47 protein-coding genes (2 of these 47 only partly in view) are annotated in these 57,671 nt (G+C 57.5%); 23 read left to right on the top strand and 24 right to left on the bottom strand.

The annotated features are described in order from the left end of the window. From RBB47_RS02295 to RBB47_RS02270, 6 genes are all read right to left on the bottom strand, one after another. On the bottom strand, window positions 1-93 hold the beginning of the coding sequence (locus RBB47_RS02295; RefSeq protein WP_305984104.1) for an isoprenylcysteine carboxylmethyltransferase family protein. 783 nt of this gene lie to the left of the window's left edge; 93 of the gene's 876 nt are visible here — the first part of the coding sequence; its start codon is at window positions 91-93; its stop codon lies off the left edge, out of view. Beyond that, complete coding sequence (locus RBB47_RS02290; RefSeq protein ID WP_305984103.1) at window positions 83-1,030, bottom strand: NAD(P)/FAD-dependent oxidoreductase; 948 nt, start codon at window positions 1,028-1,030, stop codon at window positions 83-85. The genes RBB47_RS02295 and RBB47_RS02290 overlap by 11 nt, the downstream gene beginning before the upstream one ends. Window positions 1,031-1,234: 204 nt before the next feature. Next, window positions 1,235-2,386 carry a methyl-accepting chemotaxis protein gene (locus tag RBB47_RS02285; protein ID WP_305984102.1) on the bottom strand — a complete coding sequence of 384 codons (1,152 nt, stop codon included), beginning with the start codon at window positions 2,384-2,386 and terminating at the stop codon, window positions 1,235-1,237. Between the two features lie 47 nt (window positions 2,387-2,433). Further along, window positions 2,434-2,958, bottom strand: coding sequence for a PAS domain-containing protein (locus RBB47_RS02280; RefSeq protein ID WP_305984101.1), 525 nt, complete (start codon window positions 2,956-2,958; stop codon window positions 2,434-2,436). 417 nt (window positions 2,959-3,375) lie between these two features. Further along, window positions 3,376-4,800, bottom strand: a complete 1,425-nt coding sequence (locus tag RBB47_RS02275; RefSeq protein WP_305984100.1) for an aldehyde dehydrogenase family protein — start codon at window positions 4,798-4,800, stop codon at window positions 3,376-3,378. Further along, the gene (locus tag RBB47_RS02270; protein ID WP_305984099.1) at window positions 4,800-5,792 is read right to left on the bottom strand and encodes an NAD(P)-dependent oxidoreductase; all 993 of its coding nucleotides are present in this window, start codon (window positions 5,790-5,792) and stop codon (window positions 4,800-4,802) included. Before RBB47_RS02270 ends, RBB47_RS02275 begins: the two co-directional genes overlap by 1 nt. Window positions 5,793-5,907: 115 nt before the next feature. Here RBB47_RS02270 and RBB47_RS02265 point away from each other — a divergent pair, with 115 nt between their 5' ends. Further along, a complete protein-coding gene (locus tag RBB47_RS02265) occupies window positions 5,908-6,786 on the top strand; it encodes a LysR substrate-binding domain-containing protein (RefSeq protein ID WP_305984098.1) in 879 nt (292 codons plus the stop codon). A 473-nt stretch (window positions 6,787-7,259) separates the two neighbouring features. Here the strand turns inward: RBB47_RS02265 and ttcA are convergent, their stop codons facing one another. From ttcA to RBB47_RS02250, 3 genes are all read right to left on the bottom strand, one after another. Continuing rightward, entirely contained in the window at window positions 7,260-8,201 is a 942-nt protein-coding gene (gene ttcA / locus RBB47_RS02260; protein ID WP_305984097.1) for a tRNA 2-thiocytidine(32) synthetase TtcA, read from the bottom strand. Between the two features lie 223 nt (window positions 8,202-8,424). Then, window positions 8,425-10,323 carry a S8 family peptidase gene (locus RBB47_RS02255; RefSeq protein WP_305984096.1) on the bottom strand — a complete coding sequence of 633 codons (1,899 nt, stop codon included), beginning with the start codon at window positions 10,321-10,323 and terminating at the stop codon, window positions 8,425-8,427. Between the two features lie 40 nt (window positions 10,324-10,363). After that, window positions 10,364-10,741, bottom strand: coding sequence for a hypothetical protein (locus RBB47_RS02250; RefSeq protein ID WP_305984095.1), 378 nt, complete (start codon window positions 10,739-10,741; stop codon window positions 10,364-10,366). Window positions 10,742-11,004: 263 nt separating this feature from the next. Between RBB47_RS02250 and RBB47_RS02245 the strand changes: the two genes are divergently transcribed. From RBB47_RS02245 to RBB47_RS02230, 4 genes are all read left to right on the top strand, one after another. Then, window positions 11,005-11,493 (top strand): LysM peptidoglycan-binding domain-containing protein, encoded by a 489-nt coding sequence (locus RBB47_RS02245; RefSeq protein ID WP_305984094.1) that lies wholly within the window; start codon window positions 11,005-11,007, stop codon window positions 11,491-11,493. A gap of 351 nt (window positions 11,494-11,844) precedes the next feature. After that, the gene (locus tag RBB47_RS02240; protein WP_305984093.1) at window positions 11,845-12,372 is read left to right on the top strand and encodes an aggregation factor core; all 528 of its coding nucleotides are present in this window, start codon (window positions 11,845-11,847) and stop codon (window positions 12,370-12,372) included. 152 nt (window positions 12,373-12,524) lie between these two features. Next, a complete protein-coding gene (locus tag RBB47_RS02235) occupies window positions 12,525-13,274 on the top strand; it encodes a VOC family protein (RefSeq protein WP_305984092.1) in 750 nt (249 codons plus the stop codon). Between the two features lie 144 nt (window positions 13,275-13,418). Next, entirely contained in the window at window positions 13,419-13,607 is a 189-nt protein-coding gene (locus tag RBB47_RS02230; protein ID WP_305984090.1) for a hypothetical protein, read from the top strand. Between the two features lie 86 nt (window positions 13,608-13,693). On the opposite strand, the gene RBB47_RS02225 is transcribed toward RBB47_RS02230, so the two are convergent. Next, window positions 13,694-14,140: an Rrf2 family transcriptional regulator gene (locus RBB47_RS02225; protein WP_305984089.1), complete on the bottom strand. Its 447-nt coding sequence runs from the start codon at window positions 14,138-14,140 to the stop codon at window positions 13,694-13,696. Window positions 14,141-14,271: 131 nt separating this feature from the next. Between RBB47_RS02225 and RBB47_RS02220 the strand changes: the two genes are divergently transcribed. After that, on the top strand, window positions 14,272-15,696 hold the full coding sequence (locus RBB47_RS02220; protein ID WP_305984088.1) for an MFS transporter: 1,425 nt from the start codon (window positions 14,272-14,274) through the stop codon (window positions 15,694-15,696). A 76-nt stretch (window positions 15,697-15,772) separates the two neighbouring features. Here the strand turns inward: RBB47_RS02220 and rpsD are convergent, their stop codons facing one another. Then, on the bottom strand, window positions 15,773-16,390 hold the full coding sequence (gene rpsD, locus RBB47_RS02215; protein WP_305984087.1) for a 30S ribosomal protein S4: 618 nt from the start codon (window positions 16,388-16,390) through the stop codon (window positions 15,773-15,775). A gap of 695 nt (window positions 16,391-17,085) precedes the next feature. On the opposite strand from rpsD, the gene RBB47_RS02210 reads away from it, so the two are divergent. Further along, window positions 17,086-18,798, top strand: a complete 1,713-nt coding sequence (locus tag RBB47_RS02210) for an EAL domain-containing protein (protein ID WP_305984086.1) — start codon at window positions 17,086-17,088, stop codon at window positions 18,796-18,798. Here the strand turns inward: RBB47_RS02210 and murI are convergent, their stop codons facing one another. From murI to RBB47_RS02195, 3 genes are read right to left on the bottom strand one after another with little or no spacing between them, the layout of a single operon-like run. Then, entirely contained in the window at window positions 18,799-19,596 is a 798-nt protein-coding gene (gene murI / locus RBB47_RS02205) for a glutamate racemase (RefSeq protein ID WP_371932729.1), read from the bottom strand. Between the two features lie 16 nt (window positions 19,597-19,612). Further along, window positions 19,613-20,422, bottom strand: coding sequence for an RNA methyltransferase (locus RBB47_RS02200; RefSeq protein ID WP_305984084.1), 810 nt, complete (start codon window positions 20,420-20,422; stop codon window positions 19,613-19,615). 51 nt (window positions 20,423-20,473) lie between these two features. Beyond that, window positions 20,474-21,355: a LysR family transcriptional regulator gene (locus tag RBB47_RS02195; RefSeq protein WP_305984083.1), complete on the bottom strand. Its 882-nt coding sequence runs from the start codon at window positions 21,353-21,355 to the stop codon at window positions 20,474-20,476. 92 nt (window positions 21,356-21,447) lie between these two features. On the opposite strand from RBB47_RS02195, the gene RBB47_RS02190 reads away from it, so the two are divergent. Beyond that, window positions 21,448-22,527 (top strand): L-dopachrome tautomerase-related protein, encoded by a 1,080-nt coding sequence (locus RBB47_RS02190; protein WP_305984082.1) that lies wholly within the window; start codon window positions 21,448-21,450, stop codon window positions 22,525-22,527. Window positions 22,528-22,593: 66 nt separating this feature from the next. On the opposite strand, the gene RBB47_RS02185 is transcribed toward RBB47_RS02190, so the two are convergent. Further along, window positions 22,594-23,766: an adenylate/guanylate cyclase domain-containing protein gene (locus tag RBB47_RS02185; RefSeq protein WP_305984081.1), complete on the bottom strand. Its 1,173-nt coding sequence runs from the start codon at window positions 23,764-23,766 to the stop codon at window positions 22,594-22,596. 800 nt (window positions 23,767-24,566) lie between these two features. Beyond that, window positions 24,567-24,800 (bottom strand): hypothetical protein, encoded by a 234-nt coding sequence (locus RBB47_RS02180; RefSeq protein ID WP_305984080.1) that lies wholly within the window; start codon window positions 24,798-24,800, stop codon window positions 24,567-24,569. Between the two features lie 1,333 nt (window positions 24,801-26,133). Here RBB47_RS02180 and RBB47_RS02175 point away from each other — a divergent pair. From RBB47_RS02175 to RBB47_RS02165, 3 genes are all read left to right on the top strand, one after another. Next, complete coding sequence (locus tag RBB47_RS02175) at window positions 26,134-26,562, top strand: hypothetical protein (protein WP_305984079.1); 429 nt, start codon at window positions 26,134-26,136, stop codon at window positions 26,560-26,562. Window positions 26,563-26,695: 133 nt separating this feature from the next. Next, window positions 26,696-28,921, top strand: a complete 2,226-nt coding sequence (locus tag RBB47_RS02170; RefSeq protein WP_371932726.1) for an NADP-dependent isocitrate dehydrogenase — start codon at window positions 26,696-26,698, stop codon at window positions 28,919-28,921. A 77-nt stretch (window positions 28,922-28,998) separates the two neighbouring features. After that, window positions 28,999-29,694, top strand: coding sequence for a hypothetical protein (locus RBB47_RS02165; protein WP_305984077.1), 696 nt, complete (start codon window positions 28,999-29,001; stop codon window positions 29,692-29,694). A 683-nt stretch (window positions 29,695-30,377) separates the two neighbouring features. On the opposite strand, the gene RBB47_RS02160 is transcribed toward RBB47_RS02165, so the two are convergent. Together RBB47_RS02160 and RBB47_RS02155 are read right to left on the bottom strand one after the other, a co-directional pair. Next, window positions 30,378-31,562 (bottom strand): OmpA family protein, encoded by a 1,185-nt coding sequence (locus RBB47_RS02160; protein ID WP_305984076.1) that lies wholly within the window; start codon window positions 31,560-31,562, stop codon window positions 30,378-30,380. Between the two features lie 318 nt (window positions 31,563-31,880). Further along, on the bottom strand, window positions 31,881-32,846 hold the full coding sequence (locus RBB47_RS02155) for an AraC family transcriptional regulator (RefSeq protein ID WP_305984075.1): 966 nt from the start codon (window positions 32,844-32,846) through the stop codon (window positions 31,881-31,883). Window positions 32,847-33,026: 180 nt separating this feature from the next. On the opposite strand from RBB47_RS02155, the gene RBB47_RS02150 reads away from it, so the two are divergent. The 4 genes from RBB47_RS02150 to prfH all read left to right on the top strand — a co-directional run bounded on the left by RBB47_RS02150 (window position 33,027) and on the right by prfH (window position 36,327). Then, window positions 33,027-33,398, top strand: coding sequence for a hypothetical protein (locus tag RBB47_RS02150; RefSeq protein WP_305984074.1), 372 nt, complete (start codon window positions 33,027-33,029; stop codon window positions 33,396-33,398). Between the two features lie 221 nt (window positions 33,399-33,619). Then, on the top strand, window positions 33,620-34,105 hold the full coding sequence (locus tag RBB47_RS02145) for a YHS domain-containing (seleno)protein (RefSeq protein ID WP_305984073.1): 486 nt from the start codon (window positions 33,620-33,622) through the stop codon (window positions 34,103-34,105). A gap of 369 nt (window positions 34,106-34,474) precedes the next feature. Continuing rightward, window positions 34,475-35,671: an RNA ligase RtcB family protein gene (locus RBB47_RS02140; protein ID WP_305984071.1), complete on the top strand. Its 1,197-nt coding sequence runs from the start codon at window positions 34,475-34,477 to the stop codon at window positions 35,669-35,671. Continuing rightward, on the top strand, window positions 35,668-36,327 hold the full coding sequence (prfH, locus tag RBB47_RS02135) for a peptide chain release factor H (RefSeq protein WP_305984070.1): 660 nt from the start codon (window positions 35,668-35,670) through the stop codon (window positions 36,325-36,327). The genes RBB47_RS02140 and prfH overlap by 4 nt, the downstream gene beginning before the upstream one ends. Before the next feature lie 150 nt (window positions 36,328-36,477). On the opposite strand, the gene RBB47_RS02130 is transcribed toward prfH, so the two are convergent. After that, the gene (locus tag RBB47_RS02130; protein WP_305984069.1) at window positions 36,478-37,524 is read right to left on the bottom strand and encodes an adenylate/guanylate cyclase domain-containing protein; all 1,047 of its coding nucleotides are present in this window, start codon (window positions 37,522-37,524) and stop codon (window positions 36,478-36,480) included. 506 nt (window positions 37,525-38,030) lie between these two features. On the opposite strand from RBB47_RS02130, the gene RBB47_RS02125 reads away from it, so the two are divergent. Beyond that, window positions 38,031-38,732: an HAD family hydrolase gene (locus tag RBB47_RS02125; RefSeq protein ID WP_305984068.1), complete on the top strand. Its 702-nt coding sequence runs from the start codon at window positions 38,031-38,033 to the stop codon at window positions 38,730-38,732. Window positions 38,733-38,814: 82 nt separating this feature from the next. Here the strand turns inward: RBB47_RS02125 and RBB47_RS02120 are convergent, their stop codons facing one another. Beyond that, window positions 38,815-45,675: an Ig-like domain-containing protein gene (locus RBB47_RS02120; RefSeq protein WP_305984067.1), complete on the bottom strand. Its 6,861-nt coding sequence runs from the start codon at window positions 45,673-45,675 to the stop codon at window positions 38,815-38,817. A 575-nt stretch (window positions 45,676-46,250) separates the two neighbouring features. Here RBB47_RS02120 and RBB47_RS02115 point away from each other — a divergent pair. Further along, complete coding sequence (locus RBB47_RS02115) at window positions 46,251-47,468, top strand: NADP-dependent isocitrate dehydrogenase (protein ID WP_305984066.1); 1,218 nt, start codon at window positions 46,251-46,253, stop codon at window positions 47,466-47,468. Window positions 47,469-47,735: 267 nt separating this feature from the next. Further along, window positions 47,736-48,374: a glutathione S-transferase family protein gene (locus RBB47_RS02110; protein WP_305984065.1), complete on the top strand. Its 639-nt coding sequence runs from the start codon at window positions 47,736-47,738 to the stop codon at window positions 48,372-48,374. Between the two features lie 3 nt (window positions 48,375-48,377). On the opposite strand, the gene RBB47_RS02105 is transcribed toward RBB47_RS02110, so the two are convergent. After that, a complete protein-coding gene (locus tag RBB47_RS02105) occupies window positions 48,378-49,076 on the bottom strand; it encodes an aspartate/glutamate racemase family protein (protein WP_305984064.1) in 699 nt (232 codons plus the stop codon). Window positions 49,077-49,135: 59 nt separating this feature from the next. Between RBB47_RS02105 and RBB47_RS02100 the strand changes: the two genes are divergently transcribed. Further along, the gene (locus tag RBB47_RS02100) at window positions 49,136-49,609 is read left to right on the top strand and encodes a hypothetical protein (protein ID WP_305984063.1); all 474 of its coding nucleotides are present in this window, start codon (window positions 49,136-49,138) and stop codon (window positions 49,607-49,609) included. Between the two features lie 54 nt (window positions 49,610-49,663). Then, a complete protein-coding gene (locus RBB47_RS02095; protein ID WP_305984062.1) occupies window positions 49,664-50,122 on the top strand; it encodes a cupin domain-containing protein in 459 nt (152 codons plus the stop codon). Between the two features lie 30 nt (window positions 50,123-50,152). On the opposite strand, the gene RBB47_RS02090 is transcribed toward RBB47_RS02095, so the two are convergent. Then, entirely contained in the window at window positions 50,153-51,436 is a 1,284-nt protein-coding gene (locus RBB47_RS02090; RefSeq protein WP_305984061.1) for a cyclic nucleotide-gated ion channel, read from the bottom strand. Between the two features lie 191 nt (window positions 51,437-51,627). Here RBB47_RS02090 and RBB47_RS02085 point away from each other — a divergent pair, with 191 nt between their 5' ends. After that, entirely contained in the window at window positions 51,628-51,753 is a 126-nt protein-coding gene (locus RBB47_RS02085) for a hypothetical protein (protein WP_305984060.1), read from the top strand. Window positions 51,754-51,823: 70 nt separating this feature from the next. On the opposite strand, the gene alaS is transcribed toward RBB47_RS02085, so the two are convergent. Together alaS and recA are read right to left on the bottom strand one after the other, a co-directional pair. Then, complete coding sequence (gene alaS, locus RBB47_RS02080; RefSeq protein WP_305984059.1) at window positions 51,824-54,481, bottom strand: alanine--tRNA ligase; 2,658 nt, start codon at window positions 54,479-54,481, stop codon at window positions 51,824-51,826. A gap of 274 nt (window positions 54,482-54,755) precedes the next feature. Beyond that, window positions 54,756-55,826 carry a recombinase RecA gene (gene recA, locus RBB47_RS02075; RefSeq protein ID WP_305984058.1) on the bottom strand — a complete coding sequence of 357 codons (1,071 nt, stop codon included), beginning with the start codon at window positions 55,824-55,826 and terminating at the stop codon, window positions 54,756-54,758. 319 nt (window positions 55,827-56,145) lie between these two features. Here recA and RBB47_RS02070 point away from each other — a divergent pair, with 319 nt between their 5' ends. Both RBB47_RS02070 and RBB47_RS02065 read left to right on the top strand, forming a co-directional pair. Then, window positions 56,146-57,069, top strand: a complete 924-nt coding sequence (locus RBB47_RS02070) for a PfkB family carbohydrate kinase (protein WP_305984057.1) — start codon at window positions 56,146-56,148, stop codon at window positions 57,067-57,069. 111 nt (window positions 57,070-57,180) lie between these two features. Then, on the top strand, window positions 57,181-57,671 hold the 5' portion of the coding sequence (locus RBB47_RS02065) for a pseudouridine-5'-phosphate glycosidase (protein ID WP_305984056.1). It continues 442 nt past the right edge of the window; the window shows 491 of its 933 coding nt (coding positions 1-491); it begins with the start codon at window positions 57,181-57,183; the stop codon falls past the right edge of the window.

The following is a 57,671-nucleotide window of genomic DNA, read 5'->3' as shown; positions in this document are numbered from 1 at the left end:
GAGCGCCAACAGAATGCGCCCGGAGCCTGGGTCGGGCCTGAGTGCTGCCCGAAAGAGCCTGAGAAGCCCTGCGAGGCGCGGATCACTTGGCATCAAGGTGCTCCAGCAAATCTTCTGCGATTGCGACGCCGCTTGTCCAGGCCGCCTCGGCCCGGGCGTCCAGACACCAGTCGCCGCCAAGATAAAGAGTGCCTGACGCGCTCCGGCAAAAGGGTTTGCCGTATGGTGTTTCGACCTTGGCGTATCGCCAACGATGCGCCGCCACGTGCAGCGCGCTGGTTGGTTCAAACCGCAGATCGCCGCAAAGGCGCAAGAGCAACTCACGTGCGACATCGTCCGGATCGCGGTCCAGGTTTCTAGCGCTCCAATCCGCGCTGGCCTGCACGACCCAGGAATTTTTATCCGGTCTTTCCGGTTTGGAACTGTTGAGCGCAACCCAGGCAAGGCAGCTGTCTGGTGCACGCCGGCTCGAAAAGGGCGCACGCAAGTGTTCGGGAAAGGCGGCCATGAGCGTCCAGCAAGGCGACATCGTTACATGCGCGATTTCTGCAGCAAGCGGGTGGTCCTTGCCGATGAGGTCAACCGCTTGCGGCTGAGGGACCGCGATCACAAGGCGATCAAACGGGGTTTCAGTTTCACTGTCTGCGATCTGCCAGCCATTGGCGGTTTCCCAGATCTTTGTGACGCGCGTGTTGAGCCGAATGTCCAGCCCGGCTGCAAGGCTTTTGGCAATCGCATTCATCGAAGGGACGCCAACCGTCACGTTGCGGTCGGCCGTAGACCAGTTGCCGGCAACGCCCGCTTCACGCGCTTGCGACAACACCTCACCGAAGCCTGCCGTTTTTGCCGTTACGAACTGCGCGCCATGGTCGAATTGAAAACCTGCCGCCGTTCGGCGCGTTGCAAGGCGGCCGCCGATGCCCCTTCCTTTGTCGAAAACGACCGGATGAAAGCCCCGTTTCGCCAACAGATCCGCGCACGCCAGTCCCGCAAGACCGGCGCCGATTATGCCAATGGATCTGCCGCTCATCAAAAGCTTGCCGGTGCTGTCATCGGATCAAACACAGAACCACAACCGCGCGGCAGCACGATCAGAGGAAAATATCGTTGTGAAGGGATCATTCGCATACCGGTCATATTTGATATGCCGGTTTACGTTTACCCGACGCGTTTGGATGGCGGCAACACGCCGCATCCAAACATGGGTCATTTCAACGTGGAGAAAACTAGTCGATCAAACCACCTGACGAACCTGCTCCAGAAAGCCCGTCACTTCGTTGCGCAGCATCTGGCCTTTTTCGGTGAGATCTTCTGCTGCGCGCATGACCTCCGTGGTGCCGTCCAGGGTCTCGCCCGCCATTGTGCTGATCGAACCGATATTGGAGCTGACCTCCATGGCGCCGCTGGAGGCCTGGTTGATGTTTCGCGAGATCTCCGAGGTTGCTGCTCCCTGTTCTTCCACGGCAGCGGAAATGGCCGACGCAATTTCGCTCACCTTCGAAATCGTCACGCCTATGGAGCGAATGAAGTCGACGGCCTGACCACTCGAGGTCTGAATTTCCTTGATCTGCAAGCCGATTTCTTCGGTTGCCTTTGCGGTCTGGCTGGCAAGTTCCTTGACCTCGGCCGCGACGACCGCGAAACCCTTGCCCATCTCGCCTGCGCGCGCCGCTTCGATGGTCGCGTTGAGCGCCAGCAAATTGGTCTGGTTGGCAATGTCGGTAATGAGCGAGACAACTTCGCCGATCTTTTCCGAGGCGTCCGACAATCCGGTGATACCCCGGTTGGCCTGCTCGACTTCGTTGACGGCTTCTCCGGCGATTTGCGCGGAATGAGTGACCTGTTGATTGATCTCGTTGACCGACTGGGTCATTTCCTCTGTCGCCGCTGCAACAGAGCTCACATTTGAAGAGGCTTCTTCGGCAGCGCCGGCAACAACGGAGGCCTGGTCGCTCATCGATGTCGACGTGCTGTTCATCGATCTCGCGGTTGCTTCCATCTGCGTGGCAGCTGCATCCACGGATTCGACAACATTCTCCATCTGGGTTTCAAATTCGCCGACAACCTCGCGGAAGGAGGTAACGCGTCCCTCCATGGCACCCATGGCGCCGTTGATCGACTCTGCGGCCTCCCCAAAGGAACCCGTCATGCCGCGAACCGAGATACGGCGGAAGTATTTGTTTTGCGATACATAGTCGAGCGACGCCTTGGATTCGCGCACGTAAGCGTCGGTCCGATCGATCAACCGGTTGATCGCATGAAGAAGATGGCCCGCTTCCCCACCTTCTGTAATGTTCAAAACGCGTGCTTCAAAATCGCCCTGAGCAACCCTTTCAACGGTCTCAAGCGCTTTTCTGACGGCCGATTTGTTGTCTCCACCCAGCATGTGTTTCCTCACGAATAAAATATATAGATTGGCAGAATGCCGGCGGATCAAAGGCGTGCTATGAACTCGTCATAGGGCATGTTTCTTTCAGCCAGAAAGTCGTCGATCAGCTGTTTTGAAGCCTGCAGACCGCTCTTTCGGTCTCCGTGCCGGCGCTCTTCCTGGAGAAGTTCGTCATAAAGCGGGAAAATCGCGTTCTCCAAAACGTCCCTGTCGGGTACGCGGCGGTTGGAATGGTATCCCAATATTGTGCCTGAGCGGTCCTTGCTGGGCGTCACATGGGCTTGAACCCAATAGTGATCGCCGTTTTTGCAGCGGTTTTTGACATACGCGAAAATCTCACGACCGCTCTGGATGAATTCCCACAGCAAATCGAAGACACACCGAGGCATTTCAGGGTGACGAATGATGCTGTGTGGATGCCCGATGCATTCCTTTTCCGTATATCCGGCGATCTGAAGGAATACATCGTTACAGTAAGTAATACGCCCCTTCAGATCGGTTTTACTGACGATCAGCTCGTCGTCACCGAAAAACCGTTCCACGCCTGTAACAACTACATCTTTGGGCATAATCTAACTCCATTCCAATCAATTCCTCAGTTTTCCTCAAAGAGACTCGAAAAGAGGTAAGGACATTCTTTCCGAAAATGAAACAGTGCTTCAAAATTGTATTCTCGAGAGATAAAATCAGCTATCAGCGGAGATATTCTTCAGCAATATTTCAGATGCCCCTAGGAAAACTTGAGTTCATCGTTACAGGAGATTGTCTTGCCGAGTTATTAACCAACGGCGCCAATTTGGCGTGACATGCAAAGATTTGCGTATCATGCCAAGAAAAACCACTTAGGGTACTAATCCAAGAAAATACAACAAAATGCACATGCGCAGTTTTGCTGATGCAAATTAGACAAAAGTAGAAATCAGCCAGGAATCAGAAAGACGTTACAGTATTACGTCTTTGTTTATCTTTGCCGGAAACCGAGGCGGCTATTGCGTAATGGCCTTGAGTTCCAGGAAATCCTCAAGACCGAATTCCCCGTATTCCCGGCCGTTCCCGGACTGTTTGTAACCACCGAACGGCACGTCCCAGTCCGGACTTGCACCGTTGATGTAAACACTGCCTGCGCGCAGCTTTCTGGAAACGCGACTTGCCCGCTCCGGATCTCCGGTCTGGACGTAAGCGGCCAGTCCGTAAGGCGTATCGTTGGCCATCGCAACAGCTTCTTCTTCCGTATCGAACGGGATCATGACCAGTACCGGGCCGAAAATCTCGTTGCGGGCAATCGACATCTGGTTGGTCACGTCGGCAAAGACGGTTGGCTTGACGAAAAACCCAAGCTCGAAACCTTCAGGCTTGCCAGGCCCGCCGGCGACAAGCCGGGCACCGTCCGCGATACCGCGCTCGATATGGCCCTGTATGCGCTCATACTGCAATTCGCTGATGACCGGGCCAATATGATCACCATGCTGTTCGGGATCTCCAACCCTTATGCCGGCAGCGACGGTTTCCGCCACTTTCACGGCATCCTCATAAACGGGTCTTTGGACAAACAGTCTTGTCGGTGCATCGCAGGACTGGCCGGAATTGGAAAAGCAGCTTTCCAGCGAAAAGCGGACCGCTGTTTCAAGGTCTGCGTCGGCAAACAAAAGGTTCGCCGACTTGCCGCCAAGTTCCAGGGCAACTCTCTTGATGGTTGGCGCCGCATTCTGCGTTACCGACACTCCCGCCCGGGTCGAACCGGTAAAGGACATCATATCGATGCCCTGATGAGCCGACATGGCCGCTCCCACGCCGGGACCATCGCCATTGACCAGGTTGAAAACGCCTGCCGGGCACCCGGCTTCATCCAGGATTTCGGCAAAAAGCAGTCCGGAAAGCGGCGCGATTTCACTCGGTTTCAAGATCATGGTGCATCCGGCAGCCAAGGCAGGTGCAACCTTGGCGGCAATCTGGTTGATCGGCCAGTTCCAGGGTGTGATCAGGCCGCACACGCCGACCGGTTCATGGCGCAGCAGGCTGCCGCCACGTGGGCTTGGGCGCTCGAATGCGTGGTTTCTGAGAGCTTCGAGCGTCGCCTCAAGATGTCCGGTTCCGGACGGCGTCTGCTGCTCCCGTGTGAAATCGACCGGCGCTCCCATTTCCAGGCGGATCGCTTCGTCCATATCGCCGGATCGGCGCTCATAGATCCGGATTATGCGCTCCAGGAGCGCTGCACGTTCGTCGACGGATGTTTGTGACCAGGCGTCAAAGGCATCCTGCGCAGCGACGACTGCCCGGTCGACATCGGCCCCGCCGCCAAGAGAAATGACCGCCACAGGCTGTTCCGTCGCCGGGTTGATAACCTCCAGATCGTTCGCCCCCAGCGGATCGACCCAGTTTCCACCGATGTAGAACTGCCGCTTTTCAATCATCAGCCCGTCACTTCCTCAATGTCCCGGTCAGCGTGACCAGTGCGCTTCGGTATCACTTCATATCCGGGTTCTTCGGGCTCATCGTCAAGCATTTCCGGCGGGAAACCCGGTGCCCGGATATCCAGTCCGGTCGCCTCTTCCAGTCTTCGGATAATGTTCGGGGAAAGCTCCCTTGGTCCATATCTCCCGATCGCGTCGTCAAACAGCCGGTTGAGCAACGGTGACAGCTCCAAGGGAACGTCGTGCGCGTCCGCAATGGACTGGAACAGGCCGATGTCCTTGGCGACAAGGTCCATCGTGAAGGAAATGTCGCGCGATCCGTTCAATATCACCTGGCTCTCCGTCTCGTGGACGAAGGAATTGCCCGAAGAAATCCGGATCGCTTCATAGGAGGTGTTGAGATCCATGCCGGCGGCCTTGCAAGTGACCAGGGCTTCTGCAAGCGACACCAGATTGGCGGTCGCCAGATAATTGGTCACCACTTTCAGGATCGAGGCAGACCCTATATCGCCCGTGCGCAAGACCCGCCGCCCCAAAACGGTCAGGAACGGCAATGCCTTTTCGAACGTCTCGCGCGTGCAGCCGGCGAAAATGGAAATGTTCCCGGTCGCGGCTCGGTGGCACCCGCCCGAGACCGGGCACTCGATCGCTTCGCCGCCCTTTGCGATGACAAGCTCGGCCATCCGGCACGTCTCGTTGGCATCGGTCGTCGACATTTCCGCCCAGATCTTGCCGGGGCCAATCCCCTCCAGAACGCCGTCAGGCCCTTCCACCACGGCAGAACAGGCTGCCGGGCTTGGCAGGCATGTGATGACAACATCGCAGCTCTCCGTCAGCCGTCTCGGGCTGTGTCCACGATAAGCCCCGGCGGAAACAAATTTGTCCATAAGATCCGGATCGAGATCCAGAACTGTCAACTCGTATCCATTGCGCTGGATGCTGCCGGCGAGTTTCCCGCCGACATTGCCAAGCCCGATGAAGCCGATATGCATTGAGTGCTCCTCCCCAGAAGTCGCAAAATTTCCGATTCACTTTGAACACCCACAACGCAGAAGAGAAACGATATAATCATTGGACATTTACTGAATTTTTTTATCAATTAGCAAAATGAAGTCGCTCCCAAATCTCCTTTGGCTCCGAAGTTTCGAGTCAACCAGCCGGCTCGGCAGTTTTACCGCTGCCGGACATGAGCTCGGGCTGACGCAAGCTGCTGTCAGCACGCATATCAGCGCGCTGGAAAGCCAGCTCGGCCACCAACTCTTCAAGCGAACGACGCGCAAGGTCGATCTGACCGCGAGCGGCCGGGCCTATCTGCCCTCCGTGCGAAAGGCATTGCAGGATCTCGCGATTTCGACCGAAGGCCTCTTCGGCGGACGGCCATCGGGATCGGTTACCGTCCGCGCGCCGATCTCAGAAGGTGTTCTGATCGTCGCGCCCGCGCTTGCGGGCTTCAGGAAAGAACACCCTGACATCGACATCCGGCTGCTTTCCGCCATCTGGGCGGATACGGTTCTGGAGACCGGGATCGACATTGAGATCCGTCTTGGAACGGGAAACTGGCCCGACGTTCAAGCAGAAGGACTTGGAGCTGAATTCGTCGTGCCGGTCTGTCACCCCGACCTGGCAAAAGACTTGAAGAAACCAGACGATCTGATTGACAGGACTCGCATACACACGCTCGGTTTTGACGATCACTGGACCCGCTACTTCGACGCACTCGGGATCACGTCATCGCCGGAACCGGCAAGTGTCACTGTTGATACGTCCCTGGCGGCGGTCGAGTGGGCAGCAGCACAAGGCGGGATTGCACTGGTGCTGGAGCGAATTGCGCACAGGCTCACCTCAACAGGACGTCTGGCAGTGCCCTTCAAAACCAGAATTCCCTCGGTTCAGTCGCATTTCCTGCTGCATCGGGACAACGGCACGGCTCAAAAACCGGCAGCCCGGACGGTCGAGGCATGGTTGCGGGCGCTGTTTACACGATGAAGCGGTGCTGCATGTCAGATCGCTGATTTGCTGACGCCTGCATCCAGCGAAATCGCGTCCCTTGTCAAAAAACTCCTATCCGGTCATGCCATGGCTCGACCTGCCGTCGTTCAGAAGAGATAGGGCTAGTAAAAACAAGTCATTAAAGTGCGGGGTGGTATTCGCCAGACCAGAATCTGGATACGGATTTGTCATCCCGGTTTACCGCACAAGCGGTAAGACCGGGATCCAGTATTCCGCTTGGCCAGTGATCAAAAAAATATTGTGGAACAGGTGGTTACTGGATTCCGGCCTTCCGCTGCGCTCCAGCCGGAATGACAAGTCTTTTTCAGGAGTTCACTTCATTGCTTCAGTTGCGCTATGCCTTGTGATGACAAGGCTTAGCCAAATTCAAAATCTCTTTGCAAACGAGCGGGCCCCGGGTCTTCGTTTCGATGTCTCCGGAGCGACCAATTGGTGAGCACTAAACCCGTTCACTCCGCTGCAAACAGCTTCGCGGTCATGGCAAGGCTGGCGCCGCAGGGTTCTTCCGCTTCGCCGCCGTCAACGTCTGTCGCGCCTTCTGCCGGGCGCAAATTGGCAAAATCATAGAGTGAGCGGTCCAGCAGATGCGAAGGCCGCGTGTGGCCAAGCGCGCGCGCCATGACGCCAAGGCGGCCAGGCGATTGCTTTTCCCAACCCTGTAGCATGCGCTTGACTTCTTCGCGCTGCAATCCGTCCTGCGAGCCGCACAGGTTGCAGGGAATGATCGGAAACTGCATGCCGTTCGAGAAGCGCGCAATGTCGCTTTCCGCGGCGTAGGCCAGAGGACGCAAGACCAGAAGGTCACCCTCGTCATTGATCAGTTTCGGCGGCATCGACGCAAGACGTCCACCATGAAAGAGGTTCATGAAGAACGTCTCCAGAATGTCCTCCCGGTGATGACCGAGAACAATCGCTTCACAGCCCTGTTCGCGCGCGATCCGGTAAAGAATGCCCCGGCGCAATCGTGAACACAGTGAGCAATAGGTACGATGCTCGGGGATCTTGTCGGTCACGATGGAGTATGTGTTTTCACGCACGATGATGTGCTCGACAGCATTTTCCTCAAAAAACTTCGGCAGGACGTCCGTCGGAAAGCCCGGCTGCGCCTGATCCAGATTACAGGCGATCAGATCGACCGGCAAAAGCCCGCGCCATTTCAGCTCGATCAGGACAGCCAGCAGCGTGTAGCTGTCCTTGCCGCCCGACAGGCACACCAGCCATTTCGGCTTCTTTTCGCCTGAGACGCCCTCTGGCAGCATGCCGAAATCGCTGATCGCCTCACGCGCCTGCCGCAAGAGCCGCTTGCGCAACTTCTTGAACTCGACGCTGGAAGGCGCATTGCGCAGGAGCGCCGGGACGTCCGTATCCGTGCTGGCAGCAATATCGTTCATTCAGAATGCCCGAAGGTTCTAGGATTTTCTGATGAAGCGTGTACCGGAATGCGGGTAAATTGAAAAGACCTGCCGGTTGGCGGGACGGGTTTACCCAATGAGCAATTCATAGGAGGAAAACGGTCGGGCGAGCCGCAAAGGCGACACCCGGCCCGCCGAAACGGTGGTTGAGGATCAGCGTGGCCCCGATCTCATTGATCCGAACCACGCCGAAAGGCCATTGCTAAACCGGCCGATACTGCTGTGCAGTCTGGTCGAATGCAAAACGGGTATCGACACCCCTGATTTCGGCAATCAGGTCGTACTTGTCGCTGCCCGTCGAGGAATAGCCTTCGTCGACGAAAAGCCTGCCAAGTCCGTCCGCGGCAATGCTGCCCCACCAGCGATAGCGCGCGCCGCCGACAGGGCCGGCGATTTCAATTGCCTGTCCCGCAAGGGAGGAAACGCGGAACATGATCGCCATTTTCGACAAGATCCCGTCCGCATTGGCAGTGACCGGCTGGGCGGAGACAAGCGCCTGTTGCAGAACGAAGGTTGAGTGCGAGGCGACCAGTTCAGGACTGATATCGATAAAGGCCCGCATTTCAAGCGGCCGCCATCTTTCCACCTCGCGCCGGAACGCGGCGGAGCGCCGATTGCCGCCAACGCCGAACAGGGAGCCTGCCAGCGCCGGAATGTCCGGGCGGTTGCCGATGCGCTGCGTCGCCGGGCGACCTGGCGCATCCTGTTGCGGCGAGCCGGTGGTTCTGAGCGCGTTGCGCAATTCGTCTGGTGTGAAGACGGGTCGGTTGCGGGCTCTCGCCATGCCTTGCACGCACGCCAGCGCCCCTGTGACGATGGGCGAGGCACTGGACGTTCCGGAAAACTGATCCGTGTACCAGAGGTCCTCGTCACCCCCTCCCTGCAGATCGCCATAGCCGCAGGTCGTGACTTCCCGTCCCCAGCCCTGCGCATCAACAAGGGCACCGTAGTTGGAAAAGCCGAGCCGAGACCTGTCCGGACCGTGATTGCGCCCATGTGTTCCCGGAGGCGGTGCGCCCGCGCCCACGACGATCGCGCCGGAATCGCGATTGCTGCGCTGGAATGGGTTGGTCCAACCGGCTGGAAAACCAAGTCCGGGCGTGTCGTAAAGGGCATCATCAAGATCTTCCGCACCGTTGCCGGCAGCTTCCACCACGATGATCCCCCGCCTTGAGGCGTTCAAAATGGCGGCAAAATCATCCGGCCACCATTCAACCGCTATGTAACCGCGCTGATCGCCTCTCAGTTGAAAATTATGCCGCGGTCCGGGCCGGTGCATTTCAAGAAGCAGGATATCACCGGCGTTCAAACGTGCAGCGGCATGATTGATGGCGCCGGCCGACCCGAGGGTTCGATGCGATACCGCCGTGCAGATCGCTTCGGGTGAAATTCCGGTCACGCCGAACGGGTTCTCGTCGCCGCCATATTCGCCCAGAACTGCGGTTCCATGGTTCCGCCAGCCAACATCGTTGAATTCAACACCGCCAACGACGCCGCCCTGACGCTCGATGAGGTCTTCATGGCTGAACCGCCAGGCACCCTCGATATCGGTGATATGCACACCGGTTCCCCTGCCCCCGGACTGGTTCCACGCCCAACGTGCATCAACGCCGGCAGGCGCCGGATCGAGGTAGATCTGCCGGGCAATAAAATCCGGTGTCGCCGGCGGCGGAACGTCCGGTGCGGCCACCATTTCGTTGACCTTGTCGGAGACATCCACGGCCTCTTCGGGAAGTTCGACAGGAGGTTTTACATAAACCGCCTCGAACAGATCGTTGTCGAGAAGCTCCTTTTGCAAATCCTCAACATCGCCATCGGGGGCCGACAATTTGTAGAAGCCTGACAGGTTCTCAAGGGGCGCCATCGCAAACGGAGCCTGAGCGGCAACCGCGGCTTCAACACGTTCCTCGGAAGGACCGAACAGCGGTGCAAGCACGCAATTGTGCTTCTTGAGCGCCTTCTCCGCCTTTGTGGTTTTGGCGCCGGCCAGCGAGCGCAGGGAAGCACCAGCCGCCCTCAGTCCAGCGTCCATCTTGGCCACCGCTATGAGCTCAGGCTGACACGCTTGATGTGCAGTAACTTTCTTTGTCTTCCGGGCCATCGGCTTTCTCCTTATCGGGAGACGAACCGACCGGCAAAACCTATGGAAGCCCCATTTCGGGCTTCACGTAAACGGATAAAACTCCGTCCAGATTTTTTATGCTTTCAACAAATTCACCGGCCCGTTCGTCCAGAAAAAACGTCACGAAATAACTGTCGTCCGCATCGGGGTTCGGCGTTGCCAGATCAAGATTGGAACGCGCGTTAAATTCAGAACTCTGCACTGCCAAATGAGCAGCGCCGCCCGCGGTCGTCTCGCCTTTTTGCAAGTCGGAAAAAAGCGGGGCGGACATGAGAACAACGACTTCCGTCAACAAAACAACTTTCAAAAAAATCGAACGACAAGGTCTGAGTCGGCGCCAGGAGTATGGCGGAAATTCGGCAACTATGACAAGAAATTGCCACAAATCGAAATTCAACCATAATAACAACTAGTAGATGCCGTAGAGGCAATTCCGTTTTTGTAAAACTTGTTTCCCAACAGTCAGTTTTTTCATATTGTAATTCATTCTTCCTACGAAGAAATAGTTTTAACTATATCATTTTATGATGTTTTAAAAAATATTCTATTTGCAATTGCAGTTAAGATTGCATCTATTTTTCTTCGCTCGATGCGTTGTAATCTTTAAAGGCCCGGTTTTTGGAAGAGAGCAAAACCGGTAGGTATTGGGAGGGTTGGAAAATGACGGTTACTCTGGATATTCAGCAACCGCAGCCTTTCGATCTGGTCGGTTCAACGATCATGATCGCGGGAAACGCCACGGCATTCGAAGGCACACTCACCATTCGTGTCTCGGAGGGGCACGACGAATACGCCTCCTTCACAAATGTCGGTTCACTCGGTCTCAGGCAGTTTCAGGCGTCGATCGATATCCCGGACACGAACACTTTTCAGCTGAACCGGCTGTTCGTGACACTCGCTGATGACACTGGCAACGAAAATGGTCCATCGGTCGTCATCCCCGTCCTCTTCGGCCCGAGGATCCTGCCCGGCTATGGCGGCTGGCAACCCTATACCGTTCAACCTGGCGACACGTTGAGCCAGATCGCTCAGCAACAATACGGGAACGCTGATTTTCAGCCGATCTTCGAGGCCAACCGGCATATTCTGAACGACCCGAACCTCATTTTCCCGGGACAGCTCCTGCGGATACCGCGCAACGATATCTAGCGATCTTGTCAGCAATCCTGGGTCAGGACTTATTGGTGCGGCTAGAAATTGTCCTCGTCTGGAGGCTCGCCTCCAGACATTTGAGATGCAGCTCGTGCAGTCATTCGTGCTTCGTCAGTTGTTTGCTTTCTTTAGTGATTGAAAAGCATAGCTTTTTGAATGCGCGCCGCCCCATTTCACGAATTCTCGAACCAGTTGCGCTCCAGCGCCGTATGAAATCCCGAGACACTCGAACGACGTGCCTGTCACGCCGCGCTCAAATGATTCAGAAAGATTTGAGGGCAGCCGGATGCCGGCACAGCATCGCTTCGGGATTTGTGAGGCAAACATACAGGTCGAAGAGGACTGCACATGAAAAAGAGATCCCACCCTAAAGGGCTGACCCCACTCGTTGCGGGTCTCGCCGCATTGGCGGCAATGACCACGGTTGCTCATGCGGATATCGCCGTACGCTTCGACGAGGGGGCACCAAAGGATCGGTTTACGTTCCAAAATGTCGGTAGCTGCCCGATCGGAAACTCAGAACTGACACTCGACATTTCGGGTTCGAAATCCGGCCTCATCTTCGATACGACTGGAAACGGCGCAGGCGTGGAGGTCTTTCAGCCGCTGGAGATCGTCTCGGGATCTGCCTCCCTAAGCTCTTTCACGAGCGCGCGCGACGGCGACAAACAGATCACGTTTTCCATTCTCGAACTCCAGCCAGGCGATAGCATTGCCTTCACCATTGACGTCGACGACACCTCCGGAAATCGCGAAATAACGGTGTCCGGGTCCGAAATCGAAGGAGCCATCGTGCGGCACGATCAGAATGGAAAAACATCCACGGCGATCATTTCCTCCGATGCACGCGCGCTTCTGAAAACAGATACTTGCTGACGGGATCTTGCCCGGCCGGATGAACCGGCCGGGTGGTCTACTCCCAAACCGCAAAACAATGAAAACCTGCTGACTTGTCCAAAGCCGGAGGATTGCGCGTCAGGAAGCATTCGATCAATGTGGCGATTATCAACCTTCAATGACTGACCGCCATGCCCCTTCCCCGCATCACTGCCCTCACCCTCAACGTCACCGATCCTGAAAAGCTGGCGGCCTTTTACTGCGACATCATGGGAATGCGCAGGTCTGACGAAGCCGGAACGGTAACCGTCGGCTATGGCGGGGAAGGCGCGAAGCTGGAACTGGTTGCTTCGCCGGTGGCAACGCCCTATCGGCACGGCCGCAACGACCGTTATTGGAAGATCGCCATAACGGTTCCGGACCTGGACCTGGCTTATGAACAACTCGCAGCGCGCGGGATCAGCGTGACGCCCCCCGGACAGTTTCGGGACATTGCCTATATGAGCCATCTGGCCGATCCGGAAGGCCACATCATCGAGCTGATCCAACATACATTCCAGGGAAAGCCGCTGACGAGGAAAGGCAATGGAACATTGCCGCTCGGCGGCGGTGCCCGGATTGGTCTGATCACGCTCAGGACCGACGACATCGACGCCGAATTGGTGCGGTGCCGGGACGAACTGGGCATGAGCTACCTGTCCAGGCAGGACCTACCCGACCTCGAATTTTACCTCTATTTCCTTGCATTTGCCACTGAAACACCCCCGCAACCCGACCCCAACGCGGTTGAGAACAGGGAATGGCTCTGGCAGCGGCCCTATACGGTTTTGGAGTTCCAGCATCGCCTTCAAGGCAGCATCAACGTGACACATCGAGAGGACAAGGGTGCGGCCGCAGTGAAGATCGATCAACGGGGGTACGTGAAAACCGTGCTTCGATAATCGCTAGAACTTTAGCAATTGAAGTCCTGATTTCTTAAGCGCCCCGGGTCTATACAATCAGGATCGTGTTTTAAATCACATTCTCGGAGCAAGCTCCGTCATATGCTGTGGACCTGGATGGCAAAGTCACTTGGAGAGATCGGTATGAGCAATCTGAATTCCGGCACCAATGCGGCCCTTAACAGCGACGAGATGGCGGCCCTTCGATCGGCTACGCTGACTGTCTGGACGGATTGGTCACGCAACGCGATGGACGGTGGCACACCGGCCAAGGCACGCGAACTTCGCTCCGTTGCCGTCGTCGATACCGCCAACGGCAAAGCCTTTCAGTAATCCCATTCAAATGGGCTGATGAGGTCGCAAACGTGCCTTGCAAACGTGTGGCCTCACCCCATTGCTGACCGCCGCTCGATCCGCCCTCAGCGGTCGCGGTTGCTCTGAAACGCCTTGATCGTTTCGGCATGAGGTTTGACCAGTTCGGCAACCGTCATCCTTGCCAGTTCGCTCTGGAACACATCCCGCGCGGCTTCGAGTGCCTGCAAGGTCGCGGCATTCGCGGCCTGCTCGAGCAGACATGCCGGATTGTCGGACGATTGGCCAACCGCAAAGAGGTGCGGCGAACCGAGCGCGGCATAAACGTCCGCCAGAGTGATCTCCTCGAGCGGCTTGAGCAATTGCCAACCGCCGCCATGTCCTTTGGTTGACGCGACAAACCCCGCTTCCCTCAGGCCCGCCATGGTTCTACGCACCAATGCGGGATTCGTTGCCAGCATCTGCCCGATCTGTTCAGAGGTGACGGGATCACCGATCTGATCCAAATGCAGCAAGACGTGCAGAACGCGTGGAAGTCGGCTGTCTGTGGGCACATTTCACTCCGTTTTCGTCAGCATAGCCGAGGCAAAGTTTCGTGACAATTAAAGTTACAAAAGATTGACACGGCCATTCACGATACTTATTGAGTTACGTGAAGTACCATTTCACGACACTGGGTTCGCTTATGTCACTGGCCGCCGAAAACACCCGATCAAGCATGCAGCACCGAAAGTTTGGCGTTGCCGCGCTGTTTCTGGCCACCTTCATGAATGTTCTGGATGTGACCATCGTCAACCTCGCCCTGCCGGCAATCCAGAGAGAATTGGACGCAACCGCAACCCAGCTTGAATGGATCCTGATCGTTTATGTACTCACCTTCGCTTCCGGCCTGTTGCCCTTCGGCCGGTTTGGAGATGCGTTTGGCCGCAAGAGAATATTCAGCCTTGGTGTAGCGGTTTTTCTGGCAAGTTCGATTGTCTGCGGACTGGCGCCCAACATCGAAACGCTGATTGGAGCAAGAGCCCTTCAAGGCTTGGGCGCGGCAATGATGGTCCCTCAGGTGCTTGCCATCGTTCACGTGATGTTTGCGGGAAACGAAAAGGGAAAGGTCATTGGGCTGTTCGGAACGGTCACAGCTCTCGGCGCGGTTGCCGGCCCGCTGATCGGCGGCCTGCTGGTTTCAGCTGATATCGCCGGGCTGGCGTGGCGACCGATTTTTCTTATGAATTTGCCGCTCGGCCTTTTGTGTCTTGCAGGTGCCTTGCGTTACGTCCCGAGCATTGAAGCATCCGGAAGTATCAAGCCGGACTGGGCAGGCTCCATCCTGTTCGCTGTTGCCATTGCCACAATCACCTATCCCCTAACCGAAGGACGCCATCTGGGATGGCCCTGGTGGTGTTTTGCTCTGCTCGGGTTATCAGCAGGCCTTGCCGCGCTGTTCGTTCGAATGCAACACCGTCGGGCGCGCATCGGACAACCGCAAATCTTGCCCTCAAGTCTCATGATGGACAGGTTCTTTGTGCGCGGCCTTGTAATTGTGACTTCGTTTTTCGCAGGCATAGCTGCCGCTCACTTCATGCTTTCAATCTACTTGCAGTCGGGGATCGGGTTTTCGGCCCTTCAGGCCGGACTTGCCAGCGCACCACATCCTGTTGGCGTCATGATTGCTTCAAGCTTGACCGGCAGGTTCGGCGAGCGCTGGCTCGATGCCCGCATCGCTGTAGGCGCCTTGATGCTGCTTGCCGGCATGATCTGGCTCCGATCGGTTCTGGGAAGCCTGTCAACATCGGTCACGCCGGTAGATCTGCTCTTGCCTATGCTGACGATCGGCTTAGGCATGGGCACGGCCATTGCCGCCATGTTCCAGAGCGTTTTAAGCCGCGTCGCGCCGTCGGATGCAGGCGCCGGGTCCGGGGTCTTGCAAGCCTTTCAGCAAGTCGGGTTTGCGATCGGGATCGGCATTGTCGGGCAGATCTTTTTCAAAGGCCTTGAGCAAAGCCGAAGCCCGATGGACTACGTCCAGTCCGCGCAAACTGCGCTTCTGTTCCCGATCTGTGTTTACCTGTTGCTTGCGGTGGGATGCTTCTGGACGCTGCGCCGCCAAACCTGATCCCGCCGGCCATACTCCGCACAAAAGAAAAGGCCCGCCGGATGGCGGGCCTTTGCAAACCGATATTCGGCGCTGATCAGCGCGAATAGAACTCAACCACCAGGTTCGGTTCCATCTGCACCGGATAAGGTACATCGGCAAAGGTCGGAACGCGGCTGTAGGTCGCCGTCATCTTGCCGTGGTCAGCATCAACGTAATCCGGAACGTCACGCTCAGCGGACTGAACGGCTTCCAGAACGAGTGCAAGCTGCTTGGATCTCTCGCGAACTTCGATGACGTCACCCGGACGGAGCTGGTAGCTCGGGATGTTGACGCGCTTGCCGTTGACCTTGATGTGGCCGTGGTTGATGAATTGGCGGGCTGCGAAAACGGTCGGAACGAACTTCGCGCGGTAGATAACCGCATCGAGGCGGCGCTCCAGCAGGCCGATCAGGTTTTCGGAGGTATCGCCTTTCAGGCGGGACGCTTCGGAGTAAACTTTGCGGAATTGCTTCTCGGAGATGTTTCCGTAGTAGCCTTTCAGCTTCTGCTTGGCGCGGAGCTGAACACCGAAGTCGGACAGCTTGCCCTTGCGGCGCTGGCCGTGCTGACCCGGGCCGTATTCACGCTTGTTGGCCGGGCTCTTCGGACGACCCCAGATGTTTTCGCCCATCCGGCGGTCGATTTTGTACTTAACGCTGTGGCGCTTTGACATCGCGGTTTCCTTTGAATTCGCGTTGTTGTTCTAAAAGGAAACGCGCCCTCCTTTATCTGAAACGAAGTCCTGCGACTTCCCTTCGGATCGACAGGGATCCAGCTAGACGGCGCCGGCTGAATACCCACGGGTGCGTATATCCGGAAGGCTTGTACCTGCCGGACCGCGCGGACATACAGCGGGTGCCACCAAATGTCAACGCCAGGGGCCCTGTCCCGTCTGATACGGCGTTTCGAAGGCACGGTATTTTACAACCGCCCGGCACAACCTGTCTTTATCGATTTTTCACACCTTGCCGGCTCCCGGAGCAAGCAGCGCGGCACGAATCAGCAACCGGAAAGCCTCCCTTTGCCGGTGTGCGGCGAGAGTGGCTAGGGGATACTACGTAAAATTTTGGCAGAATTCCGCCATTTGACTTCAGAATCAATCACTTCGTGTCGCATTTGATATCAGCGGTTCACAATCGTCGAAAAACAATGCATACATTTAGGGAATGTTAATTGCAGTTTTTCACTATGCAATTGAAGCCACAACCATGGATAAATATATCAGTGGTTTTGAGCGTATCACTTCCTTCAAATGCCAAAGCCCGAAAGCCGGACCTGGACTTAGAAACAAGCATGTCAACGGAGCGAAACTCAGATCAGGAAATCGAATCCGGACCGTGCCAGCGGTCTGTGGACGCGATTTTTGACATGCTCGATTTCGCTCTCGAACCGATCGTCGATATCGGCACCGGTGTTGTCTATGGGTATGAAGCCCGGCCGAACAGCATGAGCCTTGAGGCTGCAAGCTCACGCGAAGCTCTGCTTGACCGCGCGCATTCTCAGGGCAATTTGGCGGATCTTGAAGCAAGTTTGTTTCAAAAGGCCCTCGACCGCTTCACCAAACTCAAGATCGCTCAAGGGACCAAACTGTTCTTCAAGCTCGATGGCCGCGATCTGGGCCAGGAAGGCGACCCGCGCATGAACCTTGCGGTGGCTGTTGCGGAGGCTGGTTTGCAGAACAACCAGATCTGCATCGAGTTTTCAGAGCGCCATCAGCACGCGGTCACGGACGTCACCCAGCACGCGATCAACGACCTGCGCCAACTCGGTTTTCTTGTTGCACTGGACGACTTCGGGCGCGGCTCTTCAGAATTACGCCTGCTTCACGACATGTCTCCCGACTATGTGAAGATCGACCGTTTCTTCCTGAACGATATCGACAGCGATCCGCGCCGGAAACTGTTCGTCACCACCGTTGCCAATCTCGCACATGTCCTGGGGGCCCGCGTGATTGCTGAAGGGGTGGAGACGGAACGGGAGTTCAAGGCCTGTCGGGACGTCGGTTGCGATCTCACACAGGGCCACTTCATTGCCAAGCCGATCCAGAAACCCGCTTTGGCAAAGCTTTTCTACGACCATATTCGCGGAGCGAACGGCGGTCCAAAGCGCCGCGAGGAACAGGACCGGATCCGCAACGAACTCCTTCAACTGCCGACGATCCATTTCGGCGCATCGATGAACGAACTTCTGGACATGGTCGTTCACAATCAGGAAGGACATGTCATCCCGGTCCTCGATGCCAATCAGGAACCGCGCGGTCTTATCCACGAGCGCGATCTGAAGGCATACCTTTATTCCGGCGGCCCGGACGACGACGACACACGGGCCGCGCTGGACATTCCGTTGCGCTCCTTTGTCCGCGCGTGCCCGATTGCCGATATTGATTCCAACGCCGACATGCTGCTTGTGACGTTTGCGTCGTCGATCAATTCGGATGGCATCATCATCACGGAAAACTTCCGCTATGCCGGCTTCCTCTCGGCCACCTCGCTGCTGAAGATCATTCACGAAAAACGATTGCAGGAAGCGCAGGACCAGAACCCGCTCAGCCGCCTGCCCGGCAACAGCGCGATCGGGCGCTACATTTCCGATGTTGCCAACAAAGGTGCGCAAGACCGGCATCTTTGTTATCTCGACTTCGACAACTTCAAGCCGTTCAACGATACCTATGGCTACCGCCAGGGGGACCGGGCGATCATTTTGTTCAGCGAGTTGCTGCAGCGGCACGTTTCAGGATCCGGAACCTTTCAGGGCCATATCGGCGGTGACGATTTTTTCGCCGGTTTCCTGAACACCGACCAGACCGACGTGGCCGCCCGCATGCTGGCCCTGAAGCGCGCGTTCCGGGTCGACGTCGAGAGCTTTTACGATCCGGAACATCGCGAACTGGGCTATATCGAGGCCCAGGACCGGTTCGGCACGACGCGGCAATTTCCGCTGCTTCAATGCTCGATTTCCATTTTGAGCCTGCCCAAAGGCATTACTGTTCATCCGGACACGCTGAACGATGAAATCAGCGAGCTGAAATTCGCGGCGAAACGCTCCGATGACGGCCTTGTGGTGAAAAACCTGGCGGCCTGATCAGGTACGCTCCTTCACGAGACTGAGCCCAAACCCGGCAAGCAGACGTTCCAGTCCGGGATCTACCGGATTTGACGTGAACAAGGCGCGGTCCTGAAGACTTGAGGGCCCATTTGCGGCCTGATCGCCAAGCACGCGCACCAATTGACGGGCAATCGCCTCGGCCGGATCCAGCCAGTCGACCGGCCACGGAGCAATCTTGCGGAAGCGATTGGCCAGGAACGGGTAATGGGTGCAAGCGAGCACAACGATGTCGGTTCTGCGCCCGTCCTGATCGAGAAAACAGTCGGAAATTTCAGGCAGCAGTTCAGCGTCTGAAACCGTGTGACCGCGAAGGTGCTTTTCGGAGAGCTCCGCGAGGTTGTCGGACCCGACGAGACGAACGTGGCACTGGCTGGCAAAACTGTCGATCAGGCTCCTGGTGTAGGTCCTGCGAACGGTTCCGGGCGTTGCGAGAACGGAAATCAGGCCGGAGGACGTCTGTTCGGCCGCGGGCTTGATGGCCGGAACCGTCCCGACAAAAGGAACGTTGGGGTGTGCCTTGCGCAGAGCCTCGCCTGCGAGCGTGAAGGCCGTGTTGCAGGCAATCACGACTGCCTTGGGCTGGTGCGCTTCAATAAGCTCTGCGAACAGCGACAGGATGCGCGCCTTTAGATCAGCTTCCGGCCAGCGTCCGATGGGAAACGCAGCGTCATCGGCAACATAATGCAGCGTTTCATAAGGTAGGAGATACCGCGCCTCGCGCAGCACGGTCAGCCCGCCAAGACCTGAATCGTAGATCAAAACCGGTCCGCTCAGACTCACTTAGGCTCTCCTAGCTGTCATTGCCGTCGCCTCGGTCTTTCCGCGGCCGGGTTTTGCGCTTTTCAAGGGAAGCGATAACGCCGCGCAGCGCACGCACTTCCTGTTCTGTCAGTTCCGCCTTTTGGAAGATGTTGCGAAGCGTACGCACCATATGTGGACGCCGTTCCGGCGGCCTGAAGAAGGTTGCTTCGTCCAGAGCCCCTTCCAGATGTTCGAAAAAACGCAGCACGTCGTCTTTCTTCGCCGGCGGGTGTTCTTCTTCCGACAGTATGAACGGCAAGGCACCGGACGTTGCGGTCTTGCGCCATTCATAGGCACAGACAAGAACGGCCTGGGCAATGTTCAGCGAGGCGAAATCAGGATCGACAGGCAAGGTCACGATCTCGTCGGCAAGCGCCACCTCTTCGTTGTTGAGCCCCCAGCGCTCCCGGCCGAACAGGTATCCGGTCGCATGTCCCTTCTCGCCCAGTTCCACCGACTTGATGGCAGCCTCATCCGGTCCGCGCACGGGTTTCGGCACCTCGCGCGAACGGGCCGTCGTGGCATAGACGAATTGCAGGTCCGCGATTGCCGCCTCGACGCTGTCGAACACCTGCACCTTGTCGATCACATGGTCGGCCCGGCTGGCGGCGGCGCGCGCTTTCTCGCTCGGCCAGCCGTCCCGCGGGTTGACGATCCGAAGATCAACAAGGCCGAAATTCGCCATGGCACGTGCCGCCGTGCCGATGTTTTCCCCCAGCTGCGGCTCGCACAGGATCACCGCCGGCGGCTTGACTGTCACCGCGCGCGCTTCATCTCTGATTTTCGCATTCTTGCTCATGAGCGGGGTTTAGCCGCTCTTTGGAAAAATGGGAAGCACGAGAGGTGCGTGTCATGGGCGAAAGGCGCGTTTGGCCAAATCCCGGAAAGCACTCGTTTTCCGCCCTGCCCGGCTTTCGGGTGCGAACACGAACCAGATTGGTGCTTCCGGCGCGTGAAGGCAGCCCGGCAGAACCTCCACGAGGGTTCCTGCATTGAGTTCGTCCTTCACCGCCATACGGGATTTGATGACCAATCCCAGCCCCTCCACCGCACCGGTTGTCAGCATGTCGGAATTCGAAACCGCCAGGCTTCGGCTGACCGAAAACTGGCGCTTGCGGCCCTTCGCGTCATTGACGTCGAAACGCGTCTGCCAGGGCAGGCAGACCCAGGGACAATCGCGCAGATCCTCGACCGATGTCGGCGAACCTACGGAAGCAAGCAACGCCGGTGCAGCGCAAATGATCCGCTCGTTGTCGCACAGCTTCTGGGCGACAAGCGAACTGTCTGCCAGGCGTCCGACCCGGATTGCACAATCCTGAGCCTCTTCCACCAACGGCACAAACCGGTCGACGGTAAGAAACTCGATGGTCAAGTCGGGATTGGCCTGCCGGAAGTCGCTCAAAACCGGCATGATGAACCGCGACAGGATCCAGGGAGACATGGTTGCGCGCAGGTGCCCGCGCAGGCTGGCCGTGCCGCTGCCGACCTCAAGCTCGGCCTGCTGCAAATCGTCCAGTATGACATCCACCCGCTCCAGAAAAAGCTGCCCCTCGTCTGTCAGGCGGAACGTTCGGCTGTTGCGGTGAAACAGCGTCACGTTCAACGCCTGCTCGAGCTTGGCAATGCGGTGGCTTGTCGTGGCTGTCGAAATGCCGAGCTGACTGGCGGCCGACGTAATGCCCGCGGTTTTGGCGACAGTTACAAAGGTTTGCAGGTCCGGGATGCTGTACATTCGAAATTTTCTAACGCTGCTTTCGAAATTGAGACGGTTCTGTTCGAAATCTAAAACAATTACACCCTCCGCATCAATATCAGGAGGAGCTCATGAAACGCTTTTTGGCCGCACTCGGCATCAGTACCGCCCTTGCTTTACCCGCGCTTGCCGGTAGCCCCGAAACCTATCTCAGCTTCGACAAGTCGATGCCTCCGGGCAACCTGGCGATTGGGCCGGACGGGCGCATGTTCATGTCCGTGCACGAGTTCTACGGCCCGGAGCTCAGGGTCGTTGAAGTGATGAAGGACGGATCGACCAAACCCTATCCGAGCGAAAGCTGGGCGCGCGCGCCACAGGAAGACGGCAATGGTCTAAACGGCGTCCTCGGACTAAGAGCGGACCGTGACGGCATCTTGTGGATGCTGGACGGCCAGGGCGAGAACCAGACCGGCCGCATTGTCGGCTGGAACACCAAGACCGAGCAGCTGCATGCAATTCACTATATCGGCGCTCCGGTCTCCCGGCCGACATCGTTCCTCAACGATCTTGCCGTCGACCGCGACCATGAGGCGATCTACATCTCCGACACGGGTGATGGTACCAATTCCGCGTTGATTGTCGTCGATCTTGAAACCGGCCGGGCGCGCCGGGTTCTGGAAGGATCGGAGTTCACCACACCGGAAGACACGCCGATGGTCATCGACGGCCGCGAAATTCTGCTCGGCGGAAATCCCGCAAAAATCGGCGTGAATCCGATCACCGTCGACCCGACCAACACCTGGGTTTATTTCGCACCGATGACAGCAAGTGCGATGTACCGGGTGCGGACGGTCGATCTTCTCAACGAAGATCTGAGCGAAGAAGATCTTCGTGCGCGGGTCGAGCGTTACGGTGACAAGCCCATTTCGGACGGTTCCACGGTCGATACCGGCGGCAACGTCTATATCACCGCGATGACCGACAACGCCATCGGTGTCACCAAGCCGGACGGAAGCTACGAAGTGCTCTTCCAGTCTGATGAAGATCTGCCCTGGCCGGACGGCTTCTCGATTGGTGCAGATGGCTACGTCTACGCGACCATCAACGAACTGCACCGCTCCCCGGTCCTCAACGGCGGCGAGGATGCGTCGCTCGGGACCTACCGGATCGTGCGCTTCCCGGCGCTGAGCGACGCCGTCAGCGGCCGCTGACCTCCATCAACGCAAACCGATCATTCGGCCCGGCAAGCTTGGTTCCTGCTTGCCGGGCCGGACTGCCTAGGACTTTGGCATCGTCCGAACCGGGACGATTACCTGGCTCCCCTCGAACCCCTTCAGCTCGAAGGACGGCGCGCCATCCTTCGGCACCCCGGCAAGCTCGGCCACCTGCTCGGAAATCACAGTCTGGCCATCAACAAGAACCGCAGACGCAAGCAGCCGCGCTGCCAGGTTGACCGTGGGCCCAATCGCGGTGAAATCCAGCCGGTCGGATGCGCCGATATTGCCGTATTGCAGCGGTCCGATATGCACAGCGGCCCGAAAGGGTGGAACCTTTTCTGAAAAGACCGGTTCGCTGCCTCCACCGGACGCGGCGCTGAGGGCTTCGAGAGCCTGAACACAGGCGGTGCGCTCGTCGATTTCGCCTGCTATCGGAAAGATGGCGAGCAACCCGTCACCCATAAATTTCAGGATCTCACCGCCCCGCTCGACGATCGGCGGGACGAGACAGTCATAGAACAGGTTCAGACGTGCCAGCACCTCCGCCGCCGTCGCGTCATTGGAGAACCTGGTGAAGGCGATGAGATCGGCAAAGACGACACAGGCTGATATCTCCTCGATATCGCCCCGGTGCACGCGGCCGGACAGGATGCGGTTGCCGCTGTCGCGCCCGACATAGGCGGACAGCAGATTGGCGGCGTTGAGCCGCAGCATGTAGGTCTCGGTCAGCCGGGCGAGCGGCAGCCGGATCTTTTCAAGCGCCGCGATCATGCCGTCCTCAAAACCGCCATCCGCTTTTGTTGCCCAGCTCACCAGATGTGTTTCCCCAGTGGTGAAGAAAAGCGGCTGGACCAGGTAGTCGCTCACCCCCTCCTCGCGGAATTGCTGCAGGATGAGAAAGTCGTCCGGGCAATCCGGATCGCAGAGCTTTCGACGCAAGCTCTTGCCGGTGCGTAAAACCGTGGGCAGCGGGTTGTCCTGGTACTCCGCGCCGTCAAACGCCGTCATGTCGGCATCGGACTGGTCAACCCCTTCTCCTTTCAGCCAGCGGAACCGGCGCCCGCGAAGATTGGGATGGAGCGTATAGATAAAGAGTGCGAACCGCTCGACGGGAACACCAGCTGCAACCAGACCTTCGCAGATCCCGCTCACGATCTCCCGCGCATCCGCACTCGGGCGCGCGCCATCGAGCATCCACCAGAACAGGTCATCGAGTTTTTGCGTGTCGGGCATTCCAGAAACCGCCGAGACTGTTTCCTGATCATGACATCCGGGGTAAGACTTTCAAAGCTCCCCTCTCCTTGATGCCGGCTCAAGCAAAGGCTGAGTGTCATCCCGGCCTTGATCCGGGCCCCGCTTTCCGACCGGAGACAACCCCTACTCAACGCCAACGCGGCACAACTCTCAACACTGTCACCCCGGGCAAGCAACGCGCAGATCCGGGGCCCGCTTTCCGACCGGAGACAACCCCTGCTCAACGCCAACGCGGCACAACTCTCAACACTGTCACCCCGGACAAGCAACGCGCAGATCCGGGGCCCACTCACCTGTCCGCTTGCCGAAGCGTTTGTGTGGTCAGAAGCGTCACCTGTTTCAACCGGATACTCTCTGCGAACGAGTAGGCCCCGGATCTCCGTTTCACTGCGTCCGGGGTGACAATGGGCTGTGGGACACATTTCGCAAACAGGTACCCATCCGTCCTGGACTTGATCCGGGATCTCGCGCGCCTGGTAGAGAACCCGGCTCAACGCTGACGCGGCGTCGCAGCAAAGACTTGTCATCCCTGCGAAGGCAGGGATCCAGTACACGCGGAATGTGCGTCTTTGCCACTGAAGCTGCGGCATACTGGATCCCGACACGCGCTGCGAAGGCTGGGATGACAATGAGAATTTGAAGCCGTTTCGAAAAACCAAAAACCATCACGGACCGGGTGTTGGCGGGCTTATCGGAAGGAGTGGCGGCATTTTGGTGTCTTGGAGAATAGAGGCCTGGTCAGCGCTGTGCTGGGTCGCACAAGGAGCTAACCCGTCCGATCAGTCCTCCAGACGCAGAAGTCTGGCGAGAATGTAAAGCAGGACAATCATGGGAAAAAAGAAAAAGGGAAGCAGGTTCGCCGTCAGGCAAACCGCTGGCGTTTCAAGATAATCCGGTAGAAAGAAAAAGACCTTGTTGCACGCATTGGTGCGGATACCCGGACGATCCAGCGCAGTAATCGGAGCAAAAATCGCCTTCGGATTGACGACGATCATGACCGCCAGCAGACCCATGTGAAGCGCCAGCAAGATAAAGAAACCCTTGACCGCCCTTCCAATCGAGAGCGGTTTTTTCCTTTTTCGCGGACGAGTTTCGTCTCGGTTACCACGGGAACCAAATAGATCGTAACGCCGCGCCATTGCGTCCTCCGTCACATTCGCTTCGGCAACAATAGCCAAACAAAGTGAATCACCGGTCAACCGGGATCTCATGAAGTTGCATGACCGCAGAGCAGTCTGTCGAACGGACTTGGCAGCTTGTCTCCTTGATAACGGTTTAAGCAAACATCCAGCGCTTTTCCGGACTTGTTCCGGGACCCGATTTCCAACCTGAGATAATCCTTGCTCAAGGCCAACGCGGCGCAAAGCGCAACATTGTCACCCCGGACAAGCAGCGCGCAGATCCGGGGCCCACTCACCTGTCAGCTTGCCGAAGCGTTTGTGCCGGTAGAAGCGTCACCTTTTTCCGCCAGAAACGCTCGGCAAAAGAGTAGGCCCCGGATCTCCGCTGCGCTGCGTCCGGGGTGACAATGGGTTGTGGGGCACAACGCCAAAGATACGCTTAGCGCTTTCCCGGACATGATCCGAGACCTGATTTCCAACCTGAGATGACCCTTGCTCAAGGTCAACGCGGCACAAGACGCAACAATGTCACCCCGGACAAGCAGCTCGCAGATCCGGGGCCCACTCACCTGTCAGCTTGCCAAAGCGTTTGTGTCGGCAGAAGCGTCACCTTTTCCGCCAGAAACTCTCTGCGAACGAGTAGGCCCCGGATCTCCGTTTCACTGCGTCCGGGGTGACAATGAGAATTGGAAACCGTTCCGCAATCGGCATCCATCCAGCCTGGACTTGATCCGGGACCCAATTTCCAACCGGAGATAACCCTTGCGCAAGGCCAACGCGGTGTCGCAACAAAGATTTGTCATCCCTGCGAAGGCAGGGATCCAGTACACCCGGAGTATGCGTCATTGCCACCGAAGCTGCGACGTACTGGATCCCGGCTCGCACTGCGCTTGGCCGGGATGACAATGAGAATTGGAAGCTGTTTCAAAAAAACAAACACTGTCACGGACCGGGCGTTGGCGGACTTGGCGGAAGGAGCGGCTTTGTCCTGATCGCCCGAAAGGTAACCCGCCCTTAAAACTTGAGATTTAAAGAGCGATAAGGTTTCAACCTCGGAAAAGTCGTGTTCTCCATGCAATTCGACCCCAATGCGACCGTGAAAATCAGACGCTCCGTGGTGCCGCTCTTTTGCTGGTTTGTCGTTTCGGCCTTGCTGGCAACTTTTGGGGCATTCGTCAGCTATGAGGTTGTGACGTCGGGAGGCATTTCCGTAAAGCACGGCCTCATGGGCATGTTTTTTCTACTCGGCTTTGGCGCTTTCGCGCTCCTCAACCTGAAACGACTTTGGAATGCCGTGGATCCAGTTGTTCTAATCGGACCTGATGGCTTTCACGACAAGCGTTTATTCAGTCAGCCAATCCCCTGGAATGTGGTTCAGAACATCTATGTCAGAAAGCACGGTTTCAGCCGATTTCTTTTTATTGAGGTGACCGAGTACAAATACATTGTTCCCAAATACATCGATTGGCTCAAACGCTGGCAACGGTACCACGGTGAAGGCGAATACTTTTATTCGATCGGCGGCCTAGCCTTTGAAACAAGACTGCTTGAACCGCTTCTGCGCGCCTATGCCATCACCTGGAACAATCGAAGTTTGAAAAAACACCCGTCCGCTCTGAGCGTTGTTGATAGACATTTCCCACCCGTTTGTTAGAACCTTCCCGAACAAACCGCCTTTGTCTTTAGAAGGGCTGGCTTTTGATTGCGTACAATTGTATACGCTGGTCGAAATCCGATCCGGGGACGCCGAAAAGTCCTCGCCGACCCCACTTCGAACACTGGGAAATGTGAGCACCATGGCCGATATCATCTACACCAAGGTCGACGAAGCGCCCGAGCTGGCAAGCGCCTCGTTCCTGCCCATCATCCGCACCTTCACCAAGGCCGCGGGACTTACCATCGGAACACGCGACATTTCCCTTGCCGGCCGCATCCTGGCGAATTTCCCTGAGTATCTGACTGACACCCAGAAGCAGTCGGACGACCTGGCCGAACTCGGTCAGATGGTCAAGCAGCCGGACGCCAACGTGATCAAGCTGCCGAACATTTCCGCGTCCCAGCCACAGCTCAATGCTGCGATCAAGGAGCTTCAGGCACAGGGCTACAAGCTTCCCGACTACCCTTCCGATCCGTCGAGCGAAGAAGAAAGAACCGTCAAGGCGAAATACGACGCCATCAAGGGCTCAGCAGTGAACCCGGTTCTGCGTGAAGGCAACTCCGACCGCCGCGCCCCGAAGGCGGTCAAGGAATACGCCAAGAAGAACCCGCACCGCATGGGCGCATGGTCCAATTCGTCCAAAACCCACGTGGCAACGATGGGCGCCAACGACTTCCGCTCCAACGAAAAGTCGGTCACCCTTCCGGCTGTTTCCACCGGCACGGCAAAGATCGAATTCGACGCCAAGGGTGGTGACCTCACTGTTCTGAAAGCCGACTGGCCGCTTGAAGAAGGCGACGTTATCGACGCCACCTACATGAGCGTCAAAGCGCTGAAAGCGTTTCTGGAAAAGGAAATTCAGGACGCCAAGGATCAGGGCATTCTGTTTTCGCTGCATCTGAAAGCAACGATGATGAAGGTGTCCGACCCGATCCTCTTCGGCCACTGCGTGAAAGCCTTCCTGAAAGACGTTTTCGACAAGCATGCGGCCACCTTTGCCGAAATCGGCGTCAATCCGGATCTCGGATTCGGCGACCTGGAAGCCAAGGTCGCGACGCTGCCGGCGGACAAGCGCGCGGAAGTGGAAGCCGACATCAAAGCGGCTCTGGACACCGGTCCGGATCTTTACATGGTGAACTCCGACAAGGGCATCACCAACCTGCACGTTTCGTCCGATGTCATCATCGATGCCTCCATGCCGGCGCTGATCCGCGCAGGCGGCAAAGGCTGGGGCCCAGACGGCAAGGAACACGACGCCAAGTGCGTTATTCCCGACAGTTCCTACGCCGGCGTATATTCCGCAGTCATCGACTTCTGCCGGGAAAACGGCGCGCTTGATCCGGCCAAGATGGGCACCGTACCGAATGTCGGTCTGATGGCACAAAAAGCAGAGGAATACGGCTCCCACCCGCAGACGTTCAAGGCGCCCGCCGACGGCACGATCCGTATTGTCGATGAAGCCGGTAACACCCTGATCTCACATGAGGTCGAGGAAGGCGACATCTGGCGCGCCTGCCGGACCAAGGACGCACCGATCCGTGACTGGGTCAAGCTGGGCGTCACCCGTTCGCGCCTTTCCGGCATGCCGGGTGTCTTCTGGCTGAACGAAAATCGCGCCCACGACGCGGAACTGATCAAGAAGATCAACGCGTACCTGCCCGACCATGACACGTCCGGTCTCGACCTGAAGATCATGGCACCCGCCGAAGCGGCCAAATACACCACAGAACGCATTGCCCGCGGTGAAGACACGATTGCCATTACCGGCAATGTGTTGCGTGACTATCTGACCGATCTCTATCCGATCCTGGAAGTCGGCACGTCCGCAAAGATGCTCTCCATCGTTCCGCTGATGAATGGCGGCGGCCTGTTTGAAACCGGCGCCGGCGGTTCAGCACCGAAGCACGTTCAGCAGCTTCAGGAAGAAAACTACCTTCGCTGGGACTCCCTAGGCGAATTCTGTGCCCTCGGTGCATCGCTGGAACATCTCGCCAACGCCAAGAACAATGCCAAAGCTCAGGTGCTGGCCGATGCGCTCGACACGGCGATCGAAGGCCTGCTCGACAACGACAAGTCCCCGGCCCGCCGCGTCGGCGGCCTCGACAACCGCGGCAGCCATTTCTACATCGCACTTTACTGGGCGAAGGCTCTGGCCACCCAGGACAAGGACGCGGAGCTGAAGGCCCACTTTGCCCCGATCGCCGAAGCGCTTTCCGCCAACGAAGACAAAATCGTCGGCGAACTCAACGGCGTCCAGGGCTCTCCGGCTGATACCGGCGGCTACTACCACGCACCGCAAGACAAGGTCGACGCGGTGATGCGCCCAAGCGCGACGCTGAACGGCATTATCGGTTGATTTCAGAATACAACCTGTGCTTGAAAGGCGGCCTCGGCCGCCTTTTTTGCGTCTTGAGCGAACTGGGAACACAGCAAATGACAATTGAGCAGCATACGTTTTCAAAAACCGTAACCAACGGCGCTCAAGAAGAGTTCGTCGTCCAGACCCGAACAGATGAGCCAAGACATCCGCATTGGTGGGCGGATACCTGCTACATGTTTCACGCGTTGAGCAATGGCGACCGGTCTAACCTTCGAGGTTGTATCAACCTCCTTGCTGACGACAAGCTGCCCGTCTTCATGACCGGACTTGAGTCCGTCACAAACGAACTTTACGCGCGCCTTTCCTTTCTAGGATACACGCAGGAAAGCACCGAAGATGTGCCAGAAGAAATTCGGGAGTTCCTGAAGTCCCATACTCTTACGGACTACGGTATTAAGAACCTGCCTGATTTCTGCGGCGCGCAGACCGCTCAAATGGAGCACTTAAACGGTGACGCTGGCCCAATCCGCGCATTTACAGAGAAATTCTTTCCGCTGTGGGACCATCACGACACGTTCTCCATCGAAACGCTCATGACGCTCCGGTATTTTTTCTCAGATCCCAAACACGCGTTGGAAACCAAGTTCACAGAAGGCTCAGCCCGGCTTTACGAACTTTATTCGGAACTGGGGGTGGTTGAATTCGTTGAAGAAGAAACGCTGGTAACGCCGACGATACTCGGTGCGGTCAACGTTCCTTTTCTTCTCGACATCCTGATCCATGGAAAAGGCGGAACCCGGTCTCATTAGAGCGCATCCTTATCGCGAACAAGGCAAGAGCTGAACGCATTACTGGGCAAGCGACTGAAAACGATTGACAGCTCTAAGGCGCAGAGCTTTCCGCTCCCTGTTTTTTTGAAGATGAAGTTCACGCAACCTGCACACTGCTGGCGGTTACCGCTTGTGTCATCCCGGACTTGATCCGGGATCCAATACACCGTGCCTCACAACGGGCTAGTGAATGTCGGACGAAAGAGGCCGCACTGGGCACTTAGAACACGCGGCCCATCCTTCGAGACGGATCTAGCGTTCCTCCTCAGGATGCGGTCGAACGATTGGCGACTGTTTGCTCCGAATTTCGGCATTTGGCTGAGTCTGCAAACGAACGGCGCCACACCTTCACACCTCATCCTGAGGAGCCGCGCAAGCGGCGTCTCGAAGGATGGGCTGCTAACTTCAGAAATCGCTGCCTCTGATCACTAACCGGCCTTCTAATCGAAGCCCATCAACAGAAGGTCTTTGCCTTTTCCAACGTCACCCTTGCCCCTTACGCCGCATCTGGCCGGAGACTGCTTAAACCGGCGCTTGAAATCCTGGTCTCTTGCCAATCACTGTACGGATTGCTCATTCCAAAGATCCTGAAACTGATCGCGTTGGTCACCAACTCGTCTCTGATCTTCATTGCGGGTGAAAAACCTTTATGGGCTCCACACCTAGTTCAGAACCTTCATTTCGACCCGCCGGTTCAGGCTTCTACCGTTCTCGGTACTGTTGTCGGCAACCGGAAATGCCTCGCCCTGCCCCGTGTGTGAAAGTCGGCCCAGATCGATACCGTTTGCACTTAGCCAAAGAACAACGGCGGCGGCACGCTTGGCGGAAAGCGTCTGATTGTAGTCGTCACTTCCCTTGGCATCCGTATGGCCTTCAAACACAACTGTTTTTCCGGGATTTGCCGCAAGCCACGCTTTCACGTCCGCAAGGGTTTTGGCCGAGGCTGGCTTGATGGCATCGGAATCGAAATCAAAATAAATGCCGTAAAGCTTCGCGACACCATAAGTGTCCAGAGCCGCAGCTACTTGTGTTTTTTTCTTTTCAACCAGTGAAACGGCGCAGGCCGGTTTCGACAACTGGTCAGCCGACAGGACGCCAGCCCAGGTGCCCTGCAGCTGCGCATTTTCATACCAAAGTCCGCTGAAACTGGTTCCGTCGTCAGTAATGGCAAGTGCGGCGCTTCCGGTTTGGTCTCCGGTTTCTCTCCACTCGATGTTCATCAGACCGTCGACCTGCTTTCCGCTGAACGTTCCTGAATCGTGATCGTAACACCCGTCAAGTTCGCCATCCTGGTGCTTGAGAAAGAAGCGGCCCCAATTCGTGTCGTAAACACCTGTAAAATTCTGACTGGGAGCACGCTCTTCCAGCGGCACTCCAATTGCGGAAAACTCCATCAATTCCGTATATTCCTGATGACCGCCATTGCCCGCAATGACCAGTTTCACCCAACGAGCCGCGACCGGCTCAGGCAAAGCGACCTCGGAAACGCTCCCAGCTGCAATTTCTCCGGAAACAATTTTCTTGTACGGGCCTTTTTCACTGTCAGCCGACACATAGATTTCGATCGATTTGGCGGAAATCCCAGGATGGGTCGGCTCGTCGGTGCGCGTGTTGTCGAAAGAAAACGACTTCAGTGAAAAGTCCCTTTCCAACTCGAAAAGAAATTCGTTTGGCGCACTCTTGAACTGCTCACTCGACCATCCGACAGCCGGATTTCCGTCAATGAGTGCAAGAGCAATCCATTCGGAACTGCCTCGTCCACCGTACTCCGATGTATAGGATTTCAAGACGGCACCGTTTGAAAGCGCCAGGGCATTCATTTCTTGCGCGGTAGCAGTGACGTTCATCGCGCCCAGGCAAAACAAACCGGCCATAACAGTGCGAGCGACGTTAAAATTCCCAATTCTCAAAGGCATATATTTCATTCCTGCAAATTTTTGGACTGAACGAGCCATCGCTCAGCAGAACCGGCCGGATTGGCCGCGGCAAAACAAAGCCAACATAGTTTTCAATCGAGCGGCCTTTTTGCGTCAACAGCCGCGTGTCCGTTCCTGACAAGGACAATTCCAAAATAGGCAACCGGGAAAGACGGTCTGTGGCGGAAGTCACACTATGAAAAATTATCGGCAATTTACTCAATTCACAAAATGGATAGCGCCTTCAAATCAAAGTTCATTTGTCGCGTCACCAGTATGAGATAGAGCCCTGCGCCGCATCTGACCGGGTGTCTGGTTGAACTGCCGCTTGAAAGCACGGTTGAAGGCGGCTTCGGAGGCGTAGCCGATGGTCTCAGCGATATCGATCAGCGGGAGGTCGGTTTCGCGGATGTCGCGGCGGGCCTTCTCCATGCGCCAATGCGTAACGTAGGCGAGCGGCGTCATGCCGACGAGATCTGTGAAGCGTTCCGCGAACACCGTGCGTGACATCCCAGCTTCCCGGGCCAGAGTCTCCACGGTCCAGGGCAGTTCCGGCGCCTGGTGGATCTGGGACATCGAGCGCCCCAGCTTCGGATTGAGAACGGCGGCGAGGCACCCTGCCCTGTCGCCTTTCTGATCAACGAATGTGCGCACCACCTGAATGAAGATGATTTCGGTCAGCCGGTGCACGATGGCATCTGAGCCGGGCAAGGTTGCGCGCACTTCACTGGCGACGAAACGCATCACCGTTTCCAGCCAGAATGCGTTGAGCGTTTCCGTGTTGGGAACGTGAATGACCTCGGGCAACGCATCGAGGATCGGATGGACGGACCCGTCCTCGAATTCGAAATGCCCGCAAAACAGCTTGCAACTCTGTTCTTCTTCCGGTCCGCCGAAATAAAGCGCGCCTTCGCCTTTGTAGCCTGTCTGCTGCAGCACCTGATCGACAGCTGTCGCCTCCCGGCCAAGTTCATCGCAAAGAACGTGAGCAGCTCCATGCGGAATGACCACCAGGTCGCCAGTGGCAAGATAAATGGGTGCGGCGTGCCCTTCGACCTTCAGCCAGCAGGCGCCGCGCATTGCCATGTGGAACCGCGCAACATTCCCGAATGCCGGAACTGCGACCGCCCAGGGCGGTGAGAAGTTGGTGTGAAAGTAGATCGAACCCCGCAACTTCAGCGCGTCGAGGATCTGGCTCAGGGCATCGTTTTTCATGCTCTTCCCTCATCGGGCTTGTTTCGCCCTTGTTTTGCGGAATTTGGACGAGCGTCGCAAGGCTCTCGGACGATTGATCAATTTTCGAGGACTTTCGTGCATGGATCAATCCGACGTCGCGGATCACCTTAAGCCACGAGAGGCAGCTGCCTCCAACCAACCTTGATTGAGGAGCACGACATGAACATCCGCTTTGTTACAAAAACCATCCACGCTTATCTCGACTATCCGGTCGCCATCGGCCTGATCGCCTTGCCGATGCTGCTCGGTCTCGGCCAATCAAATCCTCTGGCTTTCTGGCTGTCGGTGGTAACCGGCATTGCCGCATTGATCCTGACTGTCCTGACCGACCACGAAACCGGGCTGTTCCGGGTCCTGCCCTACTCGTTTCATCTGATCGTCGACTTTGCGGTCGGCGTCGTCTTCCTGGCAGCCCCGTTCCTGCTGGGCTTCAACGGCATCGATTTCGCCTACTACATCGTCAACGCTCTTGCGGTTCTAACTGTCGTCGCCCTGCACAAGCCGGAGGAGACCGAACCGCTGGCGGCGTGACGGCTAGGGGTGCCTCCGGTCTCCAGCCAGCCTTCCCGAGATCCAGACCTGAAAAGCACCGGCTTTATGCCGGTGTTTTTCGTTTCCGCCCGGAGCCGGACGATCTGCAAATTCTGGCGATCTATCGCGCATGGATCAATCGTCACGACGAACGCAAAGTGCAGACGGCTGGTGAACAGACCAGCCAAATATCTTGCAGATCCAGATCAGGAGAATTCAATATGCCCTTCTCAAAGACACTCATCGCCGCAACGTTGCTGAGCATCGCGAGCCTGTCGGGCCCGACCTTTGCAGCCGACGAATACAACACCTCCAACGGGTTGACCGCCGCAGGTGCCCCGCTTGGCATGCATGGCGTTGATCCGGTCGCCTTTGTCAATCTCGGCAATCGGATCGATGGCGCGGCGCGGCACACCGCCGTTCACGATGGCGTTGCCTATTATTTCTCTTCCAAGGAAACCATGGAGACATTTGAAGCAAATCCGGCGGCGTACTTGCCCCAGAACGGCGGCTTCTGCACCTTCGGAGTATCGGTCGGCAAGAAATTCGATGGTGATCCGCAGTATGCCGCCATCGTCGACGACAAGCTCTATCTCTTCCTGAACGAGCAAATCTTTCGCGAGTTCCAGAAAGATGAGGCCGGTACCATCGCAAAGGCCGAAGAGAACTGGAAGACCATCCGTTCGTCAGCCGCGAAGGATCTTTGACGATAGCCCTGCGACCTCTGTCGCTGGGTGGGGGAAAGCATCAGGCACACCTTCGGGTGTGCCTGACTTCGTTTTCTGGCTCGCCAGTCCGACCGTCACGCCGCTCGTTGCGCGGCAGCAACACTGATCGCTTCATATCGAGGCAAAGCAACTTGCTGCTTGCAGAGTGCGGCCACAGAACTTATTTAGCCGGGACCGCGCAGAGCGGCACGATGAATTTGAAAACGGGACACCGGACATGACGACCATGTTACGCGCGCCCAGACGGGCGGCAAACCTTCGCTAAACCGAGATTGCGGTGCGTCGGAGGCAGATTGGGAGAAGATATCTTGCTCCTGAGCCAATACTCGTTTTCAAAAGGTTCCCAACATGGGCACTTTCCAAAAGGAGGGTGACGCGCATCTGACAAGCGCGGCTCCTATCCATCGCTTTTATTCAGCAACGTCCTGGATCGAAGGGTCTGCCGAAGATCAGCTCGACCAGGCCGCCGAAATGCCGGGAATGTCCCGCATTGCAGCTTTCCCTGATCTTCATCCAGGCAAATACGGCCCGGTGGGGAGCGCGATGCTGGCCGACCGCATCTATCCGCAACTGATCGGCAACGACATTGGCTGCGGTATGAGCCTTTTTGCGCTCGACTTGCCGGCCCGCAAACTCCGGCTGGACAAGGCCGCTCAAAAGATCCGCACTCTTGAAGGGGCCTGGATGGGCAATTCCGCCGGACGATTGACGTCGGCAGGCCTGCCATCCGATCTGCACCCGCAAGCGCTTGGCACCATTGGAGGTGGCAACCATTTTTGCGAAGTGCAGGCAGTCGAAAGCGTGGGCGACGAGACTTTGCTGGAAAACGCAGGCCTTTCAAAAGGCAGCCTGCTACTTTTGGTTCATTCCGGCTCTCGCTCTCTGGGCATGTCCGTTTTCGGAACGGTCCAGGAGCAGTTTACCGGGTTGGACGCGGAGAGCATGGCCGGCAGAGCGTACCTCGAAGCGCACGAGAGGGCCGTTCAATGGGCCAGTCTCAATCGCATGATCATTGCCGAACGCGCTGCAAACGCTCTGCGGTGCGAGCTCAGCCTGGTCGCCGACGTTCCTCACAATCTCATTGAGGACCACGGTGGCGCGCTCCTGCACCGCAAGGGAGCGGCAAAAGCAGACCTGCCTTTGGTTCCGCTCGCCGGGTCCCGGGACGCCTTGAGCTTCCTGCTTGCTCCGGCGGGCGACAAGCCGGAGGCGCTCGCCTCAATCGCGCACGGCTCCGGCCGCAAGTATGACCGACGATCCATGACAGGGCGTGCCGGTGCGACACGCTCCGACCGGCAGACCCTGGCCCGCACTTCTTTCGGCGGACAGGTCGTCTGCGAAGATCGTCAGCTTCTTATCGAAGAGGCACCAGCGGCCTACAAGGATCCAAAGCAGGTCGTTGGAGACCTCACGGCAAACAGCCTCGCCCAAACAGTCGCTGCGCTGAAACCCCTGCTCACGTTCAAGAAGGCGATCCCGCAGGAACGCGCATCAGAGCGCGAGGACAAGCGCCGCCGTTTGAAAGAACGGAGGGCGAAGCGATGAGTTCGTTCGATCCACATCATCTTCTGGTGACCAGTGGAAACGGTCCTCAGGAATGCCGCCGAGCCGTCGCACTCGTCCTGCAAAAAATGCAAAAGGAAGCGCAAACCGCGGAACTGGTCTGCCACATTGAGGTGCCAATCGGCACCGGCAGCGAAGACCCGGCGTCGGCGCTGGTCAGCTTTTCCGGCGCCGCTGCAGACAAATTCGCCAAACGCTGGACCGGGACGGTGCAATGGATCTGCAAGAGCCCGTTCCGGCCGCATCACAAGCGGCAAAACTGGTTTGTCGGCGTCTTTGAGGTGAATGCGAAGGACATTCCAGAGCTCGACCTTTCGGCAGGCGCCGTCAGGATCGAGACCTTCCGCTCCGGCGGTCCGGGCGGGCAGCACCAGAACACAACAGACAGCGGCGTCAGGATCACCCACCTTGCGAGCGGCCTTTCTGCCGTTTCCACCGACGAAAGGTCCCAGCACCGGAACCGGCAGGTTGCGATAGCGCGGCTGAAAGCGCGTTTCCTTTTGAAACGAGAGGAAGAGCTTGCACGGGACAGGTCGGACCAGAACCAGCTGCACAGGCAGCTGGAACGCGGAAATGCGGTCCGGGTTTTCAAGGGCGCGCGATTTGCAGAACAAACTGAGGGAAAGAGCCGAAATTGACCCGGTTGTCAGATCAGCGAACGTCAGCCCGGCTGTTGGGCGGCAATATTGAACGGCCTGGGTCTTATCGGCGGCTTTAATGTGAGATTTGACTAGCTGCGTCCAACGGCAGCCGCAAAGGACGCTTGGCAATCCTAAAACTATGGCATGTCACGCCCTTTCCACGAGCGAATAAATCTCTGTCATCCCACCGAAATCGGGGACCGGATACCGGCCAACGGATGTGAGCCCTTCGCTCTGTGTCTGGAAGAATGTCGGAGAAGCCAGCACGGACAGGCCCAATGGTTTGGTCAGGGCCTCAATACGTGTCACTTGATTTGCCGAATGTCCGGTCACGGTCATATCGAGGCGGTTCGCTGTCCCGACATTTCCAAGAATAACCTCACCGACGTGCAACCCGATCCCGAAATAGAGCTCCGTTGCGGAATCGGTTTCCCGCTCCTGGATTTCACCCGCACGTCTCAACGCATCCTCGGCAGCCGCCAGCGCTGAGGCACATACCGCCGCCTCGTTGCCACCTTGGAATGGAAAGATCGCCATGACACCGTCGCCGATGAGTTTCAACACTTCGCCACCATGTGCAGAGACTGCACCGGCAGTGCACTCAAAATAATGGTTCAGCAACTCCAGATATTTGCCCGAAGGCAATGTGGCAGACAATCGTGTTGACCCCCTTAGGTCACTGTACCAGAGCGCACACGAGATACTCTCGCCATCACCGTGTTCAACCATTCCCGACAGAATGTTCTGCGCAGGCAGGTTGCCGACATAAGCCTCCAGCAGTTTTTCAGAAAGTATGCGCTCCGTTGTCGCTTTCAGAAACAGAGCAAACGGCTGCCAGATTGCCCTGATGCTTTCAATTTGCGCCTCGGAAAACCCTTGCGTCTGTTTGGTCGCAAATGACGCGTAGACGCCCTCCGCATCGGGAGCAAAATTCAGCCACTCAAAGTTTCTGCCGTAGGTTTGTTTCAGAAGGAAGTACTCTGTGTAACCCTTAGCGTGGAGGTCGGTCAGAACGGAAAAGCGCGCTCTCGATTCTGGGTCACCCAAATGGTAGCGCTCAAAGTCCGACGTCCCTCGAGCCAACGAACCGACAGGCGTTTTAACATTTTCAGAAAGCGTGAGCGCGTACTTGGAGACGAACGCGGTCTTGACCGTACCTGAATCCGCGTCCCAGGTGGTATCGACGGCGCCCATGATCTGATGTCGCTGAAACGTGGAACAATTGATTCTATGAATAGAGATCCCGTCGTCCTGCAATTTCTCGACCAGCCCAACAAGAGTTTCGGCGATAGGCCGCTCGAGCAAAGCACATTCCGTGAGCCAGCTGGAAATTTCAATAAGTGGGCGGCTATTTGAAGTCACTGAACCACTCCCTGAAGTCAACTTCTGCTTCAAAAAAAGTGTTTTTGCTTGGGTTTAGCTGACTATTGCTCTTGACGTATGTCGGATCATACTCAACCGACAGCGGTTTGCCCGCAATACTACCCGAAAGAATTTTATTGACCCGCAGTCGGACAGGCCTTCAGACAGAGGTTTCGGACAAGCAATCCAGTACAAAATGGCTGTAATTTCAGGCGCAAGAGAAACAACTTTTCACGCAGTCGTTTTTCTTCCGCCGAATGACCTTTGACACCCGGTACACCGCTGACGATAAGCTGCCGTCAGATCAGAAAACCGCTCAAGGCAGATGGCACACGGCAATGAGTAGAGACATAAAGGCGATCCTCTTTGACAAGGACGGCACATTGCTCGATTTCGATGCGACCTGGGCGCCAGCCTATGAAAAAGCGGCTATGTGGGTCGCCCGAGGCGATGCGAAAACAGCAGAACGTTTTCTGGAGCATGGCGGTATGGACCTGGAAACGCGCAGGGCCACGTCAGGATCGCTACTGGCGGCCGGAAACTCGGAAGAGATCGCGAGTGCCTGGATTGCCGAGGGGGCGAATTTTACCCCGCGCGACCTTGCGGCAGAACTCGACCGCATCTTTATCGACAGCATGCATGATGCCGTGCCCCTGCCCGGCGTTCCGCAGGCGATTGAAGTCCTTCTTGAGCGCGGTTTCAGGCTTGGGGTTGCCTCCAGTGACAGCGAAGCTGCCATCCGGGCCTTCCTGGAGGGGTCTGGACTGGCTCCGAAATTCGAGTTCGTGACCGGATACGACACCGGCCACGGACCCAAGCCGGAACCCGGCATGGTGCATGGATTTGCCGCAGCAATCGGGCTGCCGCCGTCGGTCATCGCTGTTATCGGCGACAACACCCACGATATCGAAATGGCCCGGGCTGCCGGCGCCGGGCTGACAATAGGCGTCCTCACGGGAACAAGCCGAAGGCAGGACCTGGAACACCTTGCGGATGTGATTTTGGAAAGTGCCGCGGATCTGGCCGGGTATTTCCGGTAAGAACGCGCTCCGCAAAAAGAGTGGCAGACCGGGCGTTCGCCCAGCCTGCCACTGCCCTCACCGCCCTGCTTAACCTCCGAGGTCAGACGAACAGGTTCAGATCGTCGATAATGATCCCGTTGTCCGCCGTGACGACGACCTCATCCACCTCATCAAAAATCTCATCGGAGAGCAGCTTCGTCTTTTCCCGGTTTGCCCGGAAGAAGAATTCGTCGCTGCCGACCAGCTCCCCGTCGAGATAACCTTCAACAGTCACGTTCACCTTGCCACGGCCGAGAGCCGTAAAGACGGCGCTCTCAAAATCGAAGCTCTCGCCATCCGCGCGCGCAAACGAAAGACTGTTGCCAATGCTGTGACTTGCCTGTTCGCCTTCCGAGACACCGCGCTTGCGCGTGGTGACATAAGTATCGGTGAAGACGAAACCGTCTTCCTCCTCAAACGGAGAACAGGTGACACCGGCCTCAAAACCGATTTGAACCTCTTCGGGCGGCTTGCCGTCGCCTTCGATCGTGATTTCCACCTCGCCGGTATCAGTCCCGCCATTGCCGTCTGAAATTTCGTAGACAAAGGTGTCGGTTGCTGTCTCACCGTCGTAAAGTCCGTTGAAGGCACCGTTCGGATCGTAGGTGAAAGTGCCGTCGTCTGCGAATGTCACGATGGCTCCGGACGCAAGGATTGCCACGCCGGTCGCCTGCCCTGCCAGCGACATCAGCGAGATCTCATTGCCGTCCGCATCGCTGTCATTCAGCAAAAGGTGGCCCGAAACGGAAGCACCCTCACCGGTCTGGTAATAGTCGTTTGCTGCAAGTGGCGTCTGGTTGCCGCTTGCCGTGCCTGTCGTCTCCATCATCAGGGATATGTCGTCGACATAGAAGGGCTTGTCTCTTCGGCTGCTCACCACGATTTCGTCGACACTGTCGAAACGTTCGTCGAGTTTCAGCTCGTAGACACCATTCGAACGGATCCTGACCGTCATGGAGCCAACCAGCACGCCGTCGTCGTAAGCTTCAACCGTAACGCGGGCGCGCCGCGTCACCGACTGCAGCAACAGGCTGTCGAGATCGAAATCCCCACCATCATCGGCCGTAATCGAGAAACCGGAGGTGACGCCTGACAGATTGCCCGACAATTGGCCTGCCGTCGTAACATCGATGCCGGAAGACGAAAGTCCCGCTTCGCCCGTATAGGCGCCCGGTGCCAGACCTTCAAAGTCAATAACGACAGGATCGTCTGAAACGGGTTCCGGAACAGGCGCAGGATCGTCTGCAGGATCGTCCACAGGCGGCGTTTCTCCCTCAATCGTGAGGTTTACCATCGCCGTGTCAAAGCCGCCGTTCCCGTCGGAGACCTGATATTCGAAGCTGTCGGTAGCCGTTTCACCGGAATTCAAGTCGTTGAAGGCACCGTTCGGATCATAGTCGAACGTTCCGTCGGCGTTCACCGTCAGCAGCGCACCCGAGCCGAGTGTAATCGTGTTGCCCACCGAACCTTCGACGCCGTTGACGCCGACAACCGTGAGCCCGTCACCGTCCGCATCCGTATCGTTTGCAAACAGGTTCTGGCCGTTCAAAGCAGCGCTTTCGCCAACCGTAAAGCCGTCATCACCGGCAACTGGTGCCGTATTGTCATCGGATCCGTTGATCGTCAGACTCACATTCGCTTCGTCGAAACCGCCGTTGCCGTCAGACACGCGGTAGGTGAACCCGTCAGCGGCCGACTGTCCGTCATTCAGGTCGCTGAAGACATTGTTCGGGTCGTAGTCAAAGGTTCCGTCTGCATTGATGGTGAGCAGCGCACCGGAATTAAGCGTGATTGCTTCACCGAATTCGATTGCTGCGCCGTTGATCTCAACAATTGTGAGACTGTCGCCGTCCGCATCGGTATCATTCGCAAACAGGCTCTGGCCGGTCAGCACATCGTCTTCGCCGACCGTAAAGCCGTCGTCCCCGGCAACAGGTGCCGTGTTGTCATCGGATCCGTTGATCGTCAGGCTCACGTTCGCTTCGTCGAAACCGCCATTGCCGTCCGACACGCGATAAGTGAAGCCATCGGCGGCCGACTGACCGTCATTCAGTCCGTTGAAGACATTGTTCGGGTCGTAGTCGAAGGTCCCGTCGGCGTTGATCGTCAGCAGTGCGCCGGAATCAAGCGTGATTGCTTCGCCGAATTCAATGGCTTCGCCGTCGATCTCAACGATCGTCAGGCTGTCACCGTCCGCGTCCGTATCATTCGCAAACAGGCTCTGGCCGGTCAGCACATCGTCCTCGCCGACCGCGAAGGCATCGTCAGACGCATCAGGATCGGAATTGTCGGAAACCCCGTTGATGGTAAGCGACACATCCGCTGTGCTGGAGAAGGTACCGTTCGAGACCGTGTAGGAGAACGTCGCCGTCGCGGTTTCGCCATCATCGAGGCTGTCGAAGATACCGTTCTGATTATAGTCCAGAGTACCGTCCAAGTTCAGCGTGACGGTTGCCCCAGAGGCCAGGTCAACGGACCCGCCTGGTGTAATCACCTGGCCATCAATCGACGTAATGCTCAGGCTCGAATTTGCCGGATCGCTGTCGTTCCCAAGCACGTCAAGATTGCTCAGAACAACGTCTTCCGCAACAACGCCTGAATCGTCTGCTGCAACCGGCGCTTCAATGTCCTGCACGCCTTCGATGGTGAGCGTAACGGTCGCCTCAGCTGACGTGAATTCTCCGTCGCTGACAGTATAGGTGAAGATCTGCGTGCCTGCCTCGGCATCGCCAAGACTGTCGAACATGCCATTCTGATTGTAATCCAGCGTGCCGTCGGCGTTCAGCGTAACGCTCGCGCCGGACGCCAGAACAACGGTCTGGTTTACCGATATCGGCTGACCATCGATTGAGGTGATCGTCAGCGCGTCATTTTCCGGATCACTGTCGTTGGAAAGCACGTCCAGATTGGTCGGGCCAACATCTTCGGTGATCGTGGCCGCATCGTTCTGGGCGACCGGTGCTTCATTGTCATGCACGCCTTCGATGGTGAGCGTGACGGACGCATCCGATGTGAATTCTCCATCGCTGATCGTATAGAAAAATCCGTCGTTGGTTGCCTCGTCGCCATCCAGGCTGTCGAAAACACCGTTCTGATTGTAATCCAGCGTGCCGCCGGCATTCAGCGTGACGCTCGCACCGGAGGCCAGAGTGACTGTGCCACCGCTCGTAATCGGCTGCCCGTTGATCGACGTGATCGTCAGAACGTCATTTTCCGGATCGGTGTCGTTGAGAAGAACGTTCAGATTTGTTGGACCAACGTCTTCTATGATTGTCGCCGTATCGTTCTGGGCGACGGGCGCCTCATTGTCATGCACGCCTTCAATGGTGAGCGCGACGAACGCGTCCGACGTGAATTCTCCGTCGCTGATCGTATAGGAAAATCCGTCGTCGGTTGCCTCGTCGCCATCCAGGCTGTCGAAGACGCCGTTCTGATTGTAATCCAGCGTTCCATCGGCATTCAGCTTGACGCTTGCACCGGAAGCCAGGGTGACTGTGCCACCGCTCGTGATCGGCTGCCCGTTGATCGACGTGATCGTCAGAACATCATTTTCCGGATCGCTGTCATTGAGAAGAACGTCGAGATTGGTCGGCCCGACGTCTTCCGTGATCGTCGCCGTATCGTTTTGGGCAACGGGCGCAGTATTGTCGTCGGATCCTTCGATGGTCAGCGTTACCGTTGCTGTATCAAAACCGCCGTTTCCATCGGAGACTTGGTAGCTGAAACTGTCGGTACCCGTCTCACCGGAGTTCAGATCGTCGAAGACACCGTTCGGATCGTAGTCAAAAGTGCCGTCGGCGTTCACCTTCAACAGCGCACCAGAACCGAGCGTGATCTGGTTGCCGACGCCGCCTGCCAGACCATTGACCTCGACAACGGTGAGCCCGTCGCCATCCGCATCACTGTCATTGGCGAACAGGTTCTGACCCGTCAGACTGTCGTCTTCGCCAACCGTAAAGCCGTCGTTATCTGCAACCGGCGCAGTGTTGTCGTCGGACCCCTCGATGGTCAGCGTCACCGTTGCTGTATCGAAACCGCCGTTTCCATCTGAGACCTGGTAGCTGAAACTGTCGGTGCCCGTCTCACCGGAGTTCAGATCGTCGAAGGCACCGTTCGGGTCGTAATCAAAGGTGCCGTCGGCGTTCACCTTCAACAGCGCACCAGAGCCGAGCGTGATCTGGTTGTCGACACCGCCTGCCTGACCATTGACCTCGACAACGGTGAGCCCGTCGCCATCCGCATCACTGTCATTGGCGAACAGGTTCTGCGCCGTCAGACTGTCGTCTTCGCCGACCGTGAAGCCGTCGTTATCTGCAACCGGCGCAGTATTGTCGTCGGATCCTTCGATGGTCAGCGTTACCGTTGCTGTATCAAAACCGCCGTTTCCATCGGAGACCTGGTAGCTGAAACTGTCGGTACCCGTCTCACCGGAGTTCAGATCGTCGAAGACACCGTTCGGATCGTAGTCAAAAGTGCCGTCGGCGTTCACCTGCAACAGCGCACCAGAACCGAGCGTGATCTGGTTGCCGACAACGCCTGCCAGACCATTGACCTCGACAACGGTGAGCCCGTCGCCATCCGCGTCAGTGTCATTGGCGAACAGGTTCTGACCCGTCAGAGTGTCGTCTTCGCCAACCGTAAAGCCGTCGTTATCAGCAACCGGCGCCCTGTTGTCCTGAATGCCGTTGATCGTCAGCGAAACGGTCGCCGCATCGGATGTATCCTCACCGTCACTGACCGTGTATGTGAAACTGTCGTCCGCAGTCTCCCCGTCACCCAGATCGTCGAATGCGCCATTCTGGTCATAGGAGAATGTGCCATCGGCATTCACGATCAGCGTCGCACCGGATGTCAGTGCAATCTCTTCGCCGAATGTCACTGCGCTGCCGTTGACGGTCGCGATCGTCAGCCCGTCGCCGTCTGCGTCCGTATCGTTGGAAAGCAGGTTCCGGCCGGTGAGCATGACATCCTCATCGACGGAATAGCTGTCATCCGATGCCTCGGGCGCCGTATTACCGCCGGACGTGAGTGAGTCGACGATCTCCTGATATGTGAGCGTCTGGTCGGAAAAGCCAAGCCATTCGACGGAAGTGTGCACGAGGTCAACGGCGACGTTGATCACCTGCAGGAACGAACCGCTGACGGAAAAACTGTAGTCTGAAAAGGCCCCTTCAAAGAGAACCGTATCGGTTCCGGATCCACCCAGATACGTATCGTCGCCCGCGCTGTCGTGGAACGTGTCGTTGCCGCCATTGCCGGTCAGTGTGTTGTCGGCGCTGTTGCCGTAGAAGGTTTCCGACCCCGAGCCGCCAATGGCGTTTTCGATGATCGTCCCTTCCGCGATTGTCAGGTTCCCGGTTCTGCCGCCAATGCTGGACGTGGACGGCATTGTGGATTGGCTGTCGCTCGGGGCGAGGTTGATCACCGAATTGTTGCCGTAGCCGGACAGATCAAGCGTATCGATGCCGCCACCGTCAACGATCGTCGACGCGGTGACATTCGCGTAATTCGACCATTGCGCCCAGATATCGCTGACATCGGACGTGACGGTAGTATTGAAGCCCCAGGTCGTGTTCTCGGTAAACGCGTTCGATACACCGTAGCCTTGCGATCCATAAAGCGCATCAAGCGCCATCCAGTCGACCGACATGGGTGTTTGCAGATAGGCCCCCGATGCGTTGACGTTCGTATTCTCCGTCTGGCTGAAATACGACATCATGGACGCTTGCCAGCTGTCGTTGTCGAACGTGTTGCTCACGCCAAAAGTGGCTGAACCGTTGTAGTTTCCCTGGTGACCCAAGCCGAGCGCGTGGCCGATCTCGTGCAGAATTGTCTGAAGGGTGTAGTCGTTGTAGGTCGAGGTTCCACCTGACCAGGAGCTGGCGACGTTCACATATCCGACAGCGATCGTGCCGTTGCTGTAATAGCTGTAGTTGGCATAGGCGCCGGAAGAGTTGTCGCTGAAGAAGAAGTCGACTTCCGACGTGTTTGTCGACGTCGTTTCCTCAAAGTCGATACCGAGCGTCGCCTCGAACAGCTTGAACGCTTCGCGCACGAGAAAGGCGCGCGCATCGGTCAGACCATTGCTGTCCGACGAGTAGCCGGACACATTGTAGTAGAGAACGCCGTTGTTGGCGTCCGTGCCCGAAGACCCGAGGTTGTGGGACAAGGTACCGCGTGAATTGGAAAGGTTCAGCCCCCTGTCGGCCCAGTAGCCGCTGGTCAGGTAGTCGGCCATGTCCCCAAGGGTTGCGGCGGCGGCAGACGTGACTGTTGCGACAGCGCCGCCGTCCGTTTCCGCGTTGACAACAATCTCGCTCTCTTCGCGCAAACCGCAGCCAAGGCACGGACATCCCTGATCGTGAAGGATTGTTCCATCTTCAAGAACAACCGGCGCAAAGGCTTCGAAACCGGGTGCCCCGCCCTCGTCTTCGCTTGCCTTCGGATCGGTTCTTTCGTCCTGATCAGTTCGCGGATCGGTACCCGTCTCAGTGCCGGCAGAACCGTCGCGCCCATCTTGACCGGCGGCCGGTGATGTCTCCTCGTCACCAGGTTTGGATTGCTCAAACAGCGAGTCAAGCAGCGCTTTCAGCGGGCCGGCACCCTCCGCGTCGTCCGCATCCCGACCGTTTTCGACGGGCTCATCCTCTTCGCGGGCTTCGTCCCGCTCGTTCTGCCCATCTGTGTCGACCCGGTCGCGTACAATCTTCCAGGCCGGTGCGGCACCCATGAACTGCACCCAGCGCGCACCGAACGAAGCGCTGCCAAACGCGTCATCATCGTCAGAATCGCACGCGTTCACGCCCTGAACAATATCCGACTGCCAGCGTCCGGATTTGAAGCTGGCACCCACGGAGCTTTCGAAAACAGCTTTGGGAATGGTCAGTCCGTTTCTGAACCCAAAAGAAAATGCCGGATGCATTAAACCTCGCAAAACAGGTTTCTAGAGATCCGCGAAATCGATACTCCTGCGGCGATTCACGAACACTCTGACTTCACCCCCCGGCGATCGTCCACCAACCTAAGGTATGCATCCAAAGAAATTACAAAGTATAATTTTTTAAAACTTAAATCATACGCGAATACAATTCACGTATGATGACAGTTAAAAAAAGTAAACCACCATGCATACTTAAGTGAACGAGTACGAAAACACTATATGGAGATTGATTTTTTGAGGACACACAACAACGCAGGCAACGGAGCGTTAATCACCGCAGACCCGAGGCTTTAGTATTACTGGACCTACTTAACCAAACACGTAGCCGGGAAAAAAGTTCCAAAATAATTCGAAATTTTCTGGCGATGTCCACGCCTTTGACGGAAACCCGCGCTGAAGGACCAACAAACATGGAATTTTTTGCAGGTAAGCCCACATCGATGTTGCCGTGCGTCAATATATTGCATACAAGCGCACACAATAATTTTCCGGTACAACACGTTCCGTAGAAACTCCTTCGCCACCCCAGCAGCTCATTCCGCGAGGCAGACCCGTCCATGGCAAAGATCAAAGTCGACAATCCGGTCGTCGAACTCGATGGCGACGAGATGACACGCATCATCTGGGCGTTCATCAAGGAAAAACTGATCCATCCTTATCTCGACGTCGATCTTCTTTATTACGATCTTTCGATCCAGAAACGCGACGAAACCGATGACCAGATCACGGTAGATGCCGCCAACGCGATCAAGGAACATGGCGTCGGCATCAAATGCGCGACCATCACCCCGGACGAAGCCCGCGTGGAAGAGTTCGGTCTGAAGCGCATGTACCGCTCTCCCAACGGCACGATCCGCAACATCCTCGGCGGCGTGATCTTCCGCGAACCCATCATCATGCAGAACGTGCCGCGCCTGGTTCCTGGATGGACGCAACCAATCATTGTTGGGCGTCACGCCTTCGGCGACCAATACCGGGCGACCGACTTCACGTTCCCGGGCAAGGGCAAGCTCACGATCAAGTTCGTCGGCGAGGACGGCACCGAGATCGAACGCGACGTTTTTGATGCGCCCTCCTCCGGTGTTGCGATGGCAATGTACAATCTGGACGACTCCATCCGCGACTTTGCCCGCGCGTCCATGAATTATGCGCTGCAGCGCAAGGTTCCCTGTTACCTGTCCACCAAGAACACGATCCTGAAAGCCTATGACGGCCGCTTCAAGGACATTTTCCAGGAGATCTACGAAGCCGAGTTCAAGGACGCCTTCGCCGATGCCGGCATCTGGTACGAACACCGGCTTATCGACGACATGGTCGCCTCCGCACTCAAGTGGTCCGGCGGCTATGTATGGGCCTGCAAGAATTACGATGGCGACGTCCAGTCCGACACCGTCGCGCAAGGATTTGGGTCTCTCGGCCTGATGACCTCTGTTCTGATGACCCCGGACGGGAAAACCGTCGAGGCCGAAGCCGCCCACGGCACGGTGACCCGGCACTACCGGCAGCATCAGCAAGGCGAAAGCACATCCACCAATTCGATCGCCTCGATCTTCGCCTGGACACGCGGCCTCGCGCACCGGGCAAAGCTGGATCACAACGACAAGCTGGCGCGATTTGCTAAGACGCTGGAAAGCGTGTGCATCAGCACGGTGGAAGCCGGCTACATGACCAAGGATCTCGCGCTTCTCGTGGGGCCGGAGCAAGCCTGGCTCACAACAACAGGCTTCCTGGACAAGATTGACGAGAACCTGGCAAAGGCCATGGCTGAGCTCTAGGGTTCTATAAAACCCTGTCGGCGTGGACGAGACGTTCGCATCCGTGCCGATGGTGTGTTCGATCAAGTGTGAGGATTCTTCGGAAGCGCTCAACAGTGCTTCCTCCTGCGGTGAAGGCGCTGCCGACCTGACAAGTGGCTTATTCTACCTTCCCAAATATCGCGATCTTCGCCGCCTGAGATATTTGGACAAAACCTCATTTGCGGTAAAACGTGCCAGCAGAAGGCATCAAGTGGCGTTCAAAGGATCCCGGCAAGGCGAAGCAACATGATCGAACTCCTGGGCTCGGATTATTCCGTCTATGTGCGCTCCGCCCGTCTGGCACTCGCCGAAAAAGGCGTCAGCTATCGCCTGTCGGCTGTCGACGTTTTTGCTCCCGGTGGACCGCCGGACGCTTATCTTGCGCTCAACCCTTTCGCCAAGATACCGACCCTGAACCACGACGGCTTCGTGCTGTATGAAAGTGGAGCCATTTTGCGTTATGTGGACGAGGCGTTTGAGGGGCCTGCACTCCAGCCGGCCGACAAGCGTGAACGTGCGCGGATGAACCAGATTCTGTCGGTGCTGGACGCATACGCCTACACAACGCTTGTCTGGGAAATCTTTGTCGAGCGGATCGTCAAGACCCGTGGTGGAAATCCGTCGGACGAAGTCAGAATTTCCTCCGCCATGGGCCAGGCGCGCAGGGTCGTTACCGCTTTGGAGACCTTGTCGCAAGCCGGCCCCTTCCTCCTCGGCGAGCAGCTGACCCTGGCCGACTGTCACGCCGCCCCCATGCTGCATCTGTTTTCACAAACGGAAGAAGGCGAGCTTCTTTTGAAAGGAGCGCCCGGACTGGCCGGTTGGCTGGACAGCTTCAGGTCTAGGCCGAGTTTTGTGGAAACAGAACCGGCAAGCGCTGTGTGAGCGTCAGGTCTGGTTCAGCGCATAGTCCAGCGCTGCCTCTGCATGAAGCGTCGTTGTGTCGAAGGACGGAACTGCAAAGTCCTCTGCGGAGACCAGCAGACCGATTTCAGTGCAGCCGAATATCACGCCGTCGCTGCCGGCCTGAGTTTCTTTCTCGACGATTTCCAGCAGGGTCTGTTTGGAATCCGCCCAGATCTCGCCCTTGCAAAGCTCTTCATAAATGATGCGGTGGACTTCCTCACGGTCGTCGCTGCCCGGAACACGCACATTGATCCCGTGTTTGTCTCGTAGGTGTCCCTTGTAAAAGTCCTGTTCCATCGTGTAGGCGGTCGCGAGCAGGAGCGGTGCTTTGCATCCCGCCGTTTTGACGGCAGGCGCGGTTGCGTCGGCAATATGAAGCAGCGGAATATCGATGGCTTGCTGCACGTCATGCGCCATCTTGTGCATCGTGTTGGTGCAGACGACGAGGCAGTCAGCCCCGCCGCGCTCCAGATTGCGCGCTGCAGCGCTCATCAGGTCCGTTGCCCTTCCCCAGTCCCCTGCCGCCTGCGCCGCCTCGATCTCGGCGAAATCGAATGACCAGATGAGGCACTTGGCGGAATGCAGCCCGCCCAACCGGGCCTGCGTCATCCTGTTCAGCACCTGATAGTAGGTCACGGTGCTTTCCCAGCTCATTCCTCCGAGCAAACCGATGGTTTTCATGTTAGCCTTTCACAGTTTTCCGGAAGCCGCCTAATAAAGGCCCGTAGATAGGAGCCGCCATGGCTAACCTAGAATATCAAAAAAACTTTTTAAACTACTGTTTTTTTAAAATTTTCCGAATTGTTCTTGTAGCGTTTTCTGTTAGCTTTCTCAGTTTAAGCGCTTCTGCGCAAGCGGTCTACGAGCCATCACGGGGAACCGCAGAGCGAACCGACATTCTCAATGCTGTCCGCCCGATGCTTGAAGCCAGGGTCGGGCCTCCCGTCGAATTCGTCGTGAACTGGATGCGATCCGGTGCCGGTTGGGCTTTTGTCCAACTCAATCCGCAACGTCCAGGTGGCGGCAGCATCGACCTTTATCAAACGACCTTTGCCGGTCAGGCTGAATACATGGATGGCATTACCACCTATGCGCTGCTGCGCTACCAGTATAATCGCTGGAACCTGATCGACTTCGTCGTGGGTCCAACGGACGTCTTTTGGCATGGAGACCCGCTCTACGGCCAGCTGCCTGCCGGCCTCACACCCTATTGAACAGCCAACGGATCGACGTCCGGCATCGGGCACAGGCAAACGGCGGGAAACGACATGGCGCTGAAAACCACACCTGAAGATCCGACTGCCCTATTCTGGCACCTATGGGCCGATGCAGACGGCGTGACGCACCAGAGCCAATGCCGCTTTGGCAATTTCGAACTGAAGAGCTTCGCCCCGCCCGCAAAGGATCTCTGGACGAAGCGTCTGGCCGCCACACCTGAGGACATCACCATTCTGGTTCTTCAGCCCGGCACCCTGAAATGGCACCGGAACCCGAAACCCCAATGGATTATTCCGTTGTCGGGCACCTGGTTCGTTGAAAGCATGGACGGAACGCGGGTTGAGATGGGGCCGGGCATGGCATCGTTCGGCGAAGATCAACTCGCCAAACCAGACAAGAACGGAAATGTCGGACACCTGTCCGGCGTCGTCGGCGAAGAACCCTGTGTCCTCATGCTGATCCAGCTGACCGATCCACCCAGGAAAGACGCCGCCTGCCGGATTGACTGACCTGGCAATGGCCCTGTGAAAAACGACTGCCTAAACCGGCTTCTCACCAGGGCCCTTGTCGCCTTCGAGGGAAAGTTCCGGTTCTGCGTTCAGGTCGTCAGCAGAGGCGATGACACCGGCTTGCTGCAGCTCTTCCTCGGCAAGTTCGCCCAGGACTTTCTTGCCGGCTGCCACACGCTCACGCGCCTCCTCGAAGATCTTTTTCGCCAACGCCTCGTCTTTGTCCATGAGGTGCTGGAGCGCGCCCGATTCCAGCACCAGAAGCTGGCAATCCCGTTCTGCGACAACCGTTGCCGTTCGCGGGCTCTGGTTGATAAGGGCAAGCTCACCGAAGAAACTGCCCTCGCCCAGATAGACCGTTTCGTGCTTGAGCCTGATCCCGACTTCACCCTCCGAAATGAAATACATCCGGTCAGCGACATCGCCTTCTTCGGCGATAACCGATCCCCTTCGAACCTTTTGAGCCTGCAGAAGCTTCGAGACTTCCGCGATTTCCGTCGCCTTCAGGTCCTCAAACAGGGGAACGCGCGCGACCATCGACCAGGTGATGACAAAGTCTCGGCTGTGGATTTCCCGGGCGAAGGCGGACGCGATGATGCCGACCGGGAGCGCGATGAGGCCGTAGCCCATCAGCATGACCACGCTGCCGACGAACTTGCCCAGGTTGCTCACCGGTACAACGTCGCCATAGCCCACGGTGGTGATCGTTGTGATCGCCCAATACATGCCATGCAGAATGCTTCGGAATTTCTCCGGCTGAACGCTGTGTTCCACAAGGTACATGAGCGTTGCCGACAGCAGGATCACGCCGAAAATGATCATGCTCGATCCGATCAGCGCCTTGCGCTCGCCGACAACAGCGGAAACCAGGGAACGGAGCGCTGGCGAATAGCGGGCTAGCTTGAGAAAGCGCAGCAACCTGAGGATCACGACGACCGTAACCGCCTGATTGGGCAGGAACAGCACAAACAGCAGCGGCAGCGCACCGATCAGGTCGATAACAGCATCCGGCTGCACCGCATAACGCAGGCGAGACCAGACAGGCCCATACCGTTTCAGAGGCGGGTGAAGATCGGCCACGTATAGGCGCAGAATGTATTCGATCACGAAGACAAACCCGCTGCCGAGCTGGATGAAACGCAGATGTTGACCGAACGTCGTGCGGATCTGCGGCACGGTTTCCAGCACCGCGAGCACGATGTTGAGCAGAATCAGGAACACAAGCAGGTGGCGCAGGGCGCGTGCGGCGACCTTTCGTTTCCCCGTATCTTCAAGCACTTCGTAAAGCGCCCGTTTGAAGCTTTCGTCGTGCACCGCCTGCTCCGTGTTGAAAAGACAACGGTTTCATGAATAGCCGAAGATCGTTTCAGGACAAAATCATCGCGTCCGTTGTCGCTCACGCAGACCACGCGAAGCTGTGAGGAACGGGCGACTGATCGTGATTGGGCAATTTTGTCGCAGCCCCCATCTGAGAAGTGTGGGCAACACCCTGAAAGGAGGGACAAATGACGATTGAAACGAACAAGGCCCGCGCAGCAGAAACGTCACCGCATCACGCGGTCCTGAAGATGCTGATTGCATCGACATTCCTTGCGGCCGCTGCCATGGCGATCACTGCTGCCTTGCACTGACACACATGACCGATCATGAAAAAAGCGTGCCCTCGCGGCACGCTTTTTCATTTCGAGCGGCAGCTTTGTCTCAGAGCGCCGTCAAGTGCGACTCGATCGCCGAAATAGCACTGTCCGCCTTGGATCCATCCGGACCGCCGGCCTGAGCCATATCCGGTCGGCCACCGCCACCGCGCCCGCCAAGGGCTTCCGAACCGATCCGGACCAGATCGACCGCGCTGACCTTTTCCGTCAAATCGCTGGTGACTGCCGTAACGATTGCAGCCTTGCCATCGTCGGCAACGTTGATCAGCACGATCACGCCGGAGCCGAGCTGCGCCTTGGCCTCGTCGGCCATGCCCTTGAGGTCTTTCGGGTTGATACCTTCCACGGTGCGGGCCATCAGTTTGAAAGCGCCGGCATCCTTGACCGGTGCGCTGCCCGCGCCACCGCCGCCCATCGCCAGCTTCTTCTTGGCGTCGGCAAGCTCCTTTTCAAGCTTGCGGCGCTCGTCAACCAACTGGGCGACCCGCGCCGGCACATCGTCGGCACCGATCTTGAGCAGCCCCGCGATTTCGCGCATGCGCTTGTCCTGCGCGTCGAGATAAGCGCGCGCTTCTGACCCGGTCAAAGCCTCGATCCGGCGCACGCCAGCCGCAACGGCGCTTTCAGAAACAAGTGTCACGAGGCCGATATCGCCCGTGCGGTTCACATGGGTCCCGCCACACAGCTCCAGCGAATAGGGCTTGCCTTCCTTGGATCCGTGCAGCGCCGTTCCCATGGAGACAACACGCACCTCGTCGCCGTATTTCTCGCCGAAAAGTGCCATCGCACCTGCCTCAATGGCATCGTCAACAGCCATCAGGCGGGTCTCGACCGGAGCGTTTTGCAGCACGATCTCGTTGGCATAGGTCTCGACCGTCGCCAACTCGTCATCATCCATCGGCTTGGGATGGGAGAAATCGAACCTCAGCCGGTCCGGAGACACCAGCGAACCTTTCTGCGCAACATGGGTGCCAAGCACTTCACGCAAGGCTTCGTGAACAAGGTGCGTCGCCGAGTGGTTGGCCCTGACGGCACTACGACGCGCGTGATCGACCTTCAGCTCCAGCGCAAGGCCCGGAACCAGTTCGCCCTCGTTGACCGTGACGCTGTGAACAAAGAGGCCATCGGCCTTCTTCTGGGTGTTGGTGACCGTGACATTCAGCCCAGGGGCCAGCATCTCACCCGTGTCACCAACCTGACCACCGCTCTCGCCGTAGAAAGGGGTCTGGTTCAGCACCACAAAGCCGCTCTCGCCCTTGGTGAGTTTGTCGATTTCCTTGTCTTCGGAAGCCAAGGCTGCAACGACGCCCTCCGCGCTTTCGGTTTCATAGCCCAGGAAGTCGGTTGCACCATGCTTTTCCTTCAGGGCAAACCAGACGGCTTCGGTTGCCGCACCGCCCGATCCGGACCAGGCAGCGCGGGCTTCGGCTTTCTGGCGCTCCATGGCGGCATCAAACCCGTCGGTGTCGACGGAAATGTCACGCGCGCGCAGCGCGTCCTGCGTCAGATCGAGCGGGAACCCGTAGGTGTCGTAGAGCTTGAAGGCGGTCTCGCCGTCAAGCTGTCCGCCTGCGGTGAGGTCTTCGGTTGCGCTGTCAAGCAGCCCGAGGCCCCGCTCCAGCGTCTTGCGGAACCGAGTCTCTTCCAGCTTCAGCGTCTCGCTGATCAGATCCTCGGCCCGGGACAGTTCCGGATAGGCCCGGCCCATTTCGCGTACCAGAGAAGGCACAAGCTTGTGCATCAGCGGCTCGCTCGCGCCCAGAAGATGCGAATGGCGCATGCCGCGCCGCATGATCCGGCGCAAGACATAGCCCCGGCCTTCATTGGACGGCAGAACACCGTCGGCGATCAGGAAGCTGGTCGAACGCAGGTGATCGGCAATCACACGGTGGCTGCCGAGCGCGTCTCCGGCGGCTTCCACGTTGGTTTCGTGCTCGGACGCAGCGATCAGCGCCTTGAAGAGATCGATGTCGTAGTTGTTGTGAACCCCTTGCAGAACGGTCGCGAGACGCTCGATCCCCATGCCGGTGTCGATGGACGGGCTCGGCAGGTCGAGACGCTGATCCGGCGTCTGCTCGTATTGCATGAAGACGAGGTTCCAGATCTCGATGAAGCGGTCACCGTCTTCTTCGGCCGATCCTGGAGGCCCTCCCCAGATGTGCTCACCGTGATCGTAGAAGATCTCCGAACACGGACCGCAGGGACCGGTATCTCCCATTGACCAGAAATTGTCCGAGGTCGGGATACGGATGATCCTGTCGTCGCTGAGCCCCGCAATCTTTTTCCAGAACCCTGCTGCCGCATCGTCCTCGGCATAGACCGTCACCAAGAGCCGGTCTTCCGGCAGGCCGTATTCCTTGGTGATCAGGTTCCAGGCAAGCTCGATGGCGCGCTCCTTGAAATAGTCGCCAAAGGAAAAGTTGCCGAGCATTTCGAAGAACGTGTGGTGCCGGGCGGTATAGCCGACATTGTCGAGGTCATTATGCTTGCCGCCTGCCCGCACCACCTTCTGCGCGGTGACCGCGCGGGAATAGGGCCGCGTCTCAAGACCTGTGAACACGTTCTTGAACTGGTTCATGCCCGCGTTCGCGAACATCAGGGTCGGATCGTTGCGGGGCACCAGCGGTCCGGACTCGACCACTTCGTGATCGTTTTTCTTGAAATAGTCCAGAAAGGTTGAGCGGATTTCATTTACGCCGGTCATTCGGGTCTCGCATCGGTCCGTGCCCGGTCAGGCGGGCCAGTTGAAAGTCTTTCAGGGCAGCAGAACCGTTTAAAGGTCCGCGCCGGAACAGCCTTTTAACTTTGACCTCAAACCCTGTCCAGCAGTTGCGCGCATCCGGACATGAGTTCCGAGATCAACAGGCTGATATTCAACGCGGCCCAAAACGAAAAGAGCCTTCTCCCGAACTGGAAAAGGCTCCTTCAAAGCCGGCCAGCCCGACAATCATTGACGGGCCAGAGGCGGTAAATCCGTCCTAGTCTTCCATGACCTCTTCGACACCGTCCGGATCGATGATCGCTTCGGCGATCAGACCGGCATTCTGGCGAATGGCAAGTTCGATTTCGCCGGAAATTTCCGGATTGTCCTTCAGGAACTGCTTTGCGTTCTCACGCCCCTGCCCGAGGCGCTGGCTGTTATAGGAGAACCACGAGCCGGACTTCTCGACCACATTGCCCTTAACGCCAAGATCAATCAGCTCGCCCATCTTGGAAACGCCTTCGCCATAGACGATGTCAAATTCGACCTGACGGAAAGGAGGTGCAAGCTTGTTCTTGACCACCTTGACCCGGGTCTGGTTGCCAACCACCTCGTCGCGGTCCTTGATCGACCCGATGCGGCGGATGTCGAGGCGGACGGAGGCATAGAACTTCAGCGCGTTGCCGCCGGTCGTAGTCTCCGGAGAGCCGAACATCACACCGATCTTCATGCGGATCTGGTTGATGAAGATGACCATCGTGTTGGACTTGGAGATCGACGCGGTGAGCTTGCGCAGAGCCTGGCTCATAAGCCGGGCCTGCATGCCCGGCAGGCTGTCGCCCATTTCGCCTTCAAGCTCGGCCTTGGGTGTCAGCGCAGCAACGGAGTCGATGACAAGCACGTCAATCGCGCCGGAGCGGACCAGCGTGTCGGCGATCTCCAGCGCCTGTTCGCCGGCATCCGGCTGCGAAATCAAAAGATTGTCGATGTCAACGCCGAGCTTGCGAGCATAGAGCGGATCAAGCGCGTGCTCCGCATCGACAAAGGCACAGATGCCGCCTTCCTTTTGCGCTTCGGCAACCGTGTGCAGCGCCAGGGTCGTTTTACCTGAGGATTCCGGCCCGTAGATCTCAACGATACGCCCGCGCGGCAGTCCGCCGATACCAAGTGCAATATCGAGACCGAGGGATCCGGTTGAGACCGACTGGATCTCAACGGCCTGTCCCTGCCCCATCCGCATGATGGATCCCTTACCAAAGGACCGTTCGATCTGGCTGAGCGCTGCGTCCAGCGCTTTTGTCTTATCCATCTGGCTGCTTTCTACGAGACGAAGTGAATTTTGCGACATGGCTCACGCTCCTTATTCCACGATGGACGCGTTGTTACAATGGAAGCGTTTGTACACTTTTTGTTCTCAAAATGCAAGAGCGCAGAACAGTCTGGTATTTCAATAGAAATCACCGTTTGTTTCCAGTATGTTCCACTTGGCAAGGCGAGAGCATACCCTAGCGTCAGAAAACAATGGAAACAGTTTGTGATTCTGTCTTTTGGGAGAATCATCTCCCCTTACCGCCACAGTTGCCGACTGCAAGACGATCTGATAGCCCGCCTCCCAGAGACGTATTCAGTCCGGGTGTTCACCGGTGCTAGAGGGAAGCAGCAGGTCCTTGTCCTTGAAACCCGCCAGTCGTGTCATTGCCATCGGGGCGATCCACCAGGATACGATTGCCCATGCAGTGGTGCCTATCGACCGGGAAACGTCCACGCCCTCCCGCTTCGCGTCAAAGCCCGGCGGCGTTGCGACCAATGTCGCGCGCGCGCTCGCCCGCCTCGGCACCCGGACAACGCTGATCGGCACTGTTGGAGACGACACTGCCGCGCAAGCGCTTCGGAACCTGCTCACAAGGGACGGGCTCGAGCTGGCGCTGATTGAGCGGCCCGGATATGCAAGCGGGCAGTATCTTGCCCTGCACGATCCTGACGGTAGTCTTGCTGCTGCCTGCGTGGACGATCGTGTCCTGACAGACGCTCCACCGGACCTGTTCGACAAGTCTATCGAAACCGCAGCGGTGCCGGAGGACCAGGACCGGATCTGGTTCCTTGACGCAAACCTGCCGGGAGAGATGCTGCAGCATGTCAGCAGGCGGATCCGCCCGGAGTTTCTCATTGCCAACGCCGTCTCCGATGCAAAGGCCCCTCGCCTCCGGTCAATTCTGGGCGAACTAGACTGTCTGACGCTGAACAAAAGCGAAGCGGCCGTAATCACCGGGGAGCCGCAATCAGCGCCTTTGGAACAGCTTGCCGAGGTTCTGAGCGCAACCGGGGTAAAAAGCTTCGTTCTGACCAACGGCAAGGACGACATGCTTATCTATTCGGGGCAAGGTCTGGAACGGCTCTCTCCGCGACGCACCGACATTGTAGACGTGACCGGTGCCGGCGATGCACTGACAGCGGGGCTCATCGCCGCGCTTGCACGGGGCCATGCGTTCAAAGACGCTGCCCGCTACGGCGGGTCTGCCGCCGCACTGACCTTGACCAGCACCGGCGCTCTTGCCGAAGACTTGTCGTGGCGTGCGCTTGAAAACTTTTGACCAGATGGACAAATTGAAATCTTGGCGCACTTCCGCCATGCCCCTATAAGGACGCCGACAAAAGCGCCGATCCTGAATTCGGTGACAGCCGCAAGAAAAAGGCCTGACCACGTGACACATTCTGCCGACGCGACCGCCCTCCAAGATCTCATCGCCTATAATGAAGAGGTCCGCGACGCGCTTGGCACAGGCAAGCCGGTGGTAGCGCTGGAATCGACGATCATCACCCACGGCATGCCGTTTCCGCGAAACGTCGAAACCGCACGGCAGGTGGAAGCGGACATTCGGACCGAAGGCGCCGTGCCCGCGACAATCGCAATCATGGACGGCAAGATCCATGTCGGCCTGAACGATGATGACCTCGACCGGCTTGCGCAGGCCAAAGATGTCATGAAGTGTTCGCGCGCGGATCTGACTTTCGCGCTCTCAGCCAAGCTCTACGGAGCGACGACCGTCGCCGCAACGATGATGGCCGCGCATCTGGCCGGGGTGAAAGTCTTCGCGACCGGCGGCATTGGCGGCGTTCACAAGGGAGCGGAAGAGACGTTCGACGTCTCCGCAGACCTTGACGAGCTGGCTCGCACACCGGTCTGCGTTGTTTC

Source organism: Roseibium sp. MMSF_3544 (assembly GCF_030732845.1).
GTDB lineage: Bacteria > Pseudomonadota > Alphaproteobacteria > Rhizobiales > Stappiaceae > Roseibium.
Note: the sequence above shows the minus strand (reverse complement) of the source record. Positions and strands in the feature narration are given on the sequence as shown.

Excerpts from the sequence above, each read along its gene's own strand:
- RBB47_RS02280 (WP_305984101.1), bottom strand. The coding sequence starts at position 2,958 with ATGCCCAAAGATGTAGTTGTTACAGGCGTGGAACGGTTTTTCGGTGAC.
- RBB47_RS02245 (WP_305984094.1), top strand. The coding sequence starts at position 11,005 with ATGACGGTTACTCTGGATATTCAGCAACCGCAGCCTTTCGATCTGGTC.
- recA (WP_305984058.1), bottom strand. The coding sequence starts at position 55,826 with ATGTCGCAAAATTCACTTCGTCTCGTAGAAAGCAGCCAGATGGATAAG.
- RBB47_RS02150 (WP_305984074.1), top strand. The coding sequence starts at position 33,027 with ATGAACATCCGCTTTGTTACAAAAACCATCCACGCTTATCTCGACTAT.
- RBB47_RS02085 (WP_305984060.1), top strand. The coding sequence starts at position 51,628 with ATGACGATTGAAACGAACAAGGCCCGCGCAGCAGAAACGTCACCGCAT.
- RBB47_RS02190 (WP_305984082.1), top strand. The coding sequence starts at position 21,448 with ATGAAACGCTTTTTGGCCGCACTCGGCATCAGTACCGCCCTTGCTTTA.
- RBB47_RS02105 (WP_305984064.1), bottom strand. The coding sequence starts at position 49,076 with ATGAAAACCATCGGTTTGCTCGGAGGAATGAGCTGGGAAAGCACCGTG.
- RBB47_RS02120 (WP_305984067.1), bottom strand. The coding sequence starts at position 45,675 with ATGCATCCGGCATTTTCTTTTGGGTTCAGAAACGGACTGACCATTCCC.
- RBB47_RS02165 (WP_305984077.1), top strand. The coding sequence starts at position 28,999 with ATGACAATTGAGCAGCATACGTTTTCAAAAACCGTAACCAACGGCGCT.
- RBB47_RS02130 (WP_305984069.1), bottom strand. The coding sequence starts at position 37,524 with ATGGGCGCCGTCGATACCACCTGGGACGCGGATTCAGGTACGGTCAAG.
- RBB47_RS02155 (WP_305984075.1), bottom strand. The coding sequence starts at position 32,846 with ATGAAAAACGATGCCCTGAGCCAGATCCTCGACGCGCTGAAGTTGCGG.
- RBB47_RS02100 (WP_305984063.1), top strand. The coding sequence starts at position 49,136 with ATGGCTAACCTAGAATATCAAAAAAACTTTTTAAACTACTGTTTTTTT.
- rpsD (WP_305984087.1), bottom strand. The coding sequence starts at position 16,390 with ATGTCAAAGCGCCACAGCGTTAAGTACAAAATCGACCGCCGGATGGGC.
- RBB47_RS02160 (WP_305984076.1), bottom strand. The coding sequence starts at position 31,562 with ATGAACGTCACTGCTACCGCGCAAGAAATGAATGCCCTGGCGCTTTCA.
- RBB47_RS02175 (WP_305984079.1), top strand. The coding sequence starts at position 26,134 with ATGGGCATGTTTTTTCTACTCGGCTTTGGCGCTTTCGCGCTCCTCAAC.
- RBB47_RS02220 (WP_305984088.1), top strand. The coding sequence starts at position 14,272 with ATGTCACTGGCCGCCGAAAACACCCGATCAAGCATGCAGCACCGAAAG.
- RBB47_RS02095 (WP_305984062.1), top strand. The coding sequence starts at position 49,664 with ATGGCGCTGAAAACCACACCTGAAGATCCGACTGCCCTATTCTGGCAC.
- RBB47_RS02140 (WP_305984071.1), top strand. The coding sequence starts at position 34,475 with ATGGGCACTTTCCAAAAGGAGGGTGACGCGCATCTGACAAGCGCGGCT.
- RBB47_RS02290 (WP_305984103.1), bottom strand. The coding sequence starts at position 1,030 with ATGAGCGGCAGATCCATTGGCATAATCGGCGCCGGTCTTGCGGGACTG.
- RBB47_RS02270 (WP_305984099.1), bottom strand. The coding sequence starts at position 5,792 with ATGCATATCGGCTTCATCGGGCTTGGCAATGTCGGCGGGAAACTCGCC.
- ttcA (WP_305984097.1), bottom strand. The coding sequence starts at position 8,201 with ATGAACGATATTGCTGCCAGCACGGATACGGACGTCCCGGCGCTCCTG.
- RBB47_RS02255 (WP_305984096.1), bottom strand. The coding sequence starts at position 10,323 with ATGGCCCGGAAGACAAAGAAAGTTACTGCACATCAAGCGTGTCAGCCT.
- RBB47_RS02180 (WP_305984080.1), bottom strand. The coding sequence starts at position 24,800 with ATGGGTCTGCTGGCGGTCATGATCGTCGTCAATCCGAAGGCGATTTTT.
- prfH (WP_305984070.1), top strand. The coding sequence starts at position 35,668 with ATGAGTTCGTTCGATCCACATCATCTTCTGGTGACCAGTGGAAACGGT.
- RBB47_RS02235 (WP_305984092.1), top strand. The coding sequence starts at position 12,525 with ATGCCCCTTCCCCGCATCACTGCCCTCACCCTCAACGTCACCGATCCT.
- RBB47_RS02125 (WP_305984068.1), top strand. The coding sequence starts at position 38,031 with ATGAGTAGAGACATAAAGGCGATCCTCTTTGACAAGGACGGCACATTG.
- RBB47_RS02200 (WP_305984084.1), bottom strand. The coding sequence starts at position 20,422 with ATGAGCAAGAATGCGAAAATCAGAGATGAAGCGCGCGCGGTGACAGTC.
- RBB47_RS02230 (WP_305984090.1), top strand. The coding sequence starts at position 13,419 with ATGAGCAATCTGAATTCCGGCACCAATGCGGCCCTTAACAGCGACGAG.
- RBB47_RS02110 (WP_305984065.1), top strand. The coding sequence starts at position 47,736 with ATGATCGAACTCCTGGGCTCGGATTATTCCGTCTATGTGCGCTCCGCC.
- RBB47_RS02265 (WP_305984098.1), top strand. The coding sequence starts at position 5,908 with ATGAAGTCGCTCCCAAATCTCCTTTGGCTCCGAAGTTTCGAGTCAACC.
- RBB47_RS02115 (WP_305984066.1), top strand. The coding sequence starts at position 46,251 with ATGGCAAAGATCAAAGTCGACAATCCGGTCGTCGAACTCGATGGCGAC.
- RBB47_RS02145 (WP_305984073.1), top strand. The coding sequence starts at position 33,620 with ATGCCCTTCTCAAAGACACTCATCGCCGCAACGTTGCTGAGCATCGCG.
- RBB47_RS02240 (WP_305984093.1), top strand. The coding sequence starts at position 11,845 with ATGAAAAAGAGATCCCACCCTAAAGGGCTGACCCCACTCGTTGCGGGT.
- RBB47_RS02285 (WP_305984102.1), bottom strand. The coding sequence starts at position 2,386 with ATGCTGGGTGGAGACAACAAATCGGCCGTCAGAAAAGCGCTTGAGACC.
- alaS (WP_305984059.1), bottom strand. The coding sequence starts at position 54,481 with ATGACCGGCGTAAATGAAATCCGCTCAACCTTTCTGGACTATTTCAAG.
- RBB47_RS02210 (WP_305984086.1), top strand. The coding sequence starts at position 17,086 with ATGCTCGATTTCGCTCTCGAACCGATCGTCGATATCGGCACCGGTGTT.
- RBB47_RS02195 (WP_305984083.1), bottom strand. The coding sequence starts at position 21,355 with ATGTACAGCATCCCGGACCTGCAAACCTTTGTAACTGTCGCCAAAACC.
- RBB47_RS02185 (WP_305984081.1), bottom strand. The coding sequence starts at position 23,766 with ATGCCCGACACGCAAAAACTCGATGACCTGTTCTGGTGGATGCTCGAT.
- RBB47_RS02275 (WP_305984100.1), bottom strand. The coding sequence starts at position 4,800 with ATGATTGAAAAGCGGCAGTTCTACATCGGTGGAAACTGGGTCGATCCG.